The 55,772-nt window shown below is 64.9% G+C and carries 55 protein-coding genes (2 of these 55 running past the window's edge); 42 read left to right on the top strand and 13 right to left on the bottom strand.

Going from position 1 to position 55,772, the window contains the following annotated elements; translation table 11 throughout:
- The 6 genes from AC1DHL_RS23900 to AC1DHL_RS23875 all read left to right on the top strand — a co-directional run.
- Positions 1–1,852 carry the 3' portion of a propionate--CoA ligase gene (locus AC1DHL_RS23900; protein WP_478163592.1) on the top strand. The gene continues 53 nt to the left of window position 1, outside the view, so the window shows 1,852 of its 1,905 coding nt (coding positions 54–1,905); its start codon lies off the left edge, out of view; the stop codon is at positions 1,850–1,852.
- Between the two features lie 242 nt (positions 1,853–2,094).
- Positions 2,095–4,977 (top strand): 2-oxoglutarate dehydrogenase E1 component, encoded by a 2,883-nt coding sequence (locus AC1DHL_RS23895; protein WP_478163591.1) that lies wholly within the window; start codon positions 2,095–2,097, stop codon positions 4,975–4,977.
- 49 nt (positions 4,978–5,026) lie between these two features.
- On the top strand, positions 5,027–6,295 hold the full coding sequence (gene odhB, locus AC1DHL_RS23890) for a 2-oxoglutarate dehydrogenase complex dihydrolipoyllysine-residue succinyltransferase (RefSeq protein WP_478163590.1): 1,269 nt from the start codon (positions 5,027–5,029) through the stop codon (positions 6,293–6,295).
- Positions 6,296–6,441: 146 nt separating this feature from the next.
- Positions 6,442–7,869 (top strand): dihydrolipoyl dehydrogenase, encoded by a 1,428-nt coding sequence (gene lpdA / locus AC1DHL_RS23885; protein WP_478163589.1) that lies wholly within the window; start codon positions 6,442–6,444, stop codon positions 7,867–7,869.
- Between the two features lie 3 nt (positions 7,870–7,872).
- Positions 7,873–8,973 (top strand): cell division protein ZapE, encoded by a 1,101-nt coding sequence (gene zapE / locus AC1DHL_RS23880; protein WP_478103839.1) that lies wholly within the window; start codon positions 7,873–7,875, stop codon positions 8,971–8,973.
- Positions 8,970–9,650: a hypothetical protein gene (locus tag AC1DHL_RS23875; protein WP_478163588.1), complete on the top strand. Its 681-nt coding sequence runs from the start codon at positions 8,970–8,972 to the stop codon at positions 9,648–9,650. The genes zapE and AC1DHL_RS23875 overlap by 4 nt, the downstream gene beginning before the upstream one ends.
- A 20-nt stretch (positions 9,651–9,670) precedes the next feature.
- On the opposite strand, the gene AC1DHL_RS23870 is transcribed toward AC1DHL_RS23875, so the two are convergent.
- Positions 9,671–10,441, bottom strand: coding sequence for a PP2C family protein-serine/threonine phosphatase (locus AC1DHL_RS23870; protein WP_478163587.1), 771 nt, complete (start codon positions 10,439–10,441; stop codon positions 9,671–9,673).
- Between the two features lie 125 nt (positions 10,442–10,566).
- On the opposite strand from AC1DHL_RS23870, the gene AC1DHL_RS23865 reads away from it, so the two are divergent.
- On the top strand, positions 10,567–10,770 hold the full coding sequence (locus tag AC1DHL_RS23865) for a DUF465 domain-containing protein (RefSeq protein ID WP_478103835.1): 204 nt from the start codon (positions 10,567–10,569) through the stop codon (positions 10,768–10,770).
- Positions 10,770–12,782: an ATP-dependent DNA helicase gene (locus AC1DHL_RS23860; RefSeq protein WP_478163586.1), complete on the top strand. Its 2,013-nt coding sequence runs from the start codon at positions 10,770–10,772 to the stop codon at positions 12,780–12,782. The genes AC1DHL_RS23865 and AC1DHL_RS23860 overlap by 1 nt, the downstream gene beginning before the upstream one ends.
- A 117-nt stretch (positions 12,783–12,899) precedes the next feature.
- On the opposite strand, the gene AC1DHL_RS23855 is transcribed toward AC1DHL_RS23860, so the two are convergent.
- Positions 12,900–13,709 (bottom strand): outer membrane protein assembly factor BamD, encoded by an 810-nt coding sequence (locus AC1DHL_RS23855; RefSeq protein ID WP_478103832.1) that lies wholly within the window; start codon positions 13,707–13,709, stop codon positions 12,900–12,902.
- Positions 13,710–13,723: 14 nt separating this feature from the next.
- On the opposite strand from AC1DHL_RS23855, the gene AC1DHL_RS23850 reads away from it, so the two are divergent.
- The 20 genes from AC1DHL_RS23850 (at position 13,724) to AC1DHL_RS23755 (ending at position 34,043) form a co-directional block, all read left to right on the top strand.
- Positions 13,724–14,749 (top strand): RluA family pseudouridine synthase, encoded by a 1,026-nt coding sequence (locus AC1DHL_RS23850; RefSeq protein WP_478163585.1) that lies wholly within the window; start codon positions 13,724–13,726, stop codon positions 14,747–14,749.
- 127 nt (positions 14,750–14,876) lie between these two features.
- Entirely contained in the window at positions 14,877–15,773 is an 897-nt protein-coding gene (gene scpB, locus AC1DHL_RS23845; RefSeq protein WP_478163584.1) for an SMC-Scp complex subunit ScpB, read from the top strand.
- Positions 15,770–17,467, top strand: a complete 1,698-nt coding sequence (locus AC1DHL_RS23840) for a pseudouridine synthase (RefSeq protein WP_478163583.1) — start codon at positions 15,770–15,772, stop codon at positions 17,465–17,467. The genes scpB and AC1DHL_RS23840 overlap by 4 nt, the downstream gene beginning before the upstream one ends.
- A 149-nt stretch (positions 17,468–17,616) precedes the next feature.
- A complete protein-coding gene (ndk, locus tag AC1DHL_RS23835; protein WP_478103827.1) occupies positions 17,617–18,042 on the top strand; it encodes a nucleoside-diphosphate kinase in 426 nt (141 codons plus the stop codon).
- A 19-nt stretch (positions 18,043–18,061) separates the two neighbouring features.
- A complete protein-coding gene (gene rlmN / locus AC1DHL_RS23830) occupies positions 18,062–19,210 on the top strand; it encodes a dual-specificity RNA methyltransferase RlmN (RefSeq protein ID WP_478103825.1) in 1,149 nt (382 codons plus the stop codon).
- A 4-nt stretch (positions 19,211–19,214) separates the two neighbouring features.
- Positions 19,215–20,048 carry a type IV pilus biogenesis/stability protein PilW gene (gene pilW, locus AC1DHL_RS23825; protein ID WP_478103823.1) on the top strand — a complete coding sequence of 278 codons (834 nt, stop codon included), beginning with the start codon at positions 19,215–19,217 and terminating at the stop codon, positions 20,046–20,048.
- 61 nt (positions 20,049–20,109) lie between these two features.
- Positions 20,110–20,943 (top strand): helix-turn-helix domain-containing protein, encoded by an 834-nt coding sequence (locus tag AC1DHL_RS23820; RefSeq protein WP_478163582.1) that lies wholly within the window; start codon positions 20,110–20,112, stop codon positions 20,941–20,943.
- 10 nt (positions 20,944–20,953) lie between these two features.
- Positions 20,954–22,246: a flavodoxin-dependent (E)-4-hydroxy-3-methylbut-2-enyl-diphosphate synthase gene (gene ispG / locus AC1DHL_RS23815; protein WP_478163581.1), complete on the top strand. Its 1,293-nt coding sequence runs from the start codon at positions 20,954–20,956 to the stop codon at positions 22,244–22,246.
- A gap of 8 nt (positions 22,247–22,254) precedes the next feature.
- Positions 22,255–23,565, top strand: a complete 1,311-nt coding sequence (hisS, locus tag AC1DHL_RS23810; protein ID WP_478163580.1) for a histidine--tRNA ligase — start codon at positions 22,255–22,257, stop codon at positions 23,563–23,565.
- A gap of 6 nt (positions 23,566–23,571) precedes the next feature.
- Positions 23,572–24,264, top strand: coding sequence for a YfgM family protein (locus tag AC1DHL_RS23805; RefSeq protein WP_478103817.1), 693 nt, complete (start codon positions 23,572–23,574; stop codon positions 24,262–24,264).
- Positions 24,261–25,403: an outer membrane protein assembly factor BamB gene (gene bamB / locus AC1DHL_RS23800; RefSeq protein ID WP_478103815.1), complete on the top strand. Its 1,143-nt coding sequence runs from the start codon at positions 24,261–24,263 to the stop codon at positions 25,401–25,403. Before AC1DHL_RS23805 ends, bamB begins: the two co-directional genes overlap by 4 nt.
- A gap of 21 nt (positions 25,404–25,424) precedes the next feature.
- Entirely contained in the window at positions 25,425–26,765 is a 1,341-nt protein-coding gene (gene der / locus AC1DHL_RS23795) for a ribosome biogenesis GTPase Der (protein WP_478163579.1), read from the top strand.
- 127 nt (positions 26,766–26,892) lie between these two features.
- Entirely contained in the window at positions 26,893–27,138 is a 246-nt protein-coding gene (hfq, locus tag AC1DHL_RS23790; protein ID WP_478103812.1) for an RNA chaperone Hfq, read from the top strand.
- Positions 27,139–27,191: 53 nt separating this feature from the next.
- Positions 27,192–28,373, top strand: a complete 1,182-nt coding sequence (gene hflX / locus AC1DHL_RS23785; RefSeq protein ID WP_478103811.1) for a GTPase HflX — start codon at positions 27,192–27,194, stop codon at positions 28,371–28,373.
- Positions 28,374–28,450: 77 nt separating this feature from the next.
- Positions 28,451–29,797 carry an FtsH protease activity modulator HflK gene (gene hflK / locus AC1DHL_RS23780; RefSeq protein ID WP_478163578.1) on the top strand — a complete coding sequence of 449 codons (1,347 nt, stop codon included), beginning with the start codon at positions 28,451–28,453 and terminating at the stop codon, positions 29,795–29,797.
- 11 nt (positions 29,798–29,808) lie between these two features.
- Positions 29,809–30,708: a protease modulator HflC gene (hflC, locus tag AC1DHL_RS23775; RefSeq protein WP_478163577.1), complete on the top strand. Its 900-nt coding sequence runs from the start codon at positions 29,809–29,811 to the stop codon at positions 30,706–30,708.
- A gap of 38 nt (positions 30,709–30,746) precedes the next feature.
- Positions 30,747–30,935 (top strand): DUF2065 domain-containing protein, encoded by a 189-nt coding sequence (locus AC1DHL_RS23770; RefSeq protein ID WP_478103808.1) that lies wholly within the window; start codon positions 30,747–30,749, stop codon positions 30,933–30,935.
- 44 nt (positions 30,936–30,979) lie between these two features.
- Positions 30,980–32,143: an ATP phosphoribosyltransferase regulatory subunit gene (locus AC1DHL_RS23765; protein WP_478103807.1), complete on the top strand. Its 1,164-nt coding sequence runs from the start codon at positions 30,980–30,982 to the stop codon at positions 32,141–32,143.
- A 20-nt stretch (positions 32,144–32,163) separates the two neighbouring features.
- Positions 32,164–33,495, top strand: coding sequence for an adenylosuccinate synthase (locus tag AC1DHL_RS23760; protein WP_478103806.1), 1,332 nt, complete (start codon positions 32,164–32,166; stop codon positions 33,493–33,495).
- Between the two features lie 23 nt (positions 33,496–33,518).
- On the top strand, positions 33,519–34,043 hold the full coding sequence (locus AC1DHL_RS23755) for a phosphoribosyltransferase (protein WP_478103804.1): 525 nt from the start codon (positions 33,519–33,521) through the stop codon (positions 34,041–34,043).
- A gap of 18 nt (positions 34,044–34,061) precedes the next feature.
- On the opposite strand, the gene AC1DHL_RS23750 is transcribed toward AC1DHL_RS23755, so the two are convergent.
- Both AC1DHL_RS23750 and AC1DHL_RS23745 read right to left on the bottom strand, forming a co-directional pair.
- A complete protein-coding gene (locus tag AC1DHL_RS23750; protein WP_478163576.1) occupies positions 34,062–34,499 on the bottom strand; it encodes a VOC family protein in 438 nt (145 codons plus the stop codon).
- Between the two features lie 98 nt (positions 34,500–34,597).
- Complete coding sequence (locus AC1DHL_RS23745; protein ID WP_478163575.1) at positions 34,598–36,331, bottom strand: ClcB-like voltage-gated chloride channel protein; 1,734 nt, start codon at positions 36,329–36,331, stop codon at positions 34,598–34,600.
- 89 nt (positions 36,332–36,420) lie between these two features.
- Between AC1DHL_RS23745 and AC1DHL_RS23740 the strand changes: the two genes are divergently transcribed.
- Positions 36,421–37,614 (top strand): PLP-dependent transferase, encoded by a 1,194-nt coding sequence (locus AC1DHL_RS23740; protein WP_478163574.1) that lies wholly within the window; start codon positions 36,421–36,423, stop codon positions 37,612–37,614.
- Positions 37,615–37,684: 70 nt separating this feature from the next.
- Complete coding sequence (locus AC1DHL_RS23735) at positions 37,685–37,888, top strand: hypothetical protein (protein WP_478103799.1); 204 nt, start codon at positions 37,685–37,687, stop codon at positions 37,886–37,888.
- A gap of 69 nt (positions 37,889–37,957) precedes the next feature.
- Here the strand turns inward: AC1DHL_RS23735 and AC1DHL_RS23730 are convergent, their stop codons facing one another.
- Positions 37,958–38,608, bottom strand: coding sequence for an arylesterase (locus tag AC1DHL_RS23730; RefSeq protein WP_478163573.1), 651 nt, complete (start codon positions 38,606–38,608; stop codon positions 37,958–37,960).
- A gap of 17 nt (positions 38,609–38,625) precedes the next feature.
- Between AC1DHL_RS23730 and AC1DHL_RS23725 the strand changes: the two genes are divergently transcribed.
- From AC1DHL_RS23725 to AC1DHL_RS23710, 4 genes are all read left to right on the top strand, one after another.
- Positions 38,626–39,336: an ABC transporter ATP-binding protein gene (locus tag AC1DHL_RS23725; protein ID WP_478103797.1), complete on the top strand. Its 711-nt coding sequence runs from the start codon at positions 38,626–38,628 to the stop codon at positions 39,334–39,336.
- A 68-nt stretch (positions 39,337–39,404) separates the two neighbouring features.
- On the top strand, positions 39,405–39,590 hold the full coding sequence (locus tag AC1DHL_RS23720; protein WP_478103795.1) for a hypothetical protein: 186 nt from the start codon (positions 39,405–39,407) through the stop codon (positions 39,588–39,590).
- Between the two features lie 37 nt (positions 39,591–39,627).
- The gene (gene rlmB, locus AC1DHL_RS23715) at positions 39,628–40,374 is read left to right on the top strand and encodes a 23S rRNA (guanosine(2251)-2'-O)-methyltransferase RlmB (RefSeq protein ID WP_478103794.1); all 747 of its coding nucleotides are present in this window, start codon (positions 39,628–39,630) and stop codon (positions 40,372–40,374) included.
- A 20-nt stretch (positions 40,375–40,394) separates the two neighbouring features.
- A complete protein-coding gene (locus AC1DHL_RS23710) occupies positions 40,395–41,258 on the top strand; it encodes an amidohydrolase family protein (RefSeq protein WP_478163572.1) in 864 nt (287 codons plus the stop codon).
- Positions 41,259–41,280: 22 nt separating this feature from the next.
- Here the strand turns inward: AC1DHL_RS23710 and AC1DHL_RS23705 are convergent, their stop codons facing one another.
- Positions 41,281–41,583, bottom strand: coding sequence for a hypothetical protein (locus tag AC1DHL_RS23705; RefSeq protein WP_478103792.1), 303 nt, complete (start codon positions 41,581–41,583; stop codon positions 41,281–41,283).
- A 148-nt stretch (positions 41,584–41,731) separates the two neighbouring features.
- On the opposite strand from AC1DHL_RS23705, the gene AC1DHL_RS23700 reads away from it, so the two are divergent.
- On the top strand, positions 41,732–43,132 hold the full coding sequence (locus AC1DHL_RS23700) for a patatin-like phospholipase family protein (RefSeq protein ID WP_478163571.1): 1,401 nt from the start codon (positions 41,732–41,734) through the stop codon (positions 43,130–43,132).
- Here AC1DHL_RS23700 and AC1DHL_RS23695 read toward each other — a convergent pair.
- From AC1DHL_RS23695 to AC1DHL_RS23675, 5 genes are all read right to left on the bottom strand, one after another.
- Positions 43,107–44,516, bottom strand: coding sequence for an FAD-binding oxidoreductase (locus AC1DHL_RS23695; protein WP_478163570.1), 1,410 nt, complete (start codon positions 44,514–44,516; stop codon positions 43,107–43,109). The two genes, AC1DHL_RS23700 and AC1DHL_RS23695, sit on opposite strands and share 26 nt — an antisense overlap.
- Positions 44,517–44,589: 73 nt before the next feature.
- Positions 44,590–45,066, bottom strand: coding sequence for a DUF3237 domain-containing protein (locus AC1DHL_RS23690; RefSeq protein WP_478163569.1), 477 nt, complete (start codon positions 45,064–45,066; stop codon positions 44,590–44,592).
- Between the two features lie 2 nt (positions 45,067–45,068).
- The gene (locus AC1DHL_RS23685) at positions 45,069–46,025 is read right to left on the bottom strand and encodes an aldo/keto reductase (protein ID WP_478163568.1); all 957 of its coding nucleotides are present in this window, start codon (positions 46,023–46,025) and stop codon (positions 45,069–45,071) included.
- 28 nt (positions 46,026–46,053) lie between these two features.
- Entirely contained in the window at positions 46,054–46,653 is a 600-nt protein-coding gene (locus tag AC1DHL_RS23680) for a chromate transporter (RefSeq protein ID WP_478103785.1), read from the bottom strand.
- Positions 46,650–47,240, bottom strand: a complete 591-nt coding sequence (locus AC1DHL_RS23675; protein ID WP_478103783.1) for a chromate transporter — start codon at positions 47,238–47,240, stop codon at positions 46,650–46,652. Before AC1DHL_RS23675 ends, AC1DHL_RS23680 begins: the two co-directional genes overlap by 4 nt.
- A 203-nt stretch (positions 47,241–47,443) precedes the next feature.
- On the opposite strand from AC1DHL_RS23675, the gene AC1DHL_RS23670 reads away from it, so the two are divergent.
- Genes AC1DHL_RS23670 through AC1DHL_RS23660 form a run of 3 tightly spaced genes read left to right on the top strand, consistent with a single transcriptional unit; the run spans position 47,444 to position 50,187 of the window.
- Positions 47,444–47,683: a hypothetical protein gene (locus tag AC1DHL_RS23670; protein ID WP_478163567.1), complete on the top strand. Its 240-nt coding sequence runs from the start codon at positions 47,444–47,446 to the stop codon at positions 47,681–47,683.
- Between the two features lie 41 nt (positions 47,684–47,724).
- A complete protein-coding gene (gene glnA, locus AC1DHL_RS23665; RefSeq protein ID WP_478163566.1) occupies positions 47,725–49,221 on the top strand; it encodes a type I glutamate--ammonia ligase in 1,497 nt (498 codons plus the stop codon).
- A gap of 42 nt (positions 49,222–49,263) precedes the next feature.
- On the top strand, positions 49,264–50,187 hold the full coding sequence (locus tag AC1DHL_RS23660) for a YihY/virulence factor BrkB family protein (protein WP_478163565.1): 924 nt from the start codon (positions 49,264–49,266) through the stop codon (positions 50,185–50,187).
- Here the strand turns inward: AC1DHL_RS23660 and AC1DHL_RS23655 are convergent.
- Complete coding sequence (locus AC1DHL_RS23655) at positions 50,177–50,722, bottom strand: DUF924 family protein (RefSeq protein WP_478163564.1); 546 nt, start codon at positions 50,720–50,722, stop codon at positions 50,177–50,179. The genes AC1DHL_RS23660 and AC1DHL_RS23655 overlap by 11 nt on opposite strands.
- 107 nt (positions 50,723–50,829) lie before the next feature.
- On the opposite strand from AC1DHL_RS23655, the gene AC1DHL_RS23650 reads away from it, so the two are divergent.
- From AC1DHL_RS23650 to AC1DHL_RS23640, 3 genes are all read left to right on the top strand, one after another.
- Complete coding sequence (locus AC1DHL_RS23650) at positions 50,830–51,279, top strand: CHRD domain-containing protein (protein WP_478103779.1); 450 nt, start codon at positions 50,830–50,832, stop codon at positions 51,277–51,279.
- Between the two features lie 105 nt (positions 51,280–51,384).
- Positions 51,385–52,533 (top strand): DUF3734 domain-containing protein, encoded by a 1,149-nt coding sequence (locus AC1DHL_RS23645; RefSeq protein WP_478163603.1) that lies wholly within the window; start codon positions 51,385–51,387, stop codon positions 52,531–52,533.
- An 89-nt stretch (positions 52,534–52,622) separates the two neighbouring features.
- On the top strand, positions 52,623–53,405 hold the full coding sequence (locus AC1DHL_RS23640; protein ID WP_478103776.1) for a 3-hydroxybutyrate dehydrogenase: 783 nt from the start codon (positions 52,623–52,625) through the stop codon (positions 53,403–53,405).
- Here AC1DHL_RS23640 and AC1DHL_RS23635 read toward each other — a convergent pair.
- Complete coding sequence (locus AC1DHL_RS23635; RefSeq protein ID WP_478163563.1) at positions 53,395–54,369, bottom strand: bifunctional helix-turn-helix transcriptional regulator/GNAT family N-acetyltransferase; 975 nt, start codon at positions 54,367–54,369, stop codon at positions 53,395–53,397. The two genes, AC1DHL_RS23640 and AC1DHL_RS23635, sit on opposite strands and share 11 nt — an antisense overlap.
- Positions 54,370–54,554: 185 nt before the next feature.
- Between AC1DHL_RS23635 and AC1DHL_RS23630 the strand changes: the two genes are divergently transcribed.
- Positions 54,555–55,772: the 5' portion of a YgiQ family radical SAM protein gene (locus tag AC1DHL_RS23630; protein ID WP_478163562.1), read on the top strand. It continues 1,131 nt past the right edge of the window; the window shows 1,218 of its 2,349 coding nt (coding positions 1–1,218); it begins with the start codon at positions 54,555–54,557; the stop codon falls past the right edge of the window.

Below are 55,772 nucleotides of genomic sequence, written 5' to 3'. Positions count from 1 at the left end.
CTGGGCCGATCAGGCCGCGCTGATCGACTGGAAAACGCCCCCGGCGCAAATCCTCGATGCCAGCCAACCGCCATTCGCGCGTTGGTTCGCGGGCGGGACCACGAATCTTTGCCATAACGCGGTCGACCGGCATCTTTCGACTCGGGGAGGTCAACGCGCATTGATCTTCGTATCGACCGAAACCGGCGTCGAGAAGAGCTATACCTTTCGCGAACTGCACGCCGAAGTCCAGCGCACGGCAGCCAGCCTGATCGAACTCGGGGTCGGCAAGGGTGACCGCGTACTGATCTACATGCCGATGATTCCGGAGGCCGCGTTCGCGATGCTGGCCTGCGCGCGCATCGGCGCCATCCACTGCGTCGTCTTCGGCGGCTTTGCCAGCGGATCGCTGGCATCGCGCATCGAGGACGCATCGCCCAAGGTCATCGTCAGCGCGGACGCGGGATCGCGCGGCAACAAGGTGCTGGCGTACAAGCCGCTGCTGGACGAGGCGATCCGGCTGTCGGCTCACAAGCCCTCGGCCGTGCTGCTGGTCGACCGCGGCTTGGCGCCGATGGCACTCACGGAAGGTCGCGACCACCTCGCGGCGCCGCTCTTCGAAAAGCACCGCGACACGCCGGTGCCATGCACGTGGCTGGACGCGACCGACATCAGCTACACCATCTACACGAGCGGCACGACCGGCAAGCCCAAGGGCGTGCAGCGCGACACCGGCGGCTACGCAGTGGCGCTTGCCGCGAGCATGAAGCACATCTTCGACGGCCGCGCCGGCGAAACGTATTTCTCGACCAGCGACATCGGCTGGGTGGTCGGCCACAGCTACATCGTCTACGGCCCCTTGATCGCCGGCATGGCGACCATCATGTACGAAGGCCTGCCCACGCAGGGCATCGACCAGCAACCCGATGGCGGGATCTGGTGGCGGCTGGTGGAGAAATACAAGGTGACGGCGATGTTCAGCGCGCCCACGGCCGTGCGGGTGCTCAAGAGGCAGGACCCCGCACTGCTGAAGAAATACGACCTGTCGAGCCTTCGCGCGCTGTTCCTCGCTGGCGAGCCGCTGGACGAGCCCACCGGGCGCTGGATCGGGGACGGCCTGGGCGTTCCGATCGTCGACAACTACTGGCAGACGGAGTCCGGCTGGCCGATCCTGACCGTGGCCAACGGGGTCGAGCGCACGCCCAGCAAGCTCGGCAGTCCTGGAGTCCCGATGTACGGGTTCAAGGTCAAGATCCTCCATGAGGCAACCGGCGAGGAACTGACCGGTGCCGGCGAGAAAGGCGTTGTCGCCATAGAAGGCCCGACGCCGCCGGGCTTCATGCAGACGATCTGGAAAGACGATGCGCGGTTCGTCAATACCTATTGGAAAAGCATCCCGGGCAAGATGGTCTATTCGACCTTCGACTGGGGCATTCGTGACGAGGATGGCTATTTCTACATCCTGGGCCGCACCGATGACGTGATCAACGTCGCCGGCCATCGGCTGGGCACGCGCGAGATCGAGGAAAGCATCTCGGGCCATCCGAATGTCGCCGAGGTCGCGGTCGTGGGCGTCGCGGATTCGCTGAAAGGGCAGGTGGCCATGGCGTTCGTCGTGCCGAAGAACGCCGTGGCAGCCGCCGATGCCGATTCGACATTGCGACTGGAAGGAGAAATCATGAAGCGCGTCTCCGACGACCTGGGCGCCTTGGCCCGTCCGGCGCGCGTGCGCTTCGTGACAGCGTTGCCCAAGACCCGCAGCGGCAAGCTGCTGCGCAGGGCGATCCAGGCAGTCTGCGAACAGCGCGACCCCGGCGATCTGACAACGATCGACGATCCCTCCACACTAGAGCAAATCAAGCAACTGCTCTAACCACCCGCACTACCGTATTCCAGAAATACCGCGGAACCGGCTTTGCCGGGCCGCTGGTGTTGCCCCCGGTGGGGGGTGGGCGCCCCGACACGAAGTGCGGGGCAACCTGGGGGCGAGCTACAATCCCGCCGTACTCAGGCCCTTCCCCAGCCACAGTCGCATCCGCCAATCGGTTCAGCCGTGTCGCGGAAGGTTTCTTAACCAGCTAGTGCTTCCTTCAGGGAAGCGAAGGTCAGCGGAATATGAGCGATTCTTCGTCGACGTCTTCATCCGTCTACAGCGCCTATCAAGGCAATACCTACCTCTTCGGCGGCAATGCGCCCTATGTCGAAGAGATGTACGAAAACTATCTCTCCAATCCGGGCAGCGTGCCCGACAACTGGCGCTCGTACTTCGACGCGCTGCAAAACGTCCCCGCCACGGACGGAACCAATGCAAAAGACGTGCCGCACCTGCCGGTCGTCAACGCCTTCGCTGAACGCGCCAAGCAGGGCACGACCAAGGTGGTCGTTGCCAGCGGCGCAGACTCCGAACTCGGCCGCCAGCGCACCGCCGTCCAGCAACTGATCGCCGCCTATCGCAATGTCGGCGCCCGCTGGGCAGACCTCGATCCCCTCAAGCGCACCGAGCGTCCGGCCATTCCGGAACTCGAGCCGTCGTTCTACGGCTTCTCCGACGGCGACCTCGAAACGGTGTTCAACACGAGCAACACCTTCTTCGGCAAGGACACGATGTCCTTGCGCGACCTGCTCAACGCGCTGCGCGAAACCTACTGCGGCACCATCGGCGCCGAGTACATGTACATGACCGACCAGGCGCAGAAGCGCTGGTGGCAGCAGAAGCTCGAAAGCGCCCGCACCAATCCGAAGCTCAATCCCGAGCAGAAGAAGCGCGTGCTTGAACGCCTGACCGCGGCCGAAGGCCTCGAGCGTTTCCTTCACACCAAGTACGTCGGGCAGAAGCGCTTCTCGCTCGAAGGCGGCGAGAGCTTCATCGTCTCGATGGACGAACTCATCGACCAGGCAGGCCGCCGTGGCGTGCAGGAAATCGTCATCGGCATGGCGCACCGCGGTCGCCTGAACGTGCTGGTCAATTCGCTGGGCAAGCTGCCCGCGGACCTGTTCGCCGAGTTCGATCACACCGCGCCCGAAGACCTGCCGAGCGGCGACGTCAAGTACCACCAGGGCTTCAGCTCCGACGTGTCAACGTCCGGCGGACCGGTGCACCTGAGCCTGGCTTTCAATCCTTCGCACCTCGAAATCGTGAACCCGGTGGTCGAAGGCTCCGTGCGCGCCCGCATGGACCGTCGCGCCGATCCGCTCGGCAAGCAAGTGCTGCCGGTCATCGTGCACGGCGACGCGGCCTTCGCAGGCCAGGGCGTCGTGATGGAAACGCTGGCGCTGGCCGAAACGCGCGGCTATTCCACCGGCGGCACGGTGCACATCGTGATCAACAACCAGATCGGGTTCACCACCAGCGACCCGCGCGACAGCCGATCGACGCTGTATTGCACCGACATCGTCAAGATGATCGAAGCACCCGTGCTGCACGTGAACGGCGACGATCCCGAAGCCGTGGTGCTCGCTACCCAGCTCGCCCTCGAATTCCGCATGGAATTCCAGAAGGACGTGGTCGTCGACATCATCTGCTTCCGCAAGCTCGGTCACAACGAGCAGGACACGCCGGCGCTCACCCAGCCGCTGATGTACAAGAAGATCGCGCAGCACCCCGGCACGCGCAAGCTGTACGCCGACAAGCTCGGTGCCCAAGGCATGGGCGAAACGCTCGGCGACGACATGGTCAAGGCGCAGCGCGCGGCATTCGACGCCGGCAAGAACACGTCGGACCCGGTCCTCACCAACTTCAAGAGCAAGTACGCCGTCGATTGGAGCCCCTTCCTCAACAAGAAATGGACCGACGCCGGCGACACGGCGATTCCCACCGCGGAATGGAAGCGCCTGGCGGAGCGCATCACCAAGGCGCCCGACAACTTCACGGTGCATCCGCTGGTCAAGAAGGTGCTCGACGATCGCGCGGCGATGGGTCGCGGCGAGGTCAATGTCGACTGGGGCATGGGCGAGCACATGGCCTTTGCCTCGCTGGTTGCCAGCGGCTACCCCGTCCGCCTCTCGGGCGAAGACAGCGGCCGCGGCACCTTCACGCACCGTCACGCGGTGCTGCACGACCAGAACCGCGAGAAGTTCGACGTCGGCACCTACGTGCCGCTTCAGAACGTGGCCGAAAACCAGGCGCCATTCGTCGTCATCGACTCCATCCTGTCCGAAGAAGCGGTGCTCGCGTTCGAATACGGCTACGCCTCCAATGATCCGAACACGCTCGTGATCTGGGAAGCGCAGTTCGGCGATTTCGTCAACGGCGCGCAAGTCGTGATCGACCAGTTCATCGCATCCGGCGAAGTCAAGTGGGGCCGTGTCAATGGCATTACGCTGATGCTGCCGCACGGCTATGAAGGCCAGGGTCCGGAACACAGCTCGGCGCGCGTCGAGCGCTTCATGCAGCTTTCCGCCGACACCAACATGCAGGTCGTGCAGCCGACCACGGCCAGCCAGATCTTCCACGTGCTGCGTCGCCAGATGGTGCGCAGCCTGCGCAAGCCGCTGATCATCATGACGCCGAAGTCGCTTCTGCGTAACAAGGATGCGACGTCGCCGCTGTCCGAGTTCACCAAGGGCGGCTTCCAGACGGTCATCCCGGACACCAAGGACCTGAAGGCGGACAAGGTCAAGCGCGTCATCGCGTGCTCGGGCAAGGTCTACTACGACCTGGCCAAGAAGCGCGAGGAGAAGGGCACCGACGACGTGGCGATCATCCGCGTCGAGCAGCTGTATCCGTTCCCGCACAAGGCATTCGCCGGCGAACTGAAGAAGTACCCCAACCTCGTCGACGTGGTGTGGTGCCAGGACGAGCCGCAAAACCAGGGGGCGTGGTTCTTCGTGCAGCACTACATCCACGAGAACATGCTGGAAGGCCAGAAGCTCGGCTACGCCGGCCGTGCCGCTTCGGCATCGCCTGCGGTGGGCTACTCGCACCTGCACCAGGAACAGCAGAAGGCGCTCGTCGACGCCGCCTTCGCCAAGCTCAAGGGCTTCGTGCTGACCAAGTAAGAAGAACTCGATTCAATTCACAAAGAAACACGAAGCGGAACGCATAAAAATGTCCATCGTTGAAGTCAAAGTCCCCCAGCTGTCCGAGTCCGTGGCCGAAGCCACCATGCTCCAGTGGAAGAAGAAGGCCGGTGAAGCGGTCGCGGTCGATGAAATCCTGATCGAGATCGAAACCGACAAGGTCGTGCTGGAAGTGCCGGCCCCGTCGGCCGGCGTGCTGGCCGAGATCGTCGTGGGCGACGGCGCAACCGTCGTGGCTGAACAGCTGATTGCGAAGATCGACACCGAAGGCAAGGCCGGCGCTGCGGCACCTGCCGCCGCATCGGCGGCTGCGCCCGCGGCCGCTCCGGCCTCGGCACCGGCTGCTGCAGCAACCGGCGCGTCGAAGTCCGACGTCGCCATGCCCGCCGCCGCCAAGCTGCTCGCGGACAACAAGCTGAGCACGGCCGACGTGACCGGTACCGGCAAGGACGGCCGCGTCACCAAGGGCGACGTGCTGGGTGCAGTGGCTGCCGGCACGACCGCCAAGGTCGCGGCGCCCGTGCCCGTTTCCACCGGTGCACCGAAGACGGCGCTGCCGCAAGTCGCCGCGCCCACGGGCCTGTCGAATCTCGGCGACCGTCCCGAAGAGCGCGTGCCGATGAGCCGCCTGCGCGCACGCATCGCCGAGCGCCTGCTGCAATCGCAATCGAGCAATGCGATCCTGACCACCTTCAACGAAGTGAACATGGCGCCGGTCATGGAGATGCGCAAGAAGTTCCAGGATGCGTTCACCAAGGAACACGGCGTCAAGATCGGCTTCATGAGCTTCTTCGTGAAGGCCGCGGTGCACGCGCTCAAGAAATACCCGGTGATCAACGCCTCGGTCGACGGCAACGACATCGTCTACCACGGCTACTTCGACATCGGCATCGCCGTCGGTTCGCCCCGCGGCCTGGTGGTGCCAATCCTGCGCAATGCCGACCAGATGAGCTTTGCCGACATCGAGAAGAAGATCGCCGAATTCGGCCAGAAGGCCAAGGACGGCAAGCTGGGCATCGAGGAAATGACCGGCGGCACGTTCTCGATCTCCAACGGCGGCACCTTCGGTTCGATGCTGTCGACCCCGATCATCAATCCGCCGCAATCGGCCATCCTGGGCGTGCATGCGACCAAGGACCGCGCCGTGGTGGAGAACGGCCAGATCGTGGTTCGTCCGATGAACTACCTCGCGATGAGCTACGACCACCGCATCATCGACGGCCGCGAAGCGGTCCTCGGCCTGGTTGCCATGAAGGAAGCCCTGGAAGACCCAGCACGCCTCCTGTTCGATATTTAAGCTCGCCCCCAGGCTGCGCGCACTTCGTGTCGCTTCGCCAACCCCCTGCCGGGGGCGACACCGGCGGCCCGGCAAAGCCGGTTCCGCGGTGTCTTCCGAAGAAGACACGATGCAGTGCGGGCTGAAAAAATGAAACGGAAATTCCAATGAGCAAACAATTCGACGTCATCGTCATCGGTGGCGGCCCCGGCGGCTACGTTGCCGCCATCCGCGCGGCGCAGCTCGGCTTCAACGTGGCCTGCATCGACGAGTGGAAGAACGCCAAGGGCGGTCCGGCATTGGGTGGCACCTGCACCAACATCGGCTGCATTCCCTCCAAGGCACTGCTGCAATCGTCCGAGCACTACGAGCACGCGGGGCACAGCTTCGCGGATCACGGCATCAAGGTCGAAGGCCTCGGCCTCGATGTCGCGAAGATGCTGGCCCGCAAGGACACCGTCGTGAAGCAGAACAACGACGGCATCGTGTACCTGTTCAAGAAGAACAAGGTCGCGTTCTTCCACGGCCGTGGTTCCTTCGCGAAAGCTGCCGAAGGCGGCTATGAGATCAAGGTCGCGGGGGGCGCCGAAGAGAGCATCGTCGGCAAGCACATCATCCTGGCGACGGGATCGAATGCCCGCGCGCTGCCAGGTGCGCCATTCGACGAAGAGAAGATCCTTTCGAATGACGGCGCGCTGCGCATCGGCGGTGTGCCGAAGAAGCTCGCGCTGATCGGCTCGGGCGTGATCGGCCTCGAAATGGGCTCGGTGTGGCGCCGCCTCGGTTCCGAGGTCACGGTGCTCGAAGCGCTGCCGACCTTCCTCGGCGCCGTCGACGAGCAGATCGCCAAGGAAGCCAAGAAGGCCTTCGACAAGCAGGGCTTGAAGATCCATCTCGGCGTCAACGTCGGCGAAGTCAAGTCGGGCAAGAACGGCATCAGCATCGCCTACACCGACGCCAAGGGCGAAGCGCAGACGCTCGATGTCGACAAGCTGATCGTCTCGATCGGCCGCGTGCCCAACACCAACGGCCTGAATGCCGAAGCGGTGGGCCTGAAGCTCGACGAACGCGGCGCGATCATCGTGGACGACGACTGCAAGACCAGCCTGCCCAATGTGTGGGCGATCGGCGACGTGGTGCGCGGCCCGATGCTGGCGCACAAGGCCGAGGAAGAGGGCGTTGCCGTGGCCGAGCGCATTGCCGGCCAGCATGGACACGTCAACTTCAACACGATCCCGTGGGTGATCTACACATCGCCGGAGATCGCCTGGGTCGGCGAGACCGAACAGCAGCTCAAGGCGAGCGGCCGTGCCTACAAGGCCGGCACTTTCCCGTTCCTCGCGAACGGGCGCGCCCGCGCGCTTGGCGATACGACGGGGATGGTCAAATTCCTGGCCGATGCGGCGACCGACGAAATCCTCGGTGTTCACATGGTCGGCCCGATGGTCAGCGAGTTGATCTCCGAAGCCGTGGTGGCCATGGAGTTCAAGGCAAGCGCCGAAGACATCGCTCGCATCTGCCACGCGCACCCGTCGCTGTCGGAGGCGACCAAGGAAGCGGCTCTGGCCGTCGACAAGCGCACGCTGAACTTCTGACCTGTGGGCGTCGTCAGGCAGGCTTATGACGCGGAGTTGACCGCGCGGGGTTTCAAGAGCGACCCCGCGCAGTTGCGCGCCATCGAAGCGCTCGACCGTTGCGCGAGCGAATGGGCCGACTTCAAGGCCCAGCGATCGAACGCGTTCAAGAAGCTGATCAACCGGCCGGAGATCCCGCGCGGCGTCTATATGTACGGTGGCGTCGGGCGCGGCAAGAGCTTCCTGATGGACTGCTTCTACAACGCCGTGCCGCTCAGGCGCAAGACGCGCCTGCACTTTCACGAGTTCATGCGCGAGGTGCATCGCGAGCTGGCCGATCTTCAGGGCACGGTCAATCCGCTGGACGAGCTCGGCCGGCGCATCGCCAAGCGCTATCGGCTGATTTGCTTCGATGAATTCCACGTCGCCGACATCACCGACGCGATGATCCTGCACCGCCTGCTGGTGGCGTTGTTCGAGAACGGCGTGGGCTTTGTCACGACGTCCAACTTCAAGCCGGATGACCTCTATCCCGGCGGATTGCACCGGGATCGCATCATGCCGGCGATCGCCTTGCTGAACGAGCGGCTCGAAGTCATCAGCGTCGACAACGGCACGGACTACCGCCGCCGGACGCTGGAACAGGTGCGCCTCTATCTCACGCCGAACGGCGCCGCCGCCGACAAGGAGATGCGCAAGGCCTTCGAGCGCCTCGCCGAAAGTGCCGACGAGAACCCCGTGCTGCACATTGAGTCGCGCGAAATCCATGCGCTTCGCAAGGCCGGCGGTGTCGTCTGGTTCGACTTCAAGACGCTGTGTGGTGGTCCTCGGTCCCAGAACGACTATCTCGAGATCGCAACCCAGTTTCACACCGTGCTGCTGTCCGACGTGCCGCACATGCCGGTGCGCATGGCGTCGGAAGCACGTCGTTTCACATGGCTGGTCGACGTGTTCTACGATCGACGCGTGAAATTGATCATGTCTGCCGAAGTCCCGCCCGAGGCGTTGTATACCGAAGGTCCACTGGCGCACGAGTTTCCACGCACGGTTTCCCGACTCAATGAAATGCAGTCGGCCGAATTCCTGGCGCTCGAACGTCGTGTCGTCGATACCCGCCTGACATGAAGAGCACTGTCGTCGCCATGCTGCTCGGACTGGCTGTCCTGCCTCTCTGGGCGCAGACATCCGCCACAACCGCCAATGCGGATCTGGACGCTGAACGCGCGCGCCTCAGCGAAGAGCGAAAGGCCGTGGAAGCGCGTTACGCGACCGAGCAGGCAGCTTGCTACAAGAAGTTCGCGGTCGATGGCTGCCTTCAGGACAGCCGGCGCCGCCGCCGTACCGAGACCGAGGACATCAAGCGGCAGGAGGCGGCAATCAACGATTTCGAACGCAAGCGCCGGGGCGCGGCGGAGCTCGACAAGCTCGAGCAGCAGAAGCCGACGCAGCAGTCGCAGGATGCGGACGCGAAGCGCGAGCAATCGCTGGAGTCGCAGAAAGGCCGTGAGCAACGCGCGGCCGAACATGCGGCAAGCCGGGCGCAGACCGCTTCGGAGGAAGCGGAGCAGAAGCGCCAGTTCGAGAACAAGCAGCGCGCTCACGCCGAAGAGCAGGCCAAGGCGGCAAATCAAAAGGCCCAGGGCCCGAGCCAGCAGGCGGAATACGAAGCGAAGCTGAAGAAGGCCGAGGAGCATCGGGCCGATCTGGAGCGGCAGAACGCGGCGAAGACCAAGCCGCGCTCGGCACCCCTGCCGGCACCCGGCGCGACTTCACCGGCCCCTGCGGTTCCGGCGACTCCCTGAGTCGACGACCTCCGGCGGCTTCAGCCTTCCGCCGGTAGCGGCTCGAGCTTCAGCACGACGATGGAGATGTTGTCGCCAGTCCCGCGTGCGCGCCGACGCGCTTCGGCCACGAGCAACTCGACAGCGGCCCGCGGGGGCTGATCTTCCAGTAGTGCACCCATTTCCTCGGGCGTGAAGTAGTGCCACAGCCCGTCGCTGCAGGCCATCAACACGTCGCCGGTCATCATTCGCGGGATGAAATGGATATCCACCGGTGGCGGCGTCGACTTCATGCCCAGGCATCCCAGGAGGATGTTGCTCTGGGGATGGAGATTGGCCTCTACGTCGTCGATCTCGCCGCGGTCAACGAGCACCTGGACGTAAGAATGGTCCTTGGTGCGCTTGATCAGCCGGCCCTTGTGGAAGTGATAGATGCGCGAGTCGCCGGCATGGATCCACGCGCAATCGCCTTCGGGATTCATGAGGAAAGCAGCCAGCGTGCTGTGCGGTTCCTGCTCGCTCGACACGGCGGTGAGCTTGATCACCGTATGGGCGTCTTCGAGCATTTGCCGCAACACGCCAACCGGTTCGTCCCGGCCCGGCTTGTAGCGCCCGAAGAGTTGGCGCGCCGTCATCAGGACCTGGTCGGAAGCCTTGCGCCCGCCGCTGCGACCGCCCATGCCGTCGGCGACGACGCCCAGCACGCAGCCGGGCGCACGCGGGTGGGTCATGATCAGGACCTGGTCTTGCTGGTAGGGACGATCGCCTTGATGGAGGCCGGTGGCGGCGGCGAGTCGAAAGCTTCGGGTCATGTGGGCGCGGAGGCGCCGATGGCGCGATCTCTCATGTTTTCGTGTGAGCTGAACGAAGACGTATTATCGAGTGAACGCAAGCCGCGGAAGAGCCGTGAACTTGCGCCGTTTGTGAATTGCGCACGTTGGACTCCAATCTTCACTCTATTTCGCGCCAGCTGATCGAGCTTCGGATCGAACACGCCGACCTCGACGCCTCCATCGACCGCCTTGGGGACGCCGCTTCGCGCGACGAGTTGCTGCTGCGGCGCCTCAAGAAGCGTCGCCTTGCGCTGCGCGACGAGATCTCGCGCCTCGAACGCGCCCTCGACCCGCAAGAGCCAGCCTGATGTCCCTCGAGCAAGAAGTGCGCGGGGCGTTTGCGCAGGATGGCGTGCTCTCGCATGCCGCCGAACAGTTCCGCGAACGCGAAGGGCAGACGCAAATGGCGTTGGCCGTTTCCCGCACCATCGAACAGGGCGGCGTGCTGGTGGTCGAGGCCGGGACTGGCGTGGGCAAGACATTCTCATATCTCGTCCCTGCGCTGCTCAGCGGGGAGCGGGTACTCCTGTCGACCGCCACGAAGACGCTCCAGGACCAATTGTTCGGCCGCGATCTGCCACGCCTTGTCGCGGCGCTTGGACTGCCGGTGCGGACCGCCTTGCTCAAGGGGCGCGCCAGCTACCTGTGCCTGCACCGGCTCGATCTGGCGCGCCACGACGCATCACCTGAGCGCGCCTCGCTGCGCACCCTGGCGAAGATCGAGCAGTGGTCCAAGGCGACTCGCACCGGCGATCTGGCCGAACTGCCGGGCCTGGACGAGCGTTCGCCGCTGATTCCATTGGTGACATCCACCCGGGAAAACTGCCTGGGCGCCCAATGCCCTCAGTTCAAGCCGTGTCATGTCAATCTGGCACGGCGTGAAGCCATGGCGGCTGACGTCGTCGTCATCAATCACCACCTGTTCTTTGCCGACCTCGCGGTGCGCGAGTCGGGCATGGCAGAGTTGCTGCCGACGGTCCGGGTGGTGGTTTTCGACGAAGCACATCAGTTGAACGAGACCGGCGTCCAGTTTCTTGGGGTCCAACTCGGGAGCGGCCAGGCGCTCGATTTCGCCCGCGATCTGCTGGCGGCCGGACTCCAGCATGCGCGCGGGCTGGTCGACTGGCAGCAGCTTGTGGCGGCCGTCGAGCATGGCGCGCGTGAGTTGAGACTGTCCGTCGGCAAACAGTATCCGGGCACCAAGCTGCGATGGACCGGTGAGTCGCCTGAAGGCATACCGATGGACGACTGGCAGGGCGCGCTCGACGCTTTGCAGCAGGCATTCGAGGCGGCCGGCCGGGCGCTCGATACAGTGAGCGAGCTTTCGCCCGATTTCGGGCGTCTGCACGATCGCGCGCAGCAACTTTCCGGGCGCGCAAAGCGCTTTGCCAAGGCGTGCCCCACGGGCTCGGTGCGCTGGGTGGATGTGGGCTCGCAGTTGCGGCTGGTCGAATCGCCGCTCGACATTGCCGAGGCGGTGCGGACACGCGTGCTCAAGTCCGACGCTGCCAATCCGGAAGAAGACGGGCGCGCCTGGGTATTCACCTCGGCCACGCTGGGAGACGATCCCAAGCTGAGATGGTTTACCGAGCCTTGCGGCCTCGACGACGCCGAAGTGCTGCGTGTTCAAAGCCCGTTCGACTACGCCCGCCAAGCGGCCCTTTACGTCCCGCGCGCTTTTCCCAAGCCCAATGACCCGACGCATGGCCATCGCGTGGCACGGCTTGCCGCCCGTGGCGCCGTCCGGCTCGGTGGCCGCACCCTGGTCCTGACAACGACCTTGCGCGCATTGCGCACCATCGGCGACGCCATGCGTCAGGAATTCGAAGGCCTGGAGGCGGGGCTTCGTCCTGAAGTGCTCGTGCAAGGCGAACTGCCGAAGCGCACGTTGATGGACCGCTTCAGAGAGGGCGCAGGCGAAGGTCGAAGCGGCTGCGTGCTGGTGGCATCGGCGTCGTTCTGGGAAGGATTCGACGCGCCGGGCGATGCCCTTCAATTGGTCGTGATCGACAAGCTGCCGTTCCCGCCGCCCAATGATCCGTTGGTGGAGGCGCGTTCCCAGCGCCTGGAGTCTCAGGGGCGAAGCGCTTTCAGCGACTATTCGCTGCCTGAGGCGGCCGTCGCGCTCAAACAGGGGGCCGGACGCCTGATCCGCCGAGAGACGGACATGGGCGTCCTTGCCATCTGCGACACACGCCTCGTCGCCATGGGCTACGGCCGCCGCCTCCTGGCTGCGCTTCCCCCCATGCGGAGGATTGAAAACGAAGAGGATTTCGACGCCGCCCTGGCCGAGTTGGAAGCGGTCAGAGCCACGGGATGAAGTGAAGCGCGAGAGAAGGAAGGCGAACCGGCCGCCGCCGGGCCGCCCCTAGGCAGCCGGGCCTCCTCTTCCGGGGTTACGCGCAGCGAAGCGAAGTGAAAAGCCGGGAGGCCCAGTTCACCAAAGCTTCCACCAGGGATCGTCCTTGGCGCGGAAGCCGCGAGTCATATACGCGCTCTTCGGATAGTTCGTGGTCAGCACACGCTGTGCGTCGTCCCGCAGATCGGTCAGGCCGAGCTTGTCGTAGGACATGACCATGATGTAGAGCGCTTCTTCGAGCGCAGGAGCTTCCCGGTAGTCCGCCACCGCGGCCTGAGCGCGGTTAATGGCCGCCAGATAAGCGCCTCGTTCGTAGTAGTACCGTGCCACGTGCACTTCGTACTGTGCCAGCGAGTTCACGATGTAGTTCATGCGCGCGCGCGCATCAGGTGCGTAGCGCGACTCGGGGAAGCGAGTCACCAATTCCTTGAAGGACTGGAACGATTCCTTGGCGGCCTTCTGGTCGCGCTCGGAAAGGTCCTGGCGCGTCATGAACGCGAAAAGGCCGAGATCGTCGTTGAAGTTGATCACGCCCTTGAGATAGAGCGCGTAATCAAACGCGGGACTCGCTGGGTGAAGCTTCATGAAGCGGTCGAGCGTGGCAACGGCCTGGACCTTGTCGCCTGCCTTGTACTGGGCATAGGCCTTGTCGATCTGCGCCTGTTGGGCAAGCGGCGTGCCGGCCGCGCGGCCTTCGAGCTTTTCGTAGAGCGGCACGGCCTTGTCGTAGGCGCCCGAGTCGGCCTCGTCCTTGGCCTCGGAGTAGATCTTGTTGGGGCTCCAGTTCGCGGTCTTGTCCTCCTTGAGCGACGAGCAGCCGGCCACCAGCCACGCAGCGGCGCACAAGGCCAGCCAGCCAGGGACAACCGATAATTTGGCGCGAAACATCAAAGAAGGCTTTCGTGAAACAGTTGCCCTCAATTATATCGGCCGGCCCCTCGGGCGGCACCTCCGAGGTGGCCGAGCACGAAGAGGCGGCCGACCTGTCCGACGCCAGCGAGATCCGCACTTTCCTGATCGGCGAAGGCCAGCACGGCCAGCGACTCGACCGTGCGCTCGCCGCACTGGTCCCCGAGTTTTCCCGCAGTTACCTCCAGCAACTGATCGAGGCAGGCGTGGTGGAGGTCCAGGGGCGCGTGGTCACCAAGACTTCGGCGACCGTTCATGCCGGCGAATCGGGTCGTATCGAATTGCGACCGACGCCGCAAAGCCAAGCGTTCCGGCCGGAGGTGATGGACATCGAGGTGTTGTACGAGGACGAGCACCTCCAGATCATCGACAAGCCGGCAGGGTTGGTCGTGCATCCCGCGCCGGGCAATTGGAGCGGCACGCTGCTCAACGGCCTGCTGGCGCTCGACCCCAAGGCCGCACTGCTCCCGCGCGCCGGCATCGTCCACCGGCTCGATCGGGACACGAGCGGGTTGATGGTGGTCGCACGCAGCCGGGCTGCCATGGATGCGCTCGTGGCATTGATCGCCGCCCGCGATGTCAAGCGCCAATACCTCGCGCTCGCGCACCGGAGCTGGCAAGGCGCCCGCGCGCGCCACGTGGACAGCCCCATCGGCCGCGATCCGCGCAATCGTCTCCGCATGGCGGCGGTCGACCTGGAGCGTCATTCGGGCAAGCCGGCGCGCACGCTCATCGAATCCCTCGACAGCAACGAACTCGGCTGCGCAGTGCGATGCACCCTCGAGACGGGACGCACCCACCAGATCCGCGTGCATATGGCGTCGATCGGCCACCCGCTTGTCGGCGACGCGCTTTACGGCGGCACCGAGTCGGCCGGGCTGACGCGACAGGCGCTTCATGCCTTCCGGCTCGGATTCGTGCATCCCATGACAGGGGAGGTGATGGAATTTCACTCACCGCCGCCGCCTGACCTCGTGCACGCATTGTCGAACTGGGGGCTGGATTACAATCGCGCCTGACGGTCCCGAGGGCCGCGCCGGCGACCTGATGCCGGCCTCGCGCTGCGAATGCCGCGTGCCTCCAGCGCCTTCTTCCATCCATCTGAACAAGCGTCCTCGAGGCGCCTTTTCCCGGATAACGCGAACCATGAATACGGCGGATGCCAAGCGCATTCTCGAAACCGCCTTGATCTGTTCGACCCAGCCGTTGCCGGTGCGCGAACTGCGCGTGCTGTTCGACGACGAACTGGGCGCCGACACCATCAAGTCGCTGTTGATCGAACTGCAGGAAGACTGGTCGCAGCGCGGCCTCGAACTCGTGAGCGTCGGCAGCGGCTGGCGTTTCCAGAGTCGACCCGAAATGCGAGATCACCTCGACCGCATGCACCCCGAAAAGCCGCCGCGCTACACGCGAGCCGCCCTTGAGACGCTGGCGATCATTGCCTATCGTCAGCCGGTGACGCGCGGAGACATGGAGGACATTCGGGGTGTCACCATCAATTCGCAAATCCTCAAGCAGCTTGAAGATCGCAACTGGGTCGAGGTCATCGGCCACCGCGAGACCGTCGGGAGGCCCGCTCTTTATGCGACCACGCGGCAGTTTCTCGATGACTTGGGCCTCGCTTCCCTGGATCAGTTGCCGGTGATCGGATCGCCGGCGCAGCAAAGCGCATTGATCGATGCCCTCGACCATGCGGCCGGCGGCGACCAGCCGGCCTTGCCGATCGAAGAAGCCTTGGTCGATCCGGACTCGTTACCATCGACCGAAGCCGCGGTTGGTGCCGTGTCCGACATCGCAGCGCAACCGCAGGCCGAAGCCCTGCTTGACGAAGTCCGCGAAGTCGATGAAGCCTTCGTCAGCTTTGGTGAAGTCGTGCCGACGACCGACGCGGAAGCCAAACCCGGTGCCCCTGACGACTTCAGGGATGGCGGCGCCGAACACAGTCCCATGCCCGAAGCATCCCCATCCTCCTCTCCCGTCGACGCAGAAGCAGCGCCCGATGAGGCCGACACCACCGCTGTCCCTTCCGGAACCCGACCATGAGCCCCACCAATCCCGACGACGCAGCCACGCTGCCGACCGAACCCGTTTTCGAGGAGCGCGGGGACATCGCGCCAAACAATCCTGCGGAAGGAGAAGCCATTCCGGCGGCCGAGGACGCATCCGAGACCCCGCGCAAGCGGCGGCCGCGCCGGCGGAAGCCCGTCGCGGAAGTGCCGGCGGAGGCCTTGCCCGACGAGTCTGCAGCGCCCGCCGAGCCACCGGCGCCCGTGGTCGAGGAAGAATATCCGGCGCAGCAACCGCAGGCGGAGGCTGCTCGCGAAGCGGATGAATCCTCGTCGGACGATGATGAGGACGAAGACTACGAGCCGGACGAGGAGGAAGACGACCTCGACCGGGCCCGCCGCGCAGCCGAGCGCGAGCAGCGCAACGCGCCGCCCCCCGAGCCCATCCGTTTCGCCGACGTCATTTCCGGCCAGTTCGATGCCGATGAGGAAAGCCCTGAGGTGCCGCCGCTCAAGCGCGTGCTCCTGCCCGAGGCCGATTCGCCGAAGCTGCACAAGGTCCTGGCCCAGGCCGGCCTGGGCTCGCGCCTGGAGATGGAGCAACTCATCCTGCAAGGCCGGATCTCGGTCAACAACGAGCCGGCCCATATCGGCCAGCGCATTCAATATGGCGACCAGGTCAAGCTCAATGGCAAGCCCATTCGCTATCGCATCGCGCCGCCGCCGGCGCGCGTGATTGCCTATCACAAGCCGGTCGGCGAAGTCGTCACGCACGACGACCCGCAGAACCGTCCGACCGTATTCCGCAAGCTGCCGCGCCTGCAGCAGGGCAAGTGGCAGTCCGTCGGTCGACTGGACCTGAACACTGAAGGGCTGCTGCTCTTTACCAGTTCAGGTGAGCTGGCCAACCAGCTGATGCATCCCCGGTTCGGCCTGGAACGCGAATATGCCGTGCGGGTGCTCGGCGCCCTGAGCAGCGAGGAGAAGCAGCGGCTGCTTGACGGCGTGCGGCTCGACGACGGCATGGCCCAGTTCGGCACGATCGAAGAGGGCGGCGGCGAAGGCTCCAACTGCTGGTATCGGGTGACGATCTCCGAGGGCCGCAATCGCGAAGTGCGGCGCCTTTTCGAGTCCGTCGGGCATGCCGTCAGTCGTCTGATTCGAATTCGCTACGGCGCGATGGTCCTGCCGCGCGGGCTCAAGCGCGGGGCTTGGATGGAGCTTGACGAACGCGACATCCGTGCGCTGTTCCAGGCAGCCGGCGGCTCCGCCGAGCGCCCGGGGCGTTCTGGCGGAAACGCCAAAGGCCCGGGCCAGGAAGGCGGCGGGCGCAACGGTCGCAATCGCAAACGGCGCGGCAACCGCAACAACGGTGGCAGTCCGCAGGGAAATGAGCGCGACGCGCCGATTCCGAATCCGCTGGCGCACGGTCCGGGCGCGAGATCCGATCGGGGCGTGGGCGGTGGCAAGGGACCACCGCAGGGCCGACGCAACCGCGGCGACCGACAAGGGCAGGGCCAAGGCCAGCAAGGCCGGAACCGCCAAGGCGAGGATCGCCAGCCGGGCGGCGCCAATCAACCCGATCCGATGAAGACATCCCTCGGCTATATCGGCGCCGACAGCTTTTCGCGACAGCGCAAGGAGCAGCGGCAGGGGCCGCGTCGCGGACCGTCGGGAGGCTTTGGCGGGCAGGGCGGTGGTGGCGGCGGCGGTCGTCGTCGCGGTCGCTGATATTCGATACGGCGCCAGTCTTTCGCTCGCTTCTTGCGGGTTGATGCTGTCTCGCCGGTTAAAATCAAAGGCTTTGTCAAGTGCCGCAATCTCATCGTTGCGGCTCTGATGGAACTCATTCAGATTCAAGCACTCAGGAAAGCACTTCAATGGCCATCGAACGCACCCTCTCCATCATCAAGCCCGACGCCGTTGCGAAGAACGTCATCGGCAAGATTGTTTCCCGTTTCGAGGCAGCCGGCCTCAAGATCGTCGCCGCCAAGCTCGTGCATCTGTCGCGCAGCGAAGCCGAGCAGTTCTACGCCGTCCACAAGGAACGCCCGTTCTTCAAGGACCTGGTCGAGTTCATGATCTCGGGCCCCGTGTTCGTGCAAGTGCTCGAAGGCGACGATGCCATCGCCAAGAACCGCGACCTGATGGGCGCCACCGATCCCAAGAAGGCAGCCGCCGGCACCATTCGCGCCGACTTTGCCGACAGCATCGACGCGAACGCGGTGCACGGCTCGGATGCCCCCGAAACCGCCAAGAACGAAGTTTCCTTCTTCTTCGCCGGCCTCAACGTCTACGCACGCTGAGGTTGCCAGGCACCCCCCGATGACCACGGCCAACCTGCTCGACTTCGATCTGGAGGGATTGGCCGCGTTTTGCGAACGGCTGGGTGAAAAGCGTTTTCGCGCGACGCAGCTCTTTCGGTGGATTCACCAGCGAGGTGCCAGCGACTTCGCGCAAATGACCGATCTCGCGAAGACGCTGCGCGAGAAACTCGCGACCACTGCGCGCGTCGAGGCGCTGCCGGTGGTCACGCAGCACGAATCCGCCGACGGAACCATCAAGTGGCTCTTCGACGTCGGCGACGGCAATGCGGTCGAGGCCGTGTTCATTCCCGAGGACGACCGTGGAACGCTGTGCGTTTCGTCGCAGGCTGGCTGCGCGGTGGGCTGCCGATTTTGTTCCACTGGCCATCAGGGCTTCAGCCGCAATCTCACGACCGGCGAGATCGTTGCCCAATTGTGGTTCGCCGAGCACTTCCTGCGAAAGCACCTCAAGCGCGACGAGAGAGTGATCTCCAATGTCGTGATGATGGGGATGGGCGAACCCCTGCAAAATTATTCGGCACTGGTGCCGGCGTTGCGCACCATGCTCGACGACAACGGCTACGGCCTGTCGCGCCGGCGCGTGACGGTGTCGACTTCGGGCGTGGTTCCCATGATCGATCGTTTGGGCGAGGATTGTCCTGTCGCCCTTGCCGTATCGCTGCACGCGCCGAATGACGCCTTGCGCAACGACCTGGTGCCGCTCAATCGCAAGTACCCGATCGCCGAACTGCTGGAAGCCTGCAAGCGCTACCTGGCGCATGCGCCACGGGACTTCATCACGTTCGAATACTGCATGCTCGACGGCGTGAACGATCAGCCCGAGCATGCGCGTCAGTTGGTCGAACTCGTGCGGTCGCAGGGCGTTTCGTGCAAGTTCAACCTGATTCCCTTCAATCCTTTCCCGGCATCCGGGCTACTGCGGTCTCCGCAGCCCCGCGTGCTGGCCTTCGCCAAGGTCCTGAGCGAGGCGGGGATCGTGACCACCGTGCGGAAGACGCGCGGTGACGACATCGACGCCGCCTGCGGTCAACTCGCCGGCGACGTGAAGGACCGCACCCATGCAGCCGAGCGCATGGCGCAGCGGCGTACCGTCGTTTTGCATCCGGCCCGAATCGGGGCCTCCAAATCTACAGCCGAGGAGCAATGACCCGATGAGCAAGGCCTTTTCGACCGCGCACGGACGAGCGATGCAAGCGTTTTTTGGCGTTGCCGCTGTGTTCATGCTGGCTTCCTGCGCAACCAAGAATGCCAGCGTGCCGATGAGTTCGTCGGCCAATGCCGCAGCCATCGTGACGGAATCGGACGAAACCAACGGCCGCAAGCGCGCCAAATTGCGCGTCGAGTTGGCGATCGGATATTTCCAGCAAGGCCAGACGACAGTTGCGCTTGACGAAATCAAGCAGGCCGTCGCGGCGGATCCGACCTTTGCAGACGCCTACAACCTTCGTGGTCTGATCTACATGCGGCTCGACGACGCGGCCGGTGCGGAGGACAGTTTTCGCCGCGCCATCGCATTGGATCCGCGCGATCCCAATGTGCTTCACAACTACGGGTGGCTTCTTTGCCAGCAGAACCGCTACGCTGATGCACAGCAGCAGTTCACCGCCGCTCTGGCCGTTCCGACCTATACCGAGCGTCCCAAGACGCTCATGACGCAAGGCCTCTGCCAACTCAAGGCGGGCCAGAAGGGGGAGGCCGAACGCAGTCTCTCGCAGGCCTATGAACTCGACGCCAGCAATCCTGTGGTCGCCTACAACCTGGCCTCGATTCTTGCGCAGCGCGGGGAGTGGTCGCGTGCGCAGTTCTACATTCGTCGGGTCAACAACAGCCCTTCGGCCAGTGCGGAGACGCTGTGGCTGGGCATCAAGATCGAACGCCAGCTGAACAATCGCGAGGCGAGCACTCAGCTGGGCGGGCAATTGCAACGTCGCTTCCCCGACTCACGGGAGGCATCGGCGTACGAGCGCGGGAATTTCAATGATTGAGCGGGCGAGCGAGTTCGGGGCATCGGCGGCGGTGCCCCTGGTAGGTGGCGACAGCACACACATGACTGCCGGCGATATGCTGCGCGAAGCGCGGGAAGCGCACGGGCTGCATATCGAAATGGTGGCCGCGGCTCTCAAGGTGTCACCGCAGAAGCTCGTCGCGCTGGAGGCTGACGACATCGAGTCGCTGCCCGACCCGGTGTTCGCGCGCGCCCTCGCGGCCAGCGTCTGTCGGGCATTGCGTATCGACCCCGCGCCGGTGCTGGCCAAGCTGCCGGGCGCTCAGCGCCCGGGTCTGGCGGAAGCGGACCGCGTCATCAGCAAGAGTCTGCGTTCGTCGTCACCGCGTTCCAGCGCAGGGGCTGGCGGGCTGCCGTCGCGCGCTTTGCTGACCGTGGTCGTGCTGCTGTTGATCGGCGCCGCGGTTCTGTTCTGGCTGCCGCAGTCGCTCTTCGACCAGGTCGGTGCGTCGATTTCCCGCTGGACCACGCGGGACACGACCACTGAGCAGGCCGCCGTTTCCGCCAAGCCGGAATCCGCGGCGCCCGGCACCGTGACTGAATCCGTTGCGCCGATGCCCCCTGTGGCGGCGCAGCCTCCTGCCGAACCCGTCGTGGTGGAGGAGCCGGCCTCCGCGGCCCCAACCCCAAGCAATGACCTGATCGTTTTCGTTGCGCGTGAAGACAGCTGGATCAACGTGACCGAAGCGGGCGGCAAGCAATTGCTGCATCGAACGGTCAAGGCCGGGGAAACCGTCGGATTGACCGGCAACTTGCCGTTGTCCGTGGTGGTCGGCCGTGCTGCCGGCGTGCAAGTGCAAGTGCGCGGCAAGCCTTTCGACCTTGCGTCGATCACGCGTTCCGGGGGTGTGGCACGCTTCGACGTCAAACCGTGAGCGATACATCATGACTGAAGCCCTCAGCACCATCGGCTGCTTGCCGATCGAATCCGCGGCACCCAAGGCACGGCGTTCCCGCCAGGCCAGTGTGACCTGGGGGCCTCGCACGGTCACCGTCGGCGGCGATGCGCCGGTGCGCGTCCAGTCGATGACGAACACCGATACGGTCGATGCGGTCGGCACTGCGATCCAGGTCAAGGAACTGGCGCTCGCCGGTTCGGAAATGGTCCGGATCACGGTCAATACGCCCGAGGCAGCGGCACAGGTGCCGTACATCCGCGAGCAGCTTGATCGCATGGGCGTCGATGTCCCGCTCATCGGCGATTTCCACTACAACGGCCACCGCTTGCTCACCGAGTACCCGGCCTGCGCCGAAGCGCTCAGCAAGTACCGTATCAATCCCGGCAACGTCGGCAAGGGCGACAAGCACGACCGTCAGTTCGGTCAGATGATCGATGCGGCCATGCGGTGGAACAAGCCGGTGCGCATCGGCGTCAACTGGGGCAGTCTCGACCAGGAACTGCTGGCCAGCCTGATGGACGTCAACAGCCAGCGGGCCGAGCCGTGGGATGCAAAGCAGGTCATGTACGAGGCGCTCGTGACCTCGGCCATCGATTCCGCCAAGCTCGCCGAATCGATGGGCATGGACGGACGCCAGATCATCCTCAGCTGCAAGGTGAGCGGTGTGCAGGACCTGATCTCGGTCTACCGCGAACTCGCGAAGCGCTGCGACTACGCCTTGCATCTGGGGCTGACCGAAGCCGGGATGGGGACGAAGGGCACGGTCGCTTCGGCCACGGCGCTTTCGATCCTGCTGCAGGAGGGCATCGGCGACACGATCCGTGTCTCGCTCACGCCCCAGCCGGGCGAATCGCGCACGCAGGAAGTGGTCATCGCCAACGAAATCCTTCAGGCCCTCGGGCTGCGGGTGTTCGTGCCGAGCGTCACCGCCTGCCCGGGTTGCGGCCGGACAACCAGCACTACTTTCCAGGAACTCGCCAAACAGATCGACGACTATCTGCGCATGCAGATGCCGGTATGGCGCACCAAGTATCCAGGCGTCGAGACGATGAAAGTCGCGGTGATGGGGTGCATCGTCAATGGGCCGGGCGAGAGCAAGCATGCCGACATCGGCATCAGCCTGCCCGGGACCGGCGAAGCCCCCGCGGCGCCGGTTTTCATCGACGGGCAGAAGGCGCTCACGCTGCGCGGCGACAACATCGCCAACGAGTTCCATCAACTGGTCGAAAACTACATTGAAAAGCGTTTTGGCAGCGCGGACGCTGCCCAAGTCGCCTGATCTCATCCATGGCTGAAAAACTCAATGCCGTCAAAGGCATGAACGACATATTGCCGCCCGAATCGGCGCGCTGGGAGTGGCTCGAAGCCACGGTTCGCGAGCTGATGGCGCGTTATGCCTATCGCAACGTCCGTACGCCGATCCTCGAGCACACAGCGCTGTTCGTGCGCGGCATCGGTGAGGTCACGGACATCGTCGAAAAGGAGATGTACTCCTTTCACGACCGCTCGGACAAGTACGGCGACAACGACCACCTGACGCTCCGCCCCGAGAATACGGCCGGCCTGGTGCGCGCCGTCATCGAGCACAACATGCTGTACGACGGCGGCAAGCGCCTCTGGTACATCGGCCCGATGTTCCGCCGCGAGAAGCCGCAACGCGGGCGTTTTCGTCAGTTCCACCAGATTGGCGCCGAGGCGCTCGGTTTTGCGGGTCCCGACGTCGATGCGGAGCTCATTCTCCTGGCGAACGCGCTCTGGAAACTCATCGGCCTGACCGACGTTCGGCTCGAACTCAACAGCCTCGGGCAACCTGCCGAGCGTGCACTGCACAGGGCCCAGCTGATCGCCCACTTCGAAAAGCACGCCGACCAGTTGGATGAGGACGCAAAGCGCCGTCTCCACAGCAATCCGCTGCGCATCCTCGACACCAAGAATCCGACGATGAAGGCCGTGGTCGAGTCGGCTCCGAAGCTGATCGATTTCCTTGGCGCTGAATCGCTCGCGCACTTCGAAGGCCTCAAGGCCATCCTCGACGCCAATGGGGTCGCCTACACCATCAATCCCCGGCTGGTGCGTGGGCTCGACTACTACAACCTCAGCGTGTTCGAGTTCGTGACCGATCGACTGGGGTCGCAGGGCACCGTGTGTGCCGGCGGCCGTTACGACGATCTGATCGTGCAGATCGGCGGCAAGCCCGCACCTGCCGTTGGCTGGGCCATCGGCGTCGAGCGCGTGCTCGACCTGATGAAGGAGCAGGGCACGCCGATTTCGGCACCGGTGCCCGATGTCTATGCCGTGGTGCCCGACGCCGCGGCAATGCCCGTCGCGTTGCGCACGCTGCAGCAGTTGCGCGATACGGGCGTGCGTGCCCAGATGCATGCCGCCACCGTCGACGGGCTGGGCAGTTTCAAGTCCCAGTTCAAGAAAGCCGACGCCAGCGGCGCCACATATGCACTGATCTTCGGCGCGGACGAACTCGCCCGCGGCGAGGTCACCGTCAAGGCACTGCGCGACGGAACCGGCGCGCAGACGGCCCGTCCGCTCGCCGATCTGGCGGCCTGGGCCGCCACCCTACAATCCTCCGCTCCCAACAACTGACAGCGCATGGCCACCCATCTCGATCTCGAAGAACAGGAACAGCTCGATCAGCTCAAGCATTTCTGGAACACCTACGGCACCCTGATCACCTGGGTTGTGCTGCTCGCGGCCGGTGCCTTCGTGGCCTGGAACGGCTGGCAGTACTTCCAACGCAACAAGGCCGCTCAGGCGTCGGCGCTCTACGACGAGGTGGAGCGAAGCGTGCAGGCGGGCGACACCGCTCGTATCGAGCGCGTACTGGCCGACATGAAAGACAAGTTCGCAGGCACGGCTTACGCCCAACAGGCCGGATTGCTGGCGGCCAGGACGCTCTACGAGAAGGGCAACGCCGAAGCTTCGCGCGCCGCGCTCACCTGGGTGGCGGAGCATGCGGTCGACCCCGGCTACCAGGCCGTCGCGAAGCTGCGGCTCGCAGCCGAATTGCTGGATGCCAAATCCTACGACGAGGCGCTCAAGCAGCTTTCGGGCGATTTTCCGAAGCAGTTCGAAGCGCTGGTGGCCGACCGCAAGGGCGACATCTACCTTGCGCAAGGCAAACGCGATGAAGCCAAGGCCGAGTACCAGAAAGCCTGGAGCGCCTTCGAGCCGCGCACTGAATACCGCCGTCTCGTCGAGATCAAGCTCAACGCCGTCGGCGTAGACCCGAAGAGCCTGGCACCGACCGCCGGCGCTGCATCCCCTGCCAAGACCACACCATGAATTTCAAGCGTTTCCTGCCTTCGGCGCCCATCCTGCGCAAAGGGGCTGCCGTGGTTCTGATTGCCGCATTGGCAGCCTGTTCGGGCTCAAAGCCGAAGCCCGCCGAATTGGGGGCCAACCCGGCGCTGATGGGCGTCCGCCAAGCGTGGAACGTCAAGATCCCGGCGGTCGAGTTCCCGCTGTCCGTGAGTGTGAGTGGTGATCTCGTTGCGGTCGCTTCCAGCGATGGCACTGTCGCCGTGATCGATGCGCGGGCTGGCCGCGAAGTCTGGCGCGCAAGCGTTGGCGAGCCCCTGCTGGCCGGCGTTGGCACCGATGGAACCCTCGTCGCTGTCGTGACGGCCAACAGTGAGCTCGTCACCCTGCAGAGCGGCAAGATCTTGTGGAAGCAACGTCTGACAGCCCAGTCCTTCACGGCGCCGCTGGTGGCCGGCCGGCGCGTCTTCGTGCAGGCAGCCGACCGCACTACCAGCGCTTGGGATGGTCAAGGCGGCCGCCGCCTCTGGGCGCAGCAGCGCAACGCTGAAAATCTCGTCCTGAAGCGGTCTGGCGTCATGCTCGCGGTGGGTGACACGCTGGTCGTCGGTATCGGTGGGCGCCTCGTTGGCATGAATCCCGCCAACGGCACCTCGCGCTGGGAGGCACCGATCGCAGCGCCGCGCGGCACCAACGATGTCGAGCGCCTGGTCGATCTGACCGGCAGCGTGAGCCGGGTCGGCGACAGCGTCTGCGCCCGTGCCTATTCGGCCAGCGTCGGCTGCGTCGACGCTTCGCGCGGTGCAACGATCTGGAGCAAGCCCGCGAATGGCGCGGACGGCGTGGGTGGGGATGATCGCTTCGTCTATGGAACCGAGGAAAACGGTGCCGTGATCGCCTGGCGCCGCGCCGACGGTGAGCGCGCGTGGCAACAAGCCGAGATCTTCAAGAACCGCACGCTCACGGCGCCGCTCGCGGTGGGCCGCTCCCTGATCATCGGCGACGCCACGGGGCTGCTGCACTTCCTCTCGCGCGACGATGGTTCTCCGCTGAACCGCGTGACGCCGGATGGATCCGCCATCACCGCAACACCGGTCCTGGCCGGCAACACGGTCGTGGTCGTCACTCGCAATGGCGGAGTGTTCGGCTACAGGCCGGAATAACGTGATGGAAGGACGCCTTCGATGAAGCCGGTCATTGCGCTGGTCGGGCGTCCCAACGTCGGCAAGTCGACCCTGTTCAATCGTCTGACGCAAACGCGCGACGCGATCGTCGCCGACTTTGCGGGACTCACGCGCGACCGCCACTACGGCAACGGCCGTCAGGGCAAGCACGAGTTCATCGCGATCGACACCGGCGGTTTCGAGCCCGACGCGGGCAGCGGCATCTTCAAGGAGATGGCCAAGCAAACCCGCCAGGCCGTCGCCGAGGCCGATGTCGTCATCTTCGTGGTCGACGCCCGTGAGGGCTTGTCGGCCCAGGATCACGACATCGCCAACGAACTGCGGCGCCTCGGAAAACCCTGCGTGCTCGTCGCCAACAAGGCCGAGGGCATGCATGACGGCACGAAGCTGGTCGACTTCTACGAACTCGGATTCGGCGAGGTGCACGGCATCTCGGCGGCGCACGGGCAGGGCATTCGCAGCCTGGTCGAGTTGGCCTTGGAGCCGCTCAACCTCCCTGAGCCCGAGGATGACGAGGAAGAAGATGTCAACAAGCCGATCAAGCTCGCGGTCGCGGGCCGCCCCAATGTCGGCAAGTCGACGCTGATCAACACATGGCTCGGCGAAGAGCGGCTGGTGGCATTCGACCTGCCCGGTACGACGCGCGACGCCATCATGGTGCCCTTCGAGCGCAACGGCCAGCGTTTCGAACTCATCGATACAGCGGGCCTGCGCCGCAAAGGCAAGGTCTTCGAAGCGATCGAGAAGTTCTCGGTCGTGAAGACGCTGCAGGCCATCGAGTCGGCCAATGTGGTCTTGTTGTTGCTCGACGCGACGCAGGGCATTACCGACCAGGATGCCCATATCGCGGGCTACATCCTCGAGAGCGGTCGTGCCGTCGTGATTGCGGTCAACAAGTGGGATGCGGTGGACAGCTACCAGCGGGAGCAACTTCAGCGGCAGATCGAGACGCGCCTGCCGTTCCTGAAGTTCGCTTCATTGCATTTCATTTCGGCCGCCAAGCGCCAGGGGCTGGGCCCGGTGTGGCAGTCGATCGTGCAGGCTCACAAGTCTGCGACGCGAAAGATGTCGACGCCTGTCCTCACGCGTCTGCTTTTGGAGGCCGTGCAATTCCAGGCCCCCAAGCGAGCGGGAATGTACCGTCCGAAGATGCGTTATGCGCATCAGGGAGGCATGAATCCGCCGGTGATCGTGATCCACGGCAATTCGCTGGAGCATGTCACCGATGCATACAAGCGCTTCCTTGAAGGCCGCTTCCGCAAGGAGTTCGATCTGGTCGGGACGCCCTTGCGAATCGAGCTCAAGACCTCGCACAATCCGTACGCGGACAAGGACGCTTGATGAACGCCGAAGTTCCGGTCTTCGAGAATCGTTATTTTTCCAAGGCCATTGGCGTTTTTTGCTGCAGCGCGGAATCGCTGTGTTAAGGTGAACGGCTCAACAACAACTCTTGAACACGGAGAATATCGTGAGCAATAAAGGGCAACTTCTACAAGACCCGTTTCTGAATACCTTGCGTCGTGAGCACGTACCGGTCTCGATCTATTTGGTCAACGGTATCAAGCTGCAGGGTCAGATCGAGTCGTTCGACCAGTACGTCGTGTTGCTTCGCAATACGGTGACCCAGATGGTCTACAAGCATGCCATCTCCACTATCGTGCCGGGGCGTGCCGTCAACTTCTCGGCTACCGAGAGCGACGACGCAGCAGCCTGAATGGCACGGAGCGCGGTGGTTCGCCCGCCGCGCTTTTCTCAATTTGATACCGATTGTCTGAGCCGATCCCCCGCACGGAAGGCGCCGTCGTTCTTGTCGGCGTGGACTTTGGCCTGCCCCATTTCGACAGTGAACTCGAGGAACTCGGGTTGCTCGCGCAAACCGCCGGACTCGAACCGGTCGCTCGCCTGGTGTGTAAACGCAAGGCGCCCGACGCCGCTCTGTTCGTCGGGAGCGGCAAGGCCGATGAAATCCGCGAGCTCGCCGAACTGCATCGCGCCAGCGAAGTCGTCTTCGACCAGGCGCTGAGTCCTGCGCAGCAACGCAACCTCGAGCGTCAGCTCGGCATCGCCGTGTATGACCGCACCTTCCTCATCCTTGAAATCTTTGCCCAGCGCGCCCGGTCTCACGAGGGCAAGCTGCAGGTCGAACTCGCCCGGCTGCAATACCTGAGCACACGACTGGTGCGCCGCTGGTCTCACCTGGAGCGTCAGCGCGGCGGCATCGGAACGCGCGGCGGCCCCGGCGAAACGCAGATCGAACTGGACCGCCGGATGATCGGCGAGGCGATCAAGCGCACGCGCGAGCGGCTCGGCAAGGTGCAGCGCCAGCGCGGCACCCAGCGGCGCCAGCGCGAGCGGCGAGACACTTTCAACATCTCGCTGGTCGGCTACACCAACGCGGGGAAGTCGTCGCTGTTCAATGCCCTGGTCAAGGCGCGCGCCTATGCGGCCGACCAGCTTTTCGCAACGCTCGACACCACTACGCGGCATCTCTACCTGGGCCACAACGAAGACGGTCGGCGCCGCAAGGTCTCGCTGTCGGACACCGTCGGCTTCATCCGGGACCTGCCGCACGGCCTCATCGACGCCTTCAAGGCCACTCTGCAGGAGGCGGTCGACGCCGATCTGCTGATCCACGTGGTCGATGTCTCCAACCCGCATCACCCCGAGCAGATGACGGAGGTGCAGGCCGTCCTGAAGGACATCGGCGCCGATACCGTGCCGCAGCTTCTGGTGTTCAACAAGCTGGATGCCCTTGAAACCACCCAACAACCCCTGCAGATGTGCGACGAGGTCAATGTCGATGGCGTGCAGGTGCCCCGGATATTCCTGAGCGCCCATACGGGCGAGGGCATTCCGGCACTACGGACCGAGCTTGCGCGACGGTCTCGTCCGCCCGACGAGGCCATGACCCCAGAAGCCGGCGCCGAATTGCACGATGCCGCCAATTGAATTGGGCACAATCACCTTCACTGACTAAAGAACAGAACCGAATGAATGCAAAGCCAGTGTGGAGACGGTTTCCCGGCATGTTCAACCTGAACGACGGCCGATGGGGCCGGGGCGACGATTCCTCGTCAAACGGCGATCGTCCCGCCGGCAACCGACCAGACGGCGAACCCCCCGCGCCGCCCCCGGGCAACAACAACAACAACAACAACCGTCCGCGAGGCCAGGGCCCCAACCAGGGCCCCCCCGACCTCGACGAGCTCTGGCGTGATTTCAACCGCAAGCTCGGCGGCCTGTTCGGTGGTGGCCGTGGCGGTGACAACCGCCCGAATGGCGGCAACGGCGGCGGCCTCAAGCCGGACATGAAGAATGCCGGCTTCGGCATCGGCCTGGTGGCCGCGGTCGCCGTGCTGATCTGGCTGGGCACCGGCTTCTTCATCGTCAACGAAGGCCAGCAGGCCGTGATCACGCAGTTCGGCCGCTACAAGGCGACCGTGGGCGCCGGCTTCAACTGGCGCCTGCCGTACCCCATCCAGCGCCACGAGATCGTCGTGGTCACGCAGATCCGCTCCGCCGACGTGGGCCGGGACACCATCGTGCGCTCGACCGGTCTTCGCGAGTCGGCCATGCTGACCGAGGATGAGAACATCGTCGAAATCAAGTTTGCCGTGCAGTACCGTCTGAGCGACGCGCGGGCGTTCCTCTACGAGAGCAAGGCCCCGAGCGACACGGTGGTGCAAGTCGCCGAGACCGCGGTTCGCGAAGTGGTCGGCAAGATGCGCATGGACGCGGCACTCGCCGACGAGCGCGACCAGATCGCGCCGCGCGTGCGCACGCTGATGCAAACCATCCTGGACCGATACAAGGTCGGCGTAGAGATCGTCGGCATCAATCTCCAACAGGGTGGCGTGCGTCCTCCCGAACAAGTCCAGGCCGCGTTTGACGACGTTCTCAAAGCCGGCCAGGAGCGCGAGCGCACCAAGAACGAAGCACAGGCTTATGCCAACGACGTGGTGCCGCGCGCCACGGGTACGGGCTCACGACTGAAGGAAGAGTCCGAGGCCTACAAGGCACGGATCATCGCGCAGGCGCAGGGCGATGCGCAGCGCTTCAGCTCGGTGCTGGCCGAATACCAGAAGGCGCCGCAAGTCACGCGCGACCGCATGTATACCGACGCCATGCAGCAGATCTACAGCAGTACCACCAAGGTGCTGATCGACTCGAAGCAGAACTCGAATCTGCTTTACCTGCCGCTCGACAAGCTGGTGCAGCAAAGCGCCCAGAACAACGCCGCCACGCCGTCCGATGCCGCCAGTCCCAACGTGGCAGGTACGGCACCGCCGCAGTCGTCGGTTATCCCCGTTGCGCCCGGCATCGGCGATGCCCGTGCGCGCGATGGCCGCTCACGCGACCGCGACGTGCGCTGAGGACAGAACCCATGAACAGAATCGGATTCATCGTCTCTTCGATCCTCGTGCTCCTCGCACTGGCGAGTTCGACACTCTTCGTCGTCGACCAGCGCCAGTTCGGCGTTGTCTATGCACTGGGGCAGATCAAAGACGTCATCACCGAGCCCGGCTTGAATTTCAAGCTGCCGCCGCCGTTCCAGAACGTGTCTTACATCGACAAGCGCCTCCTGACGCTGTCGAGCATCGATCCCGAGCCGATGCTGACGGCCGAGAAGCAGCGCGTGGTCATCGACTGGTATGTGCGCTGGCGCGTCACCAACCCGTCGGAATACATCCGCAATGTCGGCCTCGACGAGAACGCGGGCGCCGTGCAACTCAACCGCGTGGTGCGCAACGCCTTCCAGGAAAACATCAACAAGCGCACCGTGCGCGACCTGATTTCGGTGCGCCGCGAGGCCTTGATGGCCGACGTGCAGCGCGAGGTTCTGGCCGTCGTGAAGGGCGCCAAGCCCTGGGGCGTCGATATCGTCGACGTGCGGATCACCCGTGTCGACTATGTCGAGGCGATCACCGAATCGGTCTATCGCCGCATGGAAGCCGAGCGCAAGCGCGTGGCCAATGAACTGCGCTCGACGGGTGTGGCCGAGGGCGAAAAGATCCGCGCCGATGCCGATCGCCAGCGAGAGGTGATTGTCGCCAACGCCTACCGCGACGCGCAGAAGATCAAGGGCGAGGGCGATGCGCGCGCCGCAAGCCTGTACGCCGACGCATTCGGACGCGACCCGCAGTTTGCGCTGTTCTACCGGAGCCTCGACGCCTACAAGCAGAGCTTCAACAAGAAGAGCGATGTGATGGTGCTGGACCCGTCCTCTGATTTCTTCCGATCGATGCAAAGTTCGGGATCGACCTCGAACGCGCCCCGTCGGTAGCATGACTCGCCCCCACTTGACGGAAAACTGAATTCGACGTGGACACCGATACCTTCTGGAGTGCCCTGGCGCTCGTATTGGTGATCGAGGGGTTGCTGCCCTTTCTCTCGCCCGGCGGCTGGCGGCGCGGCTTCAGCCAGCTGATGCAGCTGCGCGACGGGCAGCTGCGCTTCTTCGGGCTTTGCAGCATTCTCCTGGGCCTGTTGCTGCTCTGGCTTTTGGGGTAACGCGGTGCCGGTAGAATCCCGGTTTAACCACGCCCCCGATCTCCATGTCCGCCTGGGTCCTTCCGGATCACATTGCCGATGTGCTGCCTTCCGAGGCGCGCCACATCGAAGAACTTCGACGCGAACTGCTCGATACCGCCCGTGCCTATGGCTACGAGCTGGTCATGCCGCCTTTGCTCGAACACCTCGAATCGCTGCTTTCCGGCACCGGCGAAGCGCTCGATCTGCAAACCTTCAAGCTGGTCGACCAGCTTTCCGGGCGCAGCATGGGGCTGCGGGCCGACACCACGCCACAGGTCGCGCGCATCGATGCACACCTCCTCAATCGGGCGGGCGTGGCGCGGCTTTGCTATTGCGGCCCCGTTCTCCATACCCGGCCTGACCGCCCCCACGCGACGCGCGAACCTCTCCAGTTCGGCGCCGAGATCTACGGGCACGCGGGGCTCGAAGCCGACACCGAGATCCTGCGCCTGGCGCTCGACTGCTTGGGTGCCGCTGGTGTGACAGGGCGCGCGCAGGCACCCGTCATTGTCGACATGGCGGATGCCCGCATCGTTCGCTCGCTGTTTGCCGGCGTGCCGGTCGATGCGGTGGCCATCGCTCGTGTGCATGCGGCACTTGCCGCGAAGGATTCGAGCACGCTGCGCGATCTCACGTCTGCATTTCCCGCGCCCGCGCGCGAAGGCCTGTTGGCGCTCGTCCAGCTCTACGGCGACGCGGCCGTGCTCGACGAAGCCGCCAAGGTTCTGCCTGACACCGCCGGCGTGCGCGCGGCCTTGTCCGATCTCAAGCAGCTTGCCGCCCGCCTCGAGGGCGCCAGCGTGAGCTTCGACCTCGCGGATCTGCGCGGCTACGCCTATTACAGCGGCATGCGCTTCGGCATCTACACGAGCGGGGCCAGCGACGCCCTGGTGCGCGGCGGTCGTTACGACGAGGTCGGCGCCGTGTTCGGCCGCAACCGTCCCGCGGTCGGCTTCAGCCTCGACGTGCGCGAACTGGTCGGCGTGCTCCCGGCGAGGCCGCTGCGCGCCGCGATTCGCGCGCCCTGGAGCGATGCCGAAGGGCTCAACAAGACCATCGCCGCATTGCGCAGCAAGGGCGAGACCGTGGTGTGCGTTCTGCCCGGCCACGACAGCGAGATCGACGAATTCCATTGCGATCGCGAACTCGTCGAGCACGGCGGCCAATGGCGCGTGCAACCCATCTGAATCCTCTGAAGCGAAACATCATGAGCGTAACCACCGGAAGAAACGTGGTCGTCGTCGGCACCCAGTGGGGCGACGAAGGCAAGGGCAAGTTGGTCGACTGGCTGACCGAAAGCGCGCAGGGGGTCGTCCGATTCCAGGGCGGGCACAACGCAGGCCACACCCTGGTCATCAACGGCGTGAAGACGGCGTTGCACCTGATCCCGAGCGGCATCATGCGGCCCGGCGTGAAGTGCTACATCGGCAACGGCGTGGTGCTGTCGGCTGCCAAGCTGTTCGAGGAAATCGAAGGCCTCGAAAAGGCGGGTGTGGAGGTGCGTTCGCGCCTGCGCATCAGCGAAGCCTGCCCGCTGATCCTGCCGTTCCACGCGGCACTCGACATCGCGCGCGAGGCCTATCGCGAAAAGGGCGGCATCGAGAAGATCGGCACGACCGGCCGCGGCATCGGCCCGGCCTATGAAGACAAGATCGCCCGCCGCGCCCTGCGCGTGCAGGACCTGAAGCATCCCGAGCGCTTCGCGACCAAGCTGCGTGTTCTGCTCGAATTGCACAACCACGTGCTGACCCAGGTGCTCGGAGCGACTGCGATCGACTTCGACACCGTCTATGACGAGGCCATGCACCACGCCGAACTGCTCAAGCCGATGATGGCCGACGTGTCGCGCGAGCTCAACGACGCGAACCGCGCCGGGGCCAATCTGCTCTTCGAAGGCGCGCAGGGCACGCTGCTCGACGTCGACCACGGCACCTATCCCTACGTGACCTCCAGCAACTGCGTGGCGGGCAATGCGGCGGCGGGTTCGGGCGTCGGACCCGGCATGCTGCACTACATCCTCGGCATTACCAAAGCCTATTGCACGCGCGTGGGCGGCGGTCCGTTCCCGACGGAACTCGACTGGGAAAAGCCCGGTACGGTCGGCTACCACCTGAGCACGGTCGGCGCCGAGAGGGGCGTGACCACCGGACGCAGCCGTCGTTGCGGCTGGTTCGACGCGGCGCTGCTGAAGCGCTCGGCGCAGGTCAACGGGCTGAGCGGTCTCTGCATCACCAAGCTCGACGTGCTCGATGGCCTGGAAGAACTGCAACTGTGCACCGGCTACCAGCTCGACGGCGAATACACCGACATCCTGCCGATGGGCGCCGACGAGATCGCGCGCTGCACGCCGGTCTACGAAAAGCTCGAAGGCTGGAGCGAAAGCACGGTGGGCGTCACGCAATACGACAAGCTGCCGATCAATGCGCGGCTCTATCTGCAGCGCATCGAGCAGGTCACCGGCGTGCCAATCCACATGGTCTCGACGAGCCCTGATCGCGATCACACCATCATGATGCGCCACCCGTATCTGGCAGACTGACCCACCCGCAGGAGACGATTTTCATGTTGACCGAAGACGGCAAGCACCTCTACGTGAGCTACGACGAGTACCACAACCTGATCGAGAAGCTCGCGATCAAGGTGTACCAGTCGGGCTGGCAATTCGACACCATTCTGTGCCTGGCACGCGGTGGCATGCGCCCCGGCGACGTGCTGTCGCGCATCTTCGACAAGCCGCTGGCGATCATGTCGACGAGTTCCTACCGCGCCGACGCCGGCACGATCCAGGGCCATCTCGACATCGCGCGCTACATCACCACGCCGAAGGGCGAGATCGCCGGCAAGGTGCTGCTGGTCGACGACCTGGCGGATTCGGGCCACACGCTGCACGCCGTGGTCGAGATGCTCAAGAGCAGCTACAAGCCCATCACCGAGCTCCGCAGTGCCGTGCTCTGGACCAAGGCGCTGTCGACCTTCACGCCCGATTACTCGGTCGAATATCTCCAGACGAATCCGTGGATTCACCAACCTTTCGAGGGCTATGACTCCATGGGTGCGGACAAGCTGATGGAGAAGTGGTCGGTCTGACCACCGTCGCCGAGCTTCCTAGCTGAGCTCGTCGGTGTAGCGCCGCTGCATCTCGTCCGTCGTCACGTTCTCGATGGGGTGGCCGACGTTCCAGCGGTGCCCGAAAGGATCGCGAAAAGAGCCGGAGCGCTCGCCGTAGAAGTGGTCTTCGGCAGGCATTTCGAGCGTCGCGCCGGCCTTCAGCGCGCGCTCGATCACAGCATCGGCGTTGTCCACGTGCAGATGCAAGGTGACCGGCGTGGCGCCGATCGTGTTGGCGCTGCGAATGCCGTATTCGGGAAACTCGTCGCACAGCATCAGCGACGTTCCATTGAAATCCATCTCGGCATGCCCGATGCGTCCACTGGGCTCGGCCAGCCGGAACTGCTCTTTCGCACCGAAGACCTCCGCGTAGAACGCGATGGCTGCGGCGGTGTCGTGCACGCAGATGTAGGGATAAAGCACCTGGTTGTTCATCGAGACGTCCTTTCGGAAGGTATCGGGGACAGGCTCCGTCCATTCGAGCGGACCATTGTGCGACCTCCGGCCGATTCGGTCGACGAGTGTTCGGCAGACTATCCGCTCAGTCGCACATAGGTCGACAACAGCGCGCTCTTTGTCACCACGCCGAGCAACACCGGCCGCTCCTCGCTCTCGATCACGGGCAGACGCTCGCCGCGGTGCTCCAGGAAGCGCTCCAGCGAGGCGCTCAGGCCCATGTGGGCGGTGATCGGCTGGATGACCTGCGACAGCAAGTCAGCCGCGCGCAGTTGTGCGCCCGCGTGGCCTTCGGGCGCCGCTCCCAGCGCCGAGAGCGGCACGACGCCCAGGTAGCGCTGCTCGGCGTCCACCACATAGAGATACTTGACCGGATATTGCAGGAAGAGCCGGCTCATCGATTCCTTGTCTGCATGAGGACCGACGACCGTTTCCGCAGGCTCGACCAGGTCGCGCGCGCACAGGGCGCGCAGCCTAAGCTGTTCGTCATGCTGCTCGCGGCGGTGCACGGTGATTTCGTACATGGAGCCGGCATCGGCCGAGCGCGCGACGAAGTACGCGATGACGCTGGCCGCCATCAACGGCAGCATGACCTGATAGCTCAAGGTCATCTCGAAGATCATCAGGATCGCCATCAGCGGTGCTTGGCTGGCCCCGGCCAGGAAGGCGCCCATGCCGACGATCGCGTACGCAAAGGGCGCCGAGGTGGCGTGCGGCCAGAGCGCATGGGCAGCGTGGCCGAACAGCGCGCCGATCATGCAGCCGACGAAGAGCGCGGGGGTGAACACGCCGCCCACGGCCCCGGAGCCCGCCGTCGCCAGCGTCGCGATCGTCTTGCCGGCCAATACCAGGGCGATCATCACCCAGGGCCAGGGCGTGTGCAGCACGGAATTGACCACGCTGTAGCCATTGCCCCAGGCTTCCGGCAAGGGCACCGAGATCAGGCCCACCGCCAAACCACCCAGTGCCATGCGCCAGGGCAGCGCCATCGGCAGTCGCGCAAAGAGCGCACGGGACGCACCGAGCGCACGCAGGAAACCCACCGATGCGAAGCCGATCAGCACCCCCAGCAGGGCGAACAACAGCACTTCCGCGCCGTTGACGGCTGGGAAGGGCGGCATCTCGTACGGGGGCTGGTAGCCGGGCAGCGCCCGCATGGTGATATTGGCGACCACCGAGGCAATGATGATCGGGCCGACGCTTTCCATGGCGATGGAGCCCAGGACGATCTCGGCCACGAAGAAGGCGCCGGCAATCGGCGCGCTGTAGGCGGCCGTGAGCCCCGCCGCCGCGCCGCAGGCCACCAGCAGGCGCAAGCGCTCCACCGGCAGGCGCAAGGCGCTGCCCAGCAGGGAGGCGCTCAGCGCGGCAAGTTGCACCATCGACCCCTCGCGCCCGATCGAGCCGCCGCTGGCGATGCTGACCAGCGAAGACGCGCTGCGCGTCAGCGTCTGCCTCACCGGAATGCGTCCGTCGCCGAGGACGATGGCCTCCATGTAGTCGGACGTCGACTTCTGCACCGTCGCACGACGCGCCCAGACCAACAGCAGCCCGGCGACCAGGCCACCGATCGTGGGCGTGGCGATTCGCGCCCACCAGGGCAGGCTCTGCGCGATCTTCACCAGGCCGCCGCTTTGCCCGAGCAGCAGAAGATCCAGGCCGAAGAAGGCCGCGCGGAAGAGTTCGGTGGCGAGCGCGCCCAGCAGCCCGGCCACGATGGACCACAGGAGCATGGACTGCCAGGCCGTGATGCCAAAGGCACGTTGCAGGGCCACACGGGCGTTCAACAGAACAGACGCGGCACGAATCATGCGGATGCTGGCTTCACGTGGATAAAGGGGACGATGTTAGCCACCGTTCAACCGTGCGCGGCCCGATCCAGTCGACTAGCATGGCGGGCATGCGAAAGCCCATCACCGACCTGATCCACCATCCGTACAAACCTCCCGCGAATTTCGCGGCGCCGCAAGCCGGCGTCTACAAGGCGTCGACCGTGTTCTTCGCCGACGTCGCCGCCATGCGCGCGCGCGACTGGAAGACCAAGGCCGGCTACACCTATGGCCTGCACGGCACGCCGACCACCTTCACGCTCGAAGAGCGGCTCGCCACGCTCGAAGGCGGCACCGAGTGCCTGCTGGTTCCCAGCGGCCTCGCGGCGATCTCGCTGGTGTCCTTCGCGCTTCTCAAGACCGGCGACGAGGTGCTCATTCCGGACAACGCCTACGGCCCCAACAAGGCGCTCGCCAATGGCGAACTGGCCAACTTCGGCATCACCCACAAACTCTACGACGCGATGAATCCGACGGACCTCGCGGCCAAGCTGTCCGATCGCACCAAGCTCGTATGGGTGGAGGCAGCCGGCTCGGTCACGATGGAATTCCCGGACCTGCCGGCCCTTGTCGGCGTCTGCCGCGCACGCGGCATCAATGTCGCGCTCGACAACACCTGGGGCGCCGGACTGGCGTTCGCACCTTTCGATTTCAATGGCAGCGGGCAGGGGGTCGACGTCTCGGTCCAGGCGCTCACCAAGTACCCGAGCGGCGGCGGCGATGTGCTGATGGGCAGCGTGATCACCTGTGACGAGCGCCTGCACCGCGCACTCAAGCTCACCCACATGCGCATGGGCTTCGGCATCGGCGTCGGCGATGTCGAGACGCTGCTGCGCTCGCTCCCGAGCATCGCGCTGCGCTACGAGGCGCACGACCGCAGCGCGCGAGAACTGGCCCGTTGGCTCGAAGGCCGCATCGAGATCGCGCAGGTGCTCCATCCCGCGCTCGAAGGCTCGCCCGGCCACGCCCACTGGCTGCGGCTTTGTGGTGCGACCGACCTGGCGGCGGGCCTGTTTTCAGTGGTTTTCGATGCGCGCTACGGCACCGAGCAGATCGACCGCTTTTGCGACAGCCTGGCACTTTTCCGGCTTGGGTACTCCTGGGGCGGACCGTTCAGCCTGGTCGTGCCCTACGACATCGGCCTCATGCGCGACCCCGGCGTCGCGCGGTGGCCGCACAAGGGAACGCTGGTGCGTTTCTCGATCGGCCTGGAGGACGTCGAAGACCTGCGCGCCGACCTCGAACAGGCCCTCGCGGCACTCTGAAGCCGCGCGGATATCGCGTACAGTGCGGTCAAGCGCAGTCAACCTGACTGCCTCGCCCGAAGGAGAAGCAGTGGCAACACCCAACTATGGCTATGAAAAGCGCCAGAAGGAACTGGCAAAGAAGAAGAAGAAGGAAGACAAGGCACGGGAAAAAGCCAACCGCAAGCTCATGCCCAGCAGCGATGGGTTGGCACCGGGCGATCCGGAAACCGACGTGGCTTCGCTCGAACGCGATCCGCCGACCGTCCCGGAGTTGCCCACCAAGAACGGTTGAGTCGCTCCCAGGTTCAGCAAGAAAAAGCCGCCGCAGGCAAGCGCCCGCGGCGGCTTTCTTGTCTGGCGCTTACTTGGGGAGCATCTTCCGCAGGGGCGTCCAGACGTTGTCCAGCATGCGCGGCTGCGCCGCCGCCGTCGGATGAATCCGGTCGGCCTGGAACAGCATGGCCGAGTCGGGGCTGTCCGCCACACCCTTCAGCAGGAAGGGCACGACCTGCGTCTTGGTGGCGCTCGCCACCTTCGTGAAGATCGCCTCGAAGCGTCGCGTGTAGTCGCTCCCGTAGTTGGGCGGCACCTGGATGCCCACGATGAGCACCTGCGCACCGGCGGCCTGCGCGGCCTTGGTCATCTGCAGCAGGTTGTCCTCGGTGCTCGCCAGTGGCAGGCCGCGCAGTGCGTCGTTGGCGCCGAGTTCAAGCACCACGTGCGTGGGTTGGTGCTGCGCGAGCAACCCTGGCAATCGGGCCCGGCCGCCCGCGCTGGTGTCACCGCTGATGCTGGCGTTGATCACCGTGGCGGGAATCTTCTGTTCGGCGAGGCGCTTGTCCATCAGGGGCACCCAGCCGTCGCCGCGCTTGAGTCCGTATTCGGCCGAAAGCGAGTCGCCGACCACCAGGATCACGGGCGGTTTGCCCGTCCCCGCCAGGGCGTCGACCGACAGCCATGACCCTGCGCCGCCGGCCAGCGCGCCGCTCAAGATAAAGTGACGTCGATTCACTTCGCGAAATCCTTTCAATGTCCTCAATCCGAACCGATGGCCCATCCGAAGCAATTGTTGCGGTCGAGCATGTCTTCAAGTCAGTCACCGATTCGACCGGAACGCTGGACATTCTGCAGGACATCGATTTCACGCTGGGCGCGAAGGAGACTGCCGCCATCGTCGGGGCCTCGGGTTCGGGCAAGAGCACGCTGCTGTCGATCGTCGCCGGCCTGGACACGCCCACCCGCGGCACCGTGAAGCTCGCCGGCGAGGATCTGTTCGCCATCGACGAAGACGAACGTGCGGCCCTGCGCGCCCAGAAGGTCGGCTTCGTGTTCCAGAGTTTCCAGCTGCTCGGCAACCTGAGCGCGCTCGAGAATGTGATGCTGCCACTCGAACTCGCCGACCGCAAGGACGCCCGAAAGGCCGCGACCGAAATGCTCGGCAGGGTGGGCCTGGGGCAGCGGCTCGGCCACTATCCCAAGGTGCTGTCCGGCGGCGAACAGCAACGCGTGGCGCTGGCGCGGGCATTTGTCGTACAGCCCGCATTGCTGCTGGCCGACGAACCCACGGGCAGTCTCGACTTTGCAACGGGCGAACAGGTGATGAAACTGATGTTCGATCTCAACCGCGAACTGGGCACGACGCTGGTGCTCGTCACGCATGACCGCAGCATCGCCGAACGGTGCGAACGGCGGATCACGATCGAGGCCGGCCGCGTGGCACTCGACGGACACGGCGCTTGAGCGCCTGATGGCATTTCGGAACGGCGGGCCGCGCGGCGCGGCCTCCACGCACAGCAGGGGAGATTGCCATGCAGCGACCGAGAAACCCTGACGACGATGAAGACGACACTGCCTTCGGTGGATTGGCGCCCCGAAGCGGGCCGGGCCCCCAGGCGCGTCCCGAGCGGCGCAGCGGCGCAGGCAAATGGGTGGTTGCGATCGTCGTCGTGATGATCATCCTTCTGCTCTTGCTGTACATCACCGGTCGGCTCTGATGCCGGTGCCGGGGGCCGAGGGCTCGATAATCCCCCGATGTCTTCTCCCAAAGTGATCTTCGGCTTCCATGCCGTGGGCGTGCGCATCAAGACCGCGCCGAAATCGGTGATCGAGGTGCTTTTCGATGCGAGCCGGCGCGACGCGCGCATGCGGCAGTTCGTCGCCCGCGCACAGGAGGCCGGTGTGCGGCTGATCGAGGCCGACGGGCTGCGCCTGTCCAAGCTCGCCGGTAGCCACGGCCACCAGGGCGTGGCGGCGCGCGTGGAGCCCATTCCCCAGACCCATTCGCTCGACGAGCTGCTCGAAGGGCTCGAGGCTGCCGGCACCGTGCCTCTGCTGCTGGTGCTCGACGGCGTGACCGATCCGCACAACCTCGGCGCCTGCTTGCGCGTGGCGGACGGCGCGGGTGCCCAGGCGGTGATTGCCCCCAAGGACCATGCGGCGGGCATCAACGCCACCGTGGCCAAGGTTGCGAGCGGTGCGGCCGAGACGGTGCCGTACTTCATGGTGACCAACCTTGCGCGTACGTTGGGCGAACTCAAGGAACGCAACATCTGGTGCGTGGGCACCAGCGACGACGCGCCCGGTACGCTCTACCAGTGCGACCTGAAGCGTCCGCTCGCAATGGTGCTCGGCGCCGAAGGCGAGGGCATGCGGCAGCTCACGCGCAAGACCTGCGACGAGCTGGTCAGCATTCCGATGGCGGGTGCGGTCGAGAGCCTCAACGTGTCGGTCGCGAGCGGCGTGTGTCTCTACGAGGCGATGCGCCAGCGGCTGGGCTGACACCGCATCGCGAGCATCCCGTGCAGCCTGCGCTGACCTACAACCCGTGGCCTTCCGCGCCGCAGTTGCGTCTTCCACGCGGCGCCTGTGATGCGCATGTGCATGTGTTCGGACCGGCGGCGCGGTTTTCGTTTGCGGAGGGCCGCAGTTTCACGCCGGCCGATGCACCCAAGGAGACGCTCTTCGCGCTGCATCGCAAGCTCGGCATCGATCGCTGCGTCATCGTGCAGTCGCTTTGCCACGGCCACGACAACCGGGTGGTGGAGGACGCCATCGCGGCCGGCGGCGGCCGATACCTCGGTGTGGCGCTGCTCCCACTCGATGTGGCTGATGAAGAGCTTTTGCGGCTCGCCGCTGCAGGGTTCAGGGGTGTGCGCTTCAATTTCACGAAGGATTCCGGCGACGATTTCGATGTCGAGCGCGTCGTGGCCTTCACGCGCCGGCTCGCGCCGCTCGGCATGCACCTGCAGGTGCATTTCGAGCGCGGCCTGATCCATGCGCTGGCCGTGCCGCTCGCGGACAGCGCGGTGCCGGTCGTGGTCGACCACATGGCGCGCGTCGATGGCTCGGCGGGGCCGGCGCACCCCGATTTCGTGGTGCTTCATGCGCTCATGGAAAACCCGTTGTTCTGCGTCAAGGTCAGCGGCATCGATCGCATCTCGCGCGAGGCGGGCTACGCGGACGGCATCGCAATCGCACGCACGCTCGTGCAGGATTTCCCGGACCGCTGCTTCTGGGGCACCGACTGGCCGCATCCGCTGCACGACCACGTGCCAGATGACGGCATGCTGGTTGACGCGCTGGCGCGCATTGCGCCCGATCCGGCATTGCGAGAGCGCCTGCTGGTGCACAACCCGCAGGCCTTCTATCGCTTCGACGCCTAGCGCAGGCGGAATTCGGAAGACGTCATGGAACGCGCTGGTAGGTGCCCTTCGGCAGGCACTTGTTGTCTCCGGTGACTTCGAGCTTCGCAAACTTGAAGTCGGACCTGATCGCGTAGTCCTTGCCCGCATGCGAGTGACTCGCATGAGTGCGAGGCCGAAACTTCTTGTCGGGACAAATGCTCGACACGAACTCGTTGCCCAATCGGCCGCCAGCGCGCCATTCAATGGTGACGTCGCCGTTGACGTACTTGCCTTCGAAGTCATCGAACGCCAACGCGCCGAAAGACGTGGCGCAGAGAAAGACAGCAAGAACTGACTTCTTCATGTGACTCCTTGAGCAAGGCATCGAGGGATGCGCGGGATTTTCACCTTTTTCGATGGTTCATTGCGCTTTCGGTCTGCAGGCCGGGATAGCGGACCTGCCGCTTTTCTTTGAGAATCCGCAGCCTGTGCCACTGGAGACAGCGCGTGCCATGACGGTTTCCTCACAAGGCTGCATCCGACGACAAGCGTTGCTGCTGGGCGTGACGCTGGCCCTCGGCGCGTGCACCACTTATGGGTTGGTCGAGAATGTGCCGCTGGCGCCGGGTCAACATGAGCCTGTCTATTCGCTAGGTGAATTTGCCAGGAACCAGCATCGTCATTCCGACGAGTTGATGCTGGCGGTTGCCTTCTCAGGTGGCGGCACGCGCGCCGCAGCCCTGTCCTATGGCGTGATGCAGGAACTGCGCGACACCCATGTGCAGATGAACGGCAAGGCGCAAAGCCTGCTCGATGCGATCACGGTCATCAGTTCGGTTTCCGGGGGCAGTTTCACGTCGGCCTACTACGGCCTCTACGGCAATCGCATCTTCGTCGACTACGAGGAGCGATTTCTTCGCAGCGACGTTGAAGCCGCACTGGTGCGCGGCTTTTTGAATCCCGCGCGCTGGTTCAGCAGCCACGGCCGCACCGAAATGGCGGTGACCTACTACAAGCAGTCGCTTTTCGGCGATGCGACCTTCGGCGACCTGATCAAGCGTGATGCCCCATTGATCCTCATCAACAGCTCCGACCTGAGTTCGGGCGGGCGCTTTTCGTTCGTCCAGGAATATTTCGACCTGATGTGCTCGGACCTGAGCAAGTTTCCACTCGCGCGCGCTGTCACGGCCTCGAGTGCCGTGCCGGTGCTGTTCGGACCGGTGGTGCTCGAGAACTACAGCGGCTGCGCTCGCGGCACACCCGCCTGGCTCGAGGCCGCGAAGAAACGCGACAGTGACAACGACTACTTGACCATGGTCGTGCAGGACGACCTCTCGTACCAGAACAAGGTCACGCACAAGTACGCCCAACTGGTCGACGGCGGGATTACCGACAACCTGGGCCTCCGTGCACTGCTGGGCGCTGTCGATCTGGCGGGCGGTGCGAAGAAATTCATCCAGGCGCAGGGCATCGCGCCACCGCGCCGCATCGCCATCATCTCGGTCAACGCGGCGGCCGATGCGGTCGGGGGCATCGGAGAGACCAGCCGCGAACCGACATTCGAGCAGACGATGAATGCCGTCACCAACGTCCAACTGCATCGCTACAACGTGGCGACACTTCAGCAGACGCAGCAAAGCCTCGACCAGTGGACTCGCGAACTTTCAACGCCCGAACGGCCCGTCAGTTCGTACTTCATTCGATTGAGCTTCGAAGATGTGCCCGACGTGCGACTGCGCCGCTTCCTGAACGAGATCCCGACCAGCTTCGTGCTGGACAAGGAGCAGGTGGCGCGGCTGATTGCCACTGGCCGCGAGTTGCTGCGAAGCAATCCGGACTATCAGCGACTGCTGGCAAGTTTGCGGACGCCTGCAGGCACGGTCGGGCTCACGCAGCCTGCGGCGCCGGCTTGATGTTGACGTTCAGGCTGAAGATGTTGTCCGGGTCGTATTCGGCCTTGATGCGCGCAAGACGCTGGTACTTGGCCTCGCCGTACGAGGCGCGCACGCGGTCGTCGTCAGCCTCCACCATGAAGTTCACGTAGCCACCCGACCCGGTTGCAAGCGGCCGCATCGCCTCCCAGAAATTGCGCACCCAGGCTCGATCGGCTTCGTACATCTCGCGTTGCGGGGCGGCGGCTTCGATGTTGAACACGTAGTTGGCAGTCCGGCTTCCGCCGAAGGCCGTGTCGGCGTCGCCGGGGGTGCGGTAGGCACCGGACAGGATGAACGTCGGGCAGAAGGACAGCGGGGAACTCTTCTTCGGCACGTGTTCGCCGATGACCGCGATCGCAGCGTCCGACAACTCGTCGAGGTAGAGCGCTTTCTCATAGCCGAGCGTTCCCCAGGTGGCGCTGTCGTTGAACATCTGCTGGAGCGCAACGTAGGGAATCGGCGTGACCAACTCGAAGAGAGGCGGCACTGCCTCGCGAATCGGGGCGATGACGGCCCGGTGTTCCTCGGCCGATCCGAAGCCCGCGACCAGCAGCGCATGCCCAGGCAGAAACCGGTGCTGCTCGGGCACGAACGGCGCAGGCGGCGCGCTCAGGCCGATCGCGAGGAAGGCAGTCGCGTTGTCGGGCAAGGTCTTGACGAACTCGCGGGCGAACTGCAGGGCCTTGGAACCGTTGTCGAGTCCGAAGAAAAACAGCCCGAGGTTGACCAGAGGGCCCACGGGATGAAGAGCAAACTCGAATGAGGTGACGACGCCGAAGTTGCCACCGCCGCCGCGCAGCGCCCAGAACAGGTCGGAGTTCTCTTCGGCTGACGCGCGGACAACGCGCGAGTCGGCGGTCACCACTTCGGCGGCGACGAAGTTGTCGCACGAGAGTCCGGCCGCCTTGGTGAGCCAGCCGATTCCTCCTCCGAGGGTGAGCCCTGCAATCCCGGTGTGGCTGATGAAGCCACCGGGGGTCGCCAGCCCGTGCGCCTGCGTCGCCGCGTCGATGTCCGCCCAGGTCGCGCCGCCACCGCACACAGCCCGCCGGGCCACAGGATCGACGACGACGCCATTCATGGCGCCGAGATGGATCATCAGGCCGCCATCGCACACGGAGTTTCCGGCGTAGCTGTGACCGCCCCCGCGGATCGCGAGCTGAAGCCCATGCTCGCGCGCGAAGCGGATGGCGCCCGCGACCTGATCGGCCGTGGTGCAGCACGCAATCAACGCAGGCCTGCGGTCGATGACGCCATTCCAGATTGCGCGCGCCTTGTCGTATTCGGGATCGCTGGGCGTCAACGTCTGTCCGCTGAAGGCCGTACGGAATGCTTCGAGCCCGTCATTCTTCTCATACGTCATGCGCCTTCTCCGGAAGTGCTGCGAGCGGCGCACTTTACTCTGGCGCCGACGGCGACACAATGCGCCGGGAGGCCTACGCCAGCGCAAAGAAGCGCATCACCACCTGCGCCGGATGCCGCACGCCGACGCCGACGAACATGCGTTCGCCGATCCAGCGCAGCGCCGGCGAGGCGGTCTCCATGCGCGGGTTGCAGCGGAAGTAGATCTGCGCCGGATCGACCGGCTCCCCGCGCAGCAGCTTGGCCATCACCTCGGCCGGTGCCGCGCGCACGGCGTGGTTCTGCACGTAGATCAGATCACCGGCGTCCGTTTCGAGCCCATAGCGCGCATCGAGCTCGGACAGCGTGTCACTCACGATCAGCTGGAAATCCGTGCCGCCCGGCAGCACGCGCGCTGTCCAACCGTTGCCGCGTGCCGTGCCGCCGGTGATCGGCACCAGCCGCCGCATGCCGCGCGGCCCGGTGCTCAGAACCTGCGGCGCGCCGACGTCGACCTGGAGGTCGGCGAAGTATTCGAGGGAAGGCGGGGCGAGCGGGTCCGGCTGGTTCATCCTCACGCCTCCGCGCTGGCGGTGTCGAGCAGGGCGATGATTTCTGGCGCGAGTTGCAGATTGGCCGCTGCGATCAGTTCGTCGAGCTGCTTCACCGACGTGGCGCTCGCGATAGGAGCCGTCACCGACGGCCGGGCGATCTGCCATGCGAGGGCGATCTGGCCTTGTGTGGCGCCGGTGGCCTTGGCAGCCTTGTCGAGCGCATCCAGGATGCGCAGGCCGCGTGGGTTCAGGTATTTCCTGGTCGTGTTGGCGCCGCGCGCGCTCTTCGCGGCGTCGGCCTCGCTGCGGTACTTGCCGGTCAGGAAGCCGGCCGCGAGTGCGTAGAAGTTGATCACGCCCACGCCGCGATCCACGCACAGCGGCTCCAGTTCCTTCTCGAATACGGCGCGGTCGTACAGGTTGTAGAGCGGCTGGAGGCTCTCATAGCGAGGCAGCCCCTGCTTTTCGGCGACATCCAACGCCTCTGCCAGACGCGGCGCGGTGAAATTCGATGCGCCGATGGCCCGCACCTTGCCCGCCTTGATGAGCGCGGCAAAGGCCTCAGCCGTTTCCGCCAGCGGCGTCTCAGGATCGTCGTCGTGCGATTGGTAGAGGTCGATGTGATCCGTCTTCAGGCGCTTGAGCGACGCGTCCACCGCCTCGCGGATGTAGGCAGGGGAGAGCCCCTTCTTGCCTTCGCCCATCGGCTTGCCTACCTTGGTCGCCAGCACCACGCGGTTGCGCTTGCCGGTCTGCCGCAGCCACTTGCCGATGATGGTTTCGGATTCGCCACCACTGTGGCCCGGCACCCAACTCGAATAGACGTCGGCGGTGTCGACGAAGTTGAAGCCGGCATCGAGCCACGCATCGAGCAGCCGGAACGACAGCGTTTCGTCGACGGTCCAGCCGAAGACGTTGCCGCCGAAGGCCAGGGGCGAGACTTGCAGGCCGGAACGGCCGAGGGGTCGAAATTGCATGGATGTTCTTCCTGTCAAGGTAAGTCGGTCAGACGAAGCCGATGGCGCCGAGCAGGGCGCCGGCGCCGAGCAACCACAGCAGGTGGATGCGGGTGCGCCAGACGATAAAGGCCGCGACGCCGGTAAGGAGCCAGAGGTGCCATGCGGGCCCGTTGCCGGTGTGGTTACCCGTCGCCAGCACCCAGCCGGTTGCGATCAGCAGGCCCACGACGACCGGCGCCATGCCCTGCTTGAAGGCCCTCACTTCGCGTCGCGTGCGGTTGCGGTGGCCCCAGCGGGTGGCGAAATAGGTCAGCGTGGTGCTGGGCAGCATGATGCCGATCATCGTGACCGCCAGCCCGAACAGGCCGAGCAGCCAGGCCTGCGGCCCGGCACCGATGCCGCCGCCGGCATTGAGCCCGACATTCCAGCCCATCAGCGCCACGAAGAGCACGTTGGGCCCCGGTGCCGCTTGCGCGATGGCGATCGAGGAGGTGAACTGCGCGTCGGTCAAAAGGCCGTGCTGCCCGACCAGGTAGCGGTGCATGTCGGGCACCGTGGTGATGGCGCCGCTGATCGACAGCAGCGAGAGCATGAGGTACTGGGCGAAGAGCGCCAACCAGTCGTGCCAGTGCATTGCAATGCTCATGGCTCGATCCTTCGCCACGTCCAGACACAGGCGGTGCCGCCGACGGCCAGCAGCACCCAGCCGAGCGGAATGCGCGCCAGCGCGATGGCAACAAACACCAGCGCGACGGTGACGAGGCATGCGCTGAAGCCGAGTGGATGGCGGCGCAGCGGCGGAATCAGCTTGACGCCCGTGGCCGCGATCAGTCCGCCCGCCACGGCGCCCATGCCGCGAAGCGCACCGGCCACCTGGGGGTTGCCGGCAAACTGGGCATAGAGCACCGCCAGCACCAGGATCACGCCGAGCGGCACGGTCAGCATGCCGGCCAGCGCCGCCATCGCACCGCGCAGGCCGAAGTGGCGGTCGCCGATCATGAGGGCGAGATTGATCACGTTCGGCCCCGGAAGAACCTGGGCGACCGCCCAGTCCTCCAGGAATTCGTCGGGCGTCAGCCACTGCTTCTTTTCGACGATCTCTCGCTGGACGACAGCGAGGACGCCGCCGAAGCCCTGGAGCGCCAGCCATGTGAATGAAAGGAACAGATCGCGCGGGGAGTGAGGTCGCGGTCGGTCTGTCGCCGATGCCGCGCTGTGGAGGGGCGGATGCATTGCGGCCGATTATCGTGGCCCGGGGCGAGACGCGCTGAGCTCGTTCAAAGTCGTCGCGCAGCGCTCTTCCGCTTGGAGGAACCTGTCGGAACTTCGCCGCGGGCGGTCCGTCGAACTCTTCTTGACGTGCGGCTTCTGATCGCGCGCAAGCGCGTTGGGATGCACGAAGGCGCCCGGCTCCGTACGCTGAAAGGAGAGCGCGCATGGAAAAAATGCTTCACCTGCTCGAGACTTTCGCCGCCCGCGGAAGCGATGGCCAGACCTACCGTGTCCAAGCCTATGAACACCTCGCTCGTCTCGACGCGGTTCCCGACACGCAAAGGCAATGGGAGCCGACGGGGCTGACCGAATACAAGCTGGCGGACGGTCGGCATGTCAGCGTTGACAAGGATGGCGCGATGACCTTGGCCGGCACGGGGATGAGGCTGGAGCGCGCGCCTTAGTGGCAGGGTTTTGTGGGTACCCCCAACCAGAGGAGAGGACCATGGCAACAACCGAGAAAAAACGCCCGATCGCCCAGTTCGAGCCCGGCACCTACCGGGTGAATCCACCCAAGAATGCGAAGGAGGTGATCGACCTCGTGCGGGGGCACGGAATCCAGATCGTCGACCTCAAGTTCACCGATCTGCCTGGACTGTGGCAGCACTTCTCGATCGCACTGCCGGAACTCAACGACGAGTTGTTCGAAGATGGCATCGGGTTCGATGGATCCTCGATCCGCGGCTTCCAGGAGATCCACGAGTCGGACATGCTGCTGCAGCCGGACCCGACCACCGCGTTCATCGATCCGATGTGCGAGACCCCGACACTTTCAATGATCTGCGACGTGATCGACCCGGTCCTCAAGGGACCCTACTCGCGCGATCCGCGTTTCGTGGCCCGCAAGGCCGAGCGTCACTTGAAGGACACCGGGGTCGCGCAGACCTGTTACTTCGGCCCCGAGCTCGAGTTCTTCATCTTCGACTCGATCCGGTTCGAGCAGAACACGCATTGCGGCTACTACTACGTCGATTCGGTCGAGGGCGCCTGGAACTCGGGCCGGGACGAAGGCGCGTTCGGAGGCGGGAACCTCGGGTACAAGCCGCGCTACAAGGAAGGCTATTTCCCCGTGCCCCCGCACGACACCCTCCAGGACATCCGATCGGAGATCGTGCTCGGGTTGATGAACGCAGGTGTGCAGGTCGAAATCCACCACCACGAGGTATCGACCGCGGGCCAGAACGAGATCGACATGAAGTTCGCGCCGCTCGTGCGGATGGCCGACAACGTGATGGTCTACAAATACTTCGTCAAGAACATCGCGCGCCGGCACGGCAAGGTTGCCACGTTCATGCCTAAGCCGCTCTTCGCTGACAACGCGAGCGGCATGCACTGCCACCAGAGCCTGTGGAACGCCAAGCGCAATCTCTTCTATGACGCCAAGGGTTGGGCGCTGACCTCCGAGCTGTGCCGCTGGTACATCGGCGGGCTGCTCAAGCATGCGCACGCGCTGATGGCGTTCTGTGCACCGACCACCAACTCCTACCGTCGGCTCGTACCAGGCTACGAGGCGCCGGTGAACCTGGTGATGTCGCAGCGAAATCGCTCGGCTGCGGCGCGCATCCCGATGTATTCGGACTCACCGAGCGCGAGGCGCGTCGAGTTCCGTTGTCCGGACCCGACTGCGAATGCCTACCTCGCATTCGCGGCGATGCTCATGGCGGGCCTCGACGGGGTCGCCAACAAGATCGACCCGGGCCCACCGCTGGACAAGAACATCTACGAGCTACCCCCTGAAGAGGCAATGAGCATCGCGAAAGTCCCGGGATCGCTCGATGAGTCGCTTCGCGCGCTGGAGAAGGATCACGATTTCTTGATGCACGGAGACGTGTTCACCACGGACGTGATCGAAACCTGGCTCGAATACAAATGGAAGCATGAGGTCGATCCCGTGAGGCTGCGCCCGCACCCGTGGGAGTTCCACCTCTACTTCGATGCATGAGGTCGGGCTTGCGAAGCTTTGGCATGCTGCGACACTGCGCGCATGAATGTCATCCGTGCGCTGATCGATCTCTGCAAGCAGACCTTCGCGTCGTGGCGGGCCGACTATGCCCCGAGCATGGGCGCGGCGTTGGCCTATTACACGGTGTTCTCGGTGGCGCCGCTGATCCTGATCGTGATCTCGGTCGTCGGCCTCGTGTTCGGGCGCGAAGAGGCGCGCGGCGAAATCTTCGAGCAGATCTCGGGGCTGATGGGCGCCGAAGGCGCGCGCGCCGTGCAGGTCATGCTCGAAGCCCTCAACAAGCCGAGGCAGGGCATCGTCGCGACGGTGGCCGGCATCGTGCTGCTGGTTGTCGGTGCGACCACGGTGTTCGGGGAGCTTCAGGACGCCTTCGACCGCATCTGGCGCGCGCCGGCGCGGCAGACCTCCAACGGCATGCTGGACCTGGTGCGCGTGCGGCTGCTCTCGTTCAGCATGATCATGGGCATCGGCTTCCTGTTGATCGTGTCCCTGGTCGTCAATGCGGCGCTGGCGGCGCTCGGCGAATGGTGGGCGCCCGTCTTCGGCGGCTGGGCGGCGGTGGCGCAGGAGGTCAATTCCGCCTTCGGCTTCGCGATCGTGACAGTGGGGTTCGCGATGATCTTCAAGATCATGCCCCGTGTGAGCGTGCAGTGGCGCGACGTGTGGATCGGCGCGTTGGTCACCGCGGTGCTGTTCACGGTCGGCAAGTACCTGATTGGCCTGTACATCGGCAAGACCGGCATCGCCTCGGGCTATGGCGCGGCCGGGTCGCTCGTGGTGGTGCTGGTGTGGGTCTACTACTCGGCGCAGATCTTCTTGCTGGGCGTGGAGTTCACCTGGGTCTATGCCCACGAATACGGGTCCTTCAAGGGCACGCCGCGTCCGGGCGCGCTGGCGTCTCCGACCCGTCCCGATCAATCGGCCGCGCTCAAGCCTAACCCTTGAAGCCGCCCTCATCGAGGAACCTGCGTTCCTCGGGCGTGGTGTCGCGCCCCAGTGCGGCGTTGCGATGCGGAAAGCGGCCGAAGCGCGCAATGATGTCGCGATGGTGCACCGCAAAGCGCCGTGTGTTGGGGTCAAGCTCGGCGTTGAGGACGACCGAACGCTCCTGATCCGCCAGCGACTCCGAGTGCATGAAGGGCAGGTAGAAAAAGGGCCGCAGCGCCGGCTCGACCTGCCGATCCAGTCCGGCATCGACGGCGGCCGATGCCACGGCCAGCGCCTTGGCGTCGGTGGCGTACATGCGGCCGCTGTCGCGCCAGGTATTGCGCGGGAACTGGTCCAGCAGCACCAGCAATGCCAACGCGCCCTCGGCGTCGGCGGCCCAGTGGTCGAGCGTGCCGCTGGCGGCCGCATGGTGCGCCGCCTCGAAGCGTGACTTGAACGCGGCGTCGAAGGCGTCGTCCTTGGCGAACCATCGGTCGGGACCGGCGTCGCGCCAGAAACCGACGACATCCTGGGCGGAGGGGAGGGTGCTCATGTATCGGAATGATGCCACCGCGATGGCGAAAGACGGGTTCGTGGCCGACATCGCTCCACCGGGATGCTGTCTATGCTGACATTTCGAAAACTGCTGGAGATTCGTCCATGACCCGATATGGCACCACCTTGCGCATGGCCCTCGTGGCCGGCGTTGCGACCGCCGCCCTCGCAGGCTGCGGAATGATGTCAAAGTCCAACACCGCCAGCTTCAGCGGCGCGATGAACGCGGCCAGCGAAGTGCCGCCCAACATGACGCGCGGCAGCGGCCTGGCTGAAGCCTGGCTGAACAAGGACACGAACGTGCTCAAGTACAAGATCACGTTCGAGGGATTGAGCGGCCCGGCAACAGCGGCGCATTTCCATGGACCGGCCTCGGCGGGCGCCAACGCTGCCGTGGTGCTTCCCTTCGCGTCGCCGACCAGCCCCATCGAGGGACAGGCAACCCTGACGCCGGCCCAGGCCGCCGACCTGATGGCGGGCAGGTGGTACGCCAACGTGCACACCGCGGCGAACCCGGGCGGCGAGATTCGGGGACAGATGTTGCCGAAGATGTAGCTTCCGGCAGAAGCGGGAGCTTCTCGCATGGTGTCCAATGACGCCATGCGAAATCCTCGAAAAGTGACGCTTTCCGCCGTCCAGTCCTCCGTCCCCCGTGTCGATATCGCCACCGTCAAGAAGGCGCTGGTGTTGCAGGGGGGCGGCGCACTGGGCGCCTACCAGGCCGGCGTGTACGCCGGCGTCTTCGAACGGCACCGGACGCTCGACTGGGTGGCCGGCGTGTCGATCGGCGCGATCAACGCGGCACTGATTGCCGGCAACGCCCCCGACATGCGCGTACAGCGATTGCGGGAGTTCTGGGACCTCGTTTCTTCCGGCCCCGCTCAGCGCGTGCCCACGTGGTGCTTCGACCGGACCGCGTTCAACCAGTGGAGCGCGACCACGACAGCGATGTTCGGCGTGCCCGGCTTCTTCGAACCCCGCCGCACGCCGGCGCTGCTTCTCGGTGCCTCCGCACCGGTGCTGAGCTACTACGACACCTCGCCGCTGAAAGCCACGCTGGAGCGGCTGGTGGACTTCGATCGAATCAATCATCCCGACGTGCGCTTCAGTGTGGGCGCGGTCAACGTGCGCACCGGCAACTCGATCTACTTCGACAACACGGTGCAGCGCATCGGCCCGGAGCACATCATGGCCAGCGGCGCGTTGCCGCCGGGCTTTGCGCCGGTGAACATCGACGGCGAAGACTACTGGGACGGCGGCATCGTCTCCAACACGCCACTGCAATATGTGCTCGACACGCACCCGCGGAGCGAGCCGCTGCTGGTGCTGCAGGTTGACTTGTTCAGCGCGCGCGGCTGCCTGCCGCGCACCATCTCCGAAACGCTGGAGCGGCAGAAGGACATCACCTATTCGAGCCGCACCCGCATGAACACCGACGCGCTCGCATCGAACATGAACCTCCAGCAGGCCATCTCGGACCTGATCAAGAAGCTGCCCCCGGCGCTGCGCAACGACCCGAGCGTGGCCTCGGTGAGTGCCCAGTTGTCCCACAAGCCCGTCGAGATCGTGCACCTGATCTACCGCGACAAGCCCTACGAACTCGAATCGAAGGACTACGAGTTCTCGCGCGCATCGGTCGACGAGCACTGGGATGCCGGTCTTCGCGACATCCGCAACACGCTCGACCATCCCGAATGGCTGCAGAGCGCGTCGCAGACCAACGGCGTCACCACCTTCGATCTGACCGAACCCAACGCCCGCCGCGTCCGGCGCCCGATGAAGCTGCCGCAGATCCCCGCCGCCGAATAAGCATGCGGATCAGGTTCGCTTAAGACGCGGCACGCAGATTGCACGCTCTCACTCGCTCTCTTTCACCTCCGTCACGCAAAGGAATCTTCATGCAACTCAAGGACAAGGTCGCTTTCATCACCGGCTCGGCCAGCGGTATTGGCAAGGAAATCGCCATCGTGTTCGCCCAGGAAGGCGCCAAGATCGTGATCGCCGATCTCAACAAGGAAGCCGCCGATGCAACGGCCGCCGAACTCAAGGCGACCGGCGCGCAAGCCATCGGCGTCGGCGTCGACGTCACCAGCGAGGACCAGGTCAATGCATCGGTCGAGGAGGCCGCCAAGGCTTTCGGCGGCATCGACATCCTGATCAGCAATGCAGGCATCCAGATCGTCCATCCGGTGGAGGAGTTCAGCTTCGCAGACTGGAAGAAGATGCTGGCGATCCATCTCGACGGTGCCTTTCTCACCACCAAGGCCTGCCTCAAGCACATGTATGCGCAAGGCCGCGGCGGCAGCGTGATCTACATGGGCTCGGTGCATTCCAAGGAAGCCTCGCTGCTGAAGGCGCCGTACGTCACAGCCAAGCACGGCCTCATCGGGCTCGCGAAGACTGTCGCCAAGGAAGGCGCCAAGCATGGCGTGCGCGCCAACGTGATCTGCCCGGGCTTCGTGCGCACGCCGCTGGTCGAAAAGCAGATTCCGGAGCAGGCCAAGACGCTGGGCATCACCGAAGACCAGGTGATCAAGAACGTCATGCTCAAGGAGACGGTGGACGGCGAGTTCACCACCACCGACGACGTCGCGCGCGTCGCGCTGATGTTCGCAGCGTTCCCGACCAATGCGCTGACGGGTCAGTCGCTGGTCGTGAGCCACGGCTGGTTCATGCAATAGGGGCGAGCCTGAGTTCCCAGGTCTCACCGACCAGTTGCTGGCCGAAGCCCTCGTAGGGCTCCGACTTGACGAGTTTGAACCCTCGCGCGGCGTAGATGCCGCGTGCGGCCGTCAGGCAACTGTTGGTCCACAGCACCATCTTCTTGTAGCCCTTGTTGCGGGCAAAGGCGATGCATTCGTCGGTCAGGCGTGCGCCCAGTCCAAGGCCGCGCGCCTTGGCGCTCAGGATCAACATGCGGAGTTGCGCCGTCGTGGCCGATTTGCGCACGACGAATACGGCTCCGACCCGCTCGCCATCCAATTCTGCGATCCAGCAGCGCTCCCACGCGGGCTGGAACTTGCGCAGGAACTGACCGGCAATGTCGGCCACCAGCGCTTCGAAATCGCTGTTCCAGCCATATTCGCGCGCATAGATCTCGCCGTGGTGCTGAACCACCCAGCCGATATCGCCCGGACCAGGATCGCGCAGGACGACTGTTCGCTGGGGGCGGGCTTCGCTTGAGGGGGCGAGCAGCGTCTGGACGGTGCTCATGGCGTCGATCAACCGGCGCCGCTCGGGTGCGGCCAGCGGCGCGAGGAGGGCGGCGGCTTCGTCGCGTGATTTCTGCTGGAGCGGCGCAAAAGCTTGATAGCCGGCCTCCGTCAAGCGCAAAAGACTTTGCCGCGCGTCCCGCGCATTCGTCTCCCGCGTGAGCCAGCCGTTTGCTTCGAAGCGGCGCAGGATGCGGCTGAGGTAGCCGCCGTCCAGATGCAAGTCCTTGCCGATCTCGCTGGCCACAGGCGCTTCGCGGTGCGCCAACTCGTACAGGACCCGTACGTCGGTGAGTGACAGGTCGCTGTCCAGGTAGGGGTCGAGCACGCCGATGCGGCGCGTATAGAAGCGGTTGAACTGGCGGATCGCCTTGACCGCGGCCACATCGTGAAAAACGGTGGCGGGCGAAGAGGGAGGTGTTTCGACTGACATGCTTGCCATTGTCATTCGATTGCTTGACCAAAGCAATCAATTGAGCGATCGATCCGGACGCGTGTTTTAGCCTTTAGGGCGACAAAACCAATGGGAAACCCTAAAATCGCGGGTTGCCCACAACGGGCCCACCCGGCCCGCAGGCCTCCAAGGCGACATTGCCACCCAGTGCCGCCAATATCCCGATGAACGCCCCCGTCGACGTCTCCTTCTTCACGCGCGCCGCCAAGCCGCTGACCAGCTACCGCAAGTATTGGGCGGCGCGCTTCGGCACGGCCAAGTTCCTGCCGACTTCGCGTGCCGAGATGGACGCCCTGGGCTGGGACAGTTGCGACATCATCGTGGTCACCGGCGACGCCTACGTCGACCACCCGAGCTTCGGCATGGCCGTGATCGGCCGCATGCTGGAGGCGCAGGGCTTCCGCGTCGGCATCATCGCGCAGCCCGACTGGCACAGCGCCGATCCGTTCAAGGTGCTCGGCAAGCCGAACCTGTTCTTCGGCGTGACGGCCGGCAACATGGATTCGATGATCAACCGCTACACGGCGGACCGGAAGATCCGCAGCGACGACGCCTACACGCCCGGCGATGTCGGCGGCAAGCGGCCTGACCGCGCGGCCATCGTCTATTCGCAGCGCTGCAAGGAAGCCTGGAGCGACGTGCCGATCGTCCTCGGCGGCATCGAAGGTTCGTTGCGCCGCATCGCGCATTACGACTACTGGCAGGACAAGGTGCGCCGCTCCATCGTGGTCGATGCCAAGTGCGACCTGCTGCTCTACGGCAACGCCGAGCGCGCGATCGTCGAGATCGCACATCGCCTGGCCGCGCGCGAGCCGGTGCACCAGATCACCGATGTGCGCGGCACTGCATACGTCCGTCGCGAAACGCCTGAGGGCTGGTTCGAGATCGATTCGACCAGTGTGGACGAGCCCGGCCGCGTCGAGGCGCACGTCAATCCCTACCTGATGGTGTCGGAGCAGGCCAAGGCCAACGGCGCGACCTGCGCCAAGGAAGACGAGGCCCAGGCCGTTGCCGCGGCTGCCGAAGCGGCGGGTTCCGTCAATCCCGCGATCAAGCCGCTGACCTTCGTCCCCAATCCGGCCTTGCAGAGCCGCGCCCGGGTCAAGGTGCCGCCACGCGACCGTTCGGTGATCAGGCTGCCTTCGTACGAGCAGGTGCGTGCCGATCCGGTGCTCTACGCCCACGCCAACCGCGTGCTCCACCTCGAAACCAACCCCGGCAATGCGCGGGCGCTGGTGCAGGCACACGGCGAAGGCACGACCGCACGCGACGTCTGGATCAATCCGCCCCCCATCCCGCTGACCACGGCCGAGATGGACCATGTGTTCGACCTACCGTATGCGCGCAGCCCGCATCCGCGTTATGCCGACGAGCATGGCAGC

The sequence above is a fragment of the Variovorax sp. 10L426 genome (genome assembly GCF_056395305.1).
Note: the sequence above shows the minus strand (reverse complement) of the source record. Positions and strands in the feature narration are given on the sequence as shown.

Excerpts from the sequence above, each read along its gene's own strand:
- ndk (WP_478103827.1), top strand. The coding sequence starts at position 17,617 with ATGGCCATCGAACGCACCCTCTCCATCATCAAGCCCGACGCCGTTGCG.
- AC1DHL_RS23875 (WP_478163588.1), top strand. The coding sequence starts at position 8,970 with ATGAAGAGCACTGTCGTCGCCATGCTGCTCGGACTGGCTGTCCTGCCT.
- AC1DHL_RS23755 (WP_478103804.1), top strand. The coding sequence starts at position 33,519 with ATGTTGACCGAAGACGGCAAGCACCTCTACGTGAGCTACGACGAGTAC.
- AC1DHL_RS23675 (WP_478103783.1), bottom strand. The coding sequence starts at position 47,240 with ATGCATCCGCCCCTCCACAGCGCGGCATCGGCGACAGACCGACCGCGA.
- AC1DHL_RS23765 (WP_478103807.1), top strand. The coding sequence starts at position 30,980 with ATGTCCGCCTGGGTCCTTCCGGATCACATTGCCGATGTGCTGCCTTCC.
- hflK (WP_478163578.1), top strand. The coding sequence starts at position 28,451 with ATGTTCAACCTGAACGACGGCCGATGGGGCCGGGGCGACGATTCCTCG.
- AC1DHL_RS23640 (WP_478103776.1), top strand. The coding sequence starts at position 52,623 with ATGCAACTCAAGGACAAGGTCGCTTTCATCACCGGCTCGGCCAGCGGT.
- AC1DHL_RS23695 (WP_478163570.1), bottom strand. The coding sequence starts at position 44,516 with ATGACGTATGAGAAGAATGACGGGCTCGAAGCATTCCGTACGGCCTTC.
- AC1DHL_RS23670 (WP_478163567.1), top strand. The coding sequence starts at position 47,444 with ATGGAAAAAATGCTTCACCTGCTCGAGACTTTCGCCGCCCGCGGAAGC.
- ispG (WP_478163581.1), top strand. The coding sequence starts at position 20,954 with ATGACTGAAGCCCTCAGCACCATCGGCTGCTTGCCGATCGAATCCGCG.
- AC1DHL_RS23840 (WP_478163583.1), top strand. The coding sequence starts at position 15,770 with ATGAGCCCCACCAATCCCGACGACGCAGCCACGCTGCCGACCGAACCC.
- AC1DHL_RS23700 (WP_478163571.1), top strand. The coding sequence starts at position 41,732 with ATGACGGTTTCCTCACAAGGCTGCATCCGACGACAAGCGTTGCTGCTG.
- odhB (WP_478163590.1), top strand. The coding sequence starts at position 5,027 with ATGTCCATCGTTGAAGTCAAAGTCCCCCAGCTGTCCGAGTCCGTGGCC.
- AC1DHL_RS23820 (WP_478163582.1), top strand. The coding sequence starts at position 20,110 with ATGACTGCCGGCGATATGCTGCGCGAAGCGCGGGAAGCGCACGGGCTG.
- der (WP_478163579.1), top strand. The coding sequence starts at position 25,425 with ATGAAGCCGGTCATTGCGCTGGTCGGGCGTCCCAACGTCGGCAAGTCG.
- AC1DHL_RS23745 (WP_478163575.1), bottom strand. The coding sequence starts at position 36,331 with ATGATTCGTGCCGCGTCTGTTCTGTTGAACGCCCGTGTGGCCCTGCAA.
- hisS (WP_478163580.1), top strand. The coding sequence starts at position 22,255 with ATGGCTGAAAAACTCAATGCCGTCAAAGGCATGAACGACATATTGCCG.
- AC1DHL_RS23660 (WP_478163565.1), top strand. The coding sequence starts at position 49,264 with ATGAATGTCATCCGTGCGCTGATCGATCTCTGCAAGCAGACCTTCGCG.
- AC1DHL_RS23725 (WP_478103797.1), top strand. The coding sequence starts at position 38,626 with ATGTCCTCAATCCGAACCGATGGCCCATCCGAAGCAATTGTTGCGGTC.
- AC1DHL_RS23870 (WP_478163587.1), bottom strand. The coding sequence starts at position 10,441 with ATGACCCGAAGCTTTCGACTCGCCGCCGCCACCGGCCTCCATCAAGGC.
- AC1DHL_RS23855 (WP_478103832.1), bottom strand. The coding sequence starts at position 13,709 with ATGTTTCGCGCCAAATTATCGGTTGTCCCTGGCTGGCTGGCCTTGTGC.
- scpB (WP_478163584.1), top strand. The coding sequence starts at position 14,877 with ATGAATACGGCGGATGCCAAGCGCATTCTCGAAACCGCCTTGATCTGT.
- AC1DHL_RS23860 (WP_478163586.1), top strand. The coding sequence starts at position 10,770 with ATGTCCCTCGAGCAAGAAGTGCGCGGGGCGTTTGCGCAGGATGGCGTG.
- glnA (WP_478163566.1), top strand. The coding sequence starts at position 47,725 with ATGGCAACAACCGAGAAAAAACGCCCGATCGCCCAGTTCGAGCCCGGC.
- AC1DHL_RS23720 (WP_478103795.1), top strand. The coding sequence starts at position 39,405 with ATGCAGCGACCGAGAAACCCTGACGACGATGAAGACGACACTGCCTTC.
- pilW (WP_478103823.1), top strand. The coding sequence starts at position 19,215 with ATGAGCAAGGCCTTTTCGACCGCGCACGGACGAGCGATGCAAGCGTTT.
- lpdA (WP_478163589.1), top strand. The coding sequence starts at position 6,442 with ATGAGCAAACAATTCGACGTCATCGTCATCGGTGGCGGCCCCGGCGGC.
- AC1DHL_RS23650 (WP_478103779.1), top strand. The coding sequence starts at position 50,830 with ATGACCCGATATGGCACCACCTTGCGCATGGCCCTCGTGGCCGGCGTT.
- AC1DHL_RS23895 (WP_478163591.1), top strand. The coding sequence starts at position 2,095 with ATGAGCGATTCTTCGTCGACGTCTTCATCCGTCTACAGCGCCTATCAA.
- AC1DHL_RS23685 (WP_478163568.1), bottom strand. The coding sequence starts at position 46,025 with ATGCAATTTCGACCCCTCGGCCGTTCCGGCCTGCAAGTCTCGCCCCTG.
- rlmN (WP_478103825.1), top strand. The coding sequence starts at position 18,062 with ATGACCACGGCCAACCTGCTCGACTTCGATCTGGAGGGATTGGCCGCG.
- hflC (WP_478163577.1), top strand. The coding sequence starts at position 29,809 with ATGAACAGAATCGGATTCATCGTCTCTTCGATCCTCGTGCTCCTCGCA.
- AC1DHL_RS23750 (WP_478163576.1), bottom strand. The coding sequence starts at position 34,499 with ATGAACAACCAGGTGCTTTATCCCTACATCTGCGTGCACGACACCGCC.
- AC1DHL_RS23740 (WP_478163574.1), top strand. The coding sequence starts at position 36,421 with ATGCGAAAGCCCATCACCGACCTGATCCACCATCCGTACAAACCTCCC.
- bamB (WP_478103815.1), top strand. The coding sequence starts at position 24,261 with ATGAATTTCAAGCGTTTCCTGCCTTCGGCGCCCATCCTGCGCAAAGGG.
- AC1DHL_RS23690 (WP_478163569.1), bottom strand. The coding sequence starts at position 45,066 with ATGAACCAGCCGGACCCGCTCGCCCCGCCTTCCCTCGAATACTTCGCC.
- AC1DHL_RS23805 (WP_478103817.1), top strand. The coding sequence starts at position 23,572 with ATGGCCACCCATCTCGATCTCGAAGAACAGGAACAGCTCGATCAGCTC.
- AC1DHL_RS23680 (WP_478103785.1), bottom strand. The coding sequence starts at position 46,653 with ATGAGCATTGCAATGCACTGGCACGACTGGTTGGCGCTCTTCGCCCAG.
- AC1DHL_RS23635 (WP_478163563.1), bottom strand. The coding sequence starts at position 54,369 with ATGTCAGTCGAAACACCTCCCTCTTCGCCCGCCACCGTTTTTCACGAT.
- AC1DHL_RS23655 (WP_478163564.1), bottom strand. The coding sequence starts at position 50,722 with ATGAGCACCCTCCCCTCCGCCCAGGATGTCGTCGGTTTCTGGCGCGAC.
- AC1DHL_RS23760 (WP_478103806.1), top strand. The coding sequence starts at position 32,164 with ATGAGCGTAACCACCGGAAGAAACGTGGTCGTCGTCGGCACCCAGTGG.
- AC1DHL_RS23705 (WP_478103792.1), bottom strand. The coding sequence starts at position 41,583 with ATGAAGAAGTCAGTTCTTGCTGTCTTTCTCTGCGCCACGTCTTTCGGC.
- rlmB (WP_478103794.1), top strand. The coding sequence starts at position 39,628 with ATGTCTTCTCCCAAAGTGATCTTCGGCTTCCATGCCGTGGGCGTGCGC.